General features: G+C 44.0%; 57 protein-coding genes (2 of these 57 running past the window's edge). 25 read left to right on the top strand and 32 right to left on the bottom strand.

Annotation, left to right across the window (positions count from 1 at the left end; all coding sequences use genetic code 11):
* Both CAG57_RS08095 and CAG57_RS08090 read left to right on the top strand, forming a co-directional pair.
* On the top strand, window positions 1-764 hold the 3' portion of the coding sequence (locus CAG57_RS08095; protein ID WP_099611968.1) for an L-ribulose-5-phosphate 3-epimerase. Its footprint begins 118 nt before the window's first position; the window shows 764 of its 882 coding nt (coding positions 119-882); its start codon lies off the left edge, out of view; it ends in the stop codon at window positions 762-764.
* A gap of 178 nt (window positions 765-942) precedes the next feature.
* The gene (locus CAG57_RS08090; protein WP_099611967.1) at window positions 943-1365 is read left to right on the top strand and encodes a hypothetical protein; all 423 of its coding nucleotides are present in this window, start codon (window positions 943-945) and stop codon (window positions 1363-1365) included.
* Window positions 1366-1601: 236 nt separating this feature from the next.
* Here CAG57_RS08090 and CAG57_RS08085 read toward each other — a convergent pair whose 3' ends face one another.
* The 5 genes from CAG57_RS08085 to CAG57_RS08065 all read right to left on the bottom strand — a co-directional run bounded on the left by CAG57_RS08085 (window position 1602) and on the right by CAG57_RS08065 (window position 7326).
* On the bottom strand, window positions 1602-2741 hold the full coding sequence (locus tag CAG57_RS08085; RefSeq protein ID WP_161427033.1) for a glycerate kinase: 1140 nt from the start codon (window positions 2739-2741) through the stop codon (window positions 1602-1604).
* 14 nt (window positions 2742-2755) lie between these two features.
* Entirely contained in the window at window positions 2756-3337 is a 582-nt protein-coding gene (gene dmsD / locus CAG57_RS08080) for a Tat proofreading chaperone DmsD (RefSeq protein ID WP_161427032.1), read from the bottom strand.
* A gap of 70 nt (window positions 3338-3407) precedes the next feature.
* On the bottom strand, window positions 3408-4253 hold the full coding sequence (locus CAG57_RS08075) for a dimethyl sulfoxide reductase anchor subunit family protein (RefSeq protein ID WP_161427031.1): 846 nt from the start codon (window positions 4251-4253) through the stop codon (window positions 3408-3410).
* Window position 4254: 1 nt separating this feature from the next.
* A complete protein-coding gene (locus CAG57_RS08070) occupies window positions 4255-4869 on the bottom strand; it encodes a DMSO/selenate family reductase complex B subunit (RefSeq protein WP_099611963.1) in 615 nt (204 codons plus the stop codon).
* Between the two features lie 15 nt (window positions 4870-4884).
* Window positions 4885-7326 carry a DmsA/YnfE/YnfF family dimethyl sulfoxide reductase gene (locus CAG57_RS08065; protein ID WP_161427035.1) on the bottom strand — a complete coding sequence of 814 codons (2442 nt, stop codon included), beginning with the start codon at window positions 7324-7326 and terminating at the stop codon, window positions 4885-4887.
* A gap of 462 nt (window positions 7327-7788) precedes the next feature.
* On the opposite strand from CAG57_RS08065, the gene CAG57_RS08060 reads away from it, so the two are divergent.
* The gene (locus CAG57_RS08060; RefSeq protein ID WP_161427519.1) at window positions 7789-8130 is read left to right on the top strand and encodes a carboxymuconolactone decarboxylase family protein; all 342 of its coding nucleotides are present in this window, start codon (window positions 7789-7791) and stop codon (window positions 8128-8130) included.
* A 392-nt stretch (window positions 8131-8522) separates the two neighbouring features.
* Complete coding sequence (locus CAG57_RS08055) at window positions 8523-10124, top strand: BCCT family transporter (RefSeq protein ID WP_161427520.1); 1602 nt, start codon at window positions 8523-8525, stop codon at window positions 10122-10124.
* Window positions 10125-10168: 44 nt separating this feature from the next.
* On the opposite strand, the gene CAG57_RS08050 is transcribed toward CAG57_RS08055, so the two are convergent.
* The 6 genes from CAG57_RS08050 to CAG57_RS08025 form a co-directional block, all read right to left on the bottom strand.
* Window positions 10169-12046, bottom strand: a complete 1878-nt coding sequence (locus CAG57_RS08050; protein ID WP_161427521.1) for a methyl-accepting chemotaxis protein — start codon at window positions 12044-12046, stop codon at window positions 10169-10171.
* 252 nt (window positions 12047-12298) lie between these two features.
* Window positions 12299-13783, bottom strand: a complete 1485-nt coding sequence (locus CAG57_RS08045) for an AGE family epimerase/isomerase (RefSeq protein WP_161427522.1) — start codon at window positions 13781-13783, stop codon at window positions 12299-12301.
* Between the two features lie 155 nt (window positions 13784-13938).
* Entirely contained in the window at window positions 13939-14349 is a 411-nt protein-coding gene (locus CAG57_RS08040; protein WP_170887110.1) for a VF530 family DNA-binding protein, read from the bottom strand.
* A 108-nt stretch (window positions 14350-14457) separates the two neighbouring features.
* Window positions 14458-15828, bottom strand: a complete 1371-nt coding sequence (mgtE, locus tag CAG57_RS08035) for a magnesium transporter (RefSeq protein WP_172953245.1) — start codon at window positions 15826-15828, stop codon at window positions 14458-14460.
* 18 nt (window positions 15829-15846) lie between these two features.
* On the bottom strand, window positions 15847-16347 hold the full coding sequence (locus CAG57_RS08030; protein ID WP_099611960.1) for a hypothetical protein: 501 nt from the start codon (window positions 16345-16347) through the stop codon (window positions 15847-15849).
* 535 nt (window positions 16348-16882) lie between these two features.
* Window positions 16883-17206: a DOPA 4,5-dioxygenase family protein gene (locus tag CAG57_RS08025; protein ID WP_161431183.1), complete on the bottom strand. Its 324-nt coding sequence runs from the start codon at window positions 17204-17206 to the stop codon at window positions 16883-16885.
* A 389-nt stretch (window positions 17207-17595) separates the two neighbouring features.
* Between CAG57_RS08025 and CAG57_RS08020 the strand changes: the two genes are divergently transcribed.
* Genes CAG57_RS08020 through CAG57_RS08010 form a run of 3 tightly spaced genes read left to right on the top strand, consistent with a single transcriptional unit; the run spans window position 17596 to window position 19952 of the window.
* The gene (locus CAG57_RS08020) at window positions 17596-18324 is read left to right on the top strand and encodes a nucleoside recognition domain-containing protein (protein ID WP_161428544.1); all 729 of its coding nucleotides are present in this window, start codon (window positions 17596-17598) and stop codon (window positions 18322-18324) included.
* Between the two features lie 2 nt (window positions 18325-18326).
* Window positions 18327-18812, top strand: coding sequence for a YjiG family protein (locus CAG57_RS08015; protein ID WP_161428543.1), 486 nt, complete (start codon window positions 18327-18329; stop codon window positions 18810-18812).
* Between the two features lie 9 nt (window positions 18813-18821).
* On the top strand, window positions 18822-19952 hold the full coding sequence (locus CAG57_RS08010) for a M20 family metallopeptidase (RefSeq protein ID WP_161428542.1): 1131 nt from the start codon (window positions 18822-18824) through the stop codon (window positions 19950-19952).
* Between the two features lie 72 nt (window positions 19953-20024).
* On the opposite strand, the gene CAG57_RS08005 is transcribed toward CAG57_RS08010, so the two are convergent.
* From CAG57_RS08005 to CAG57_RS07955, 11 genes are all read right to left on the bottom strand, one after another.
* On the bottom strand, window positions 20025-20621 hold the full coding sequence (locus CAG57_RS08005) for an acetate uptake transporter (RefSeq protein WP_161428541.1): 597 nt from the start codon (window positions 20619-20621) through the stop codon (window positions 20025-20027).
* A 268-nt stretch (window positions 20622-20889) separates the two neighbouring features.
* On the bottom strand, window positions 20890-22338 hold the full coding sequence (locus tag CAG57_RS08000) for a chitinase (protein WP_161428540.1): 1449 nt from the start codon (window positions 22336-22338) through the stop codon (window positions 20890-20892).
* 127 nt (window positions 22339-22465) lie between these two features.
* The gene (locus CAG57_RS07995) at window positions 22466-25156 is read right to left on the bottom strand and encodes a DUF2339 domain-containing protein (protein ID WP_161427745.1); all 2691 of its coding nucleotides are present in this window, start codon (window positions 25154-25156) and stop codon (window positions 22466-22468) included.
* Between the two features lie 183 nt (window positions 25157-25339).
* The gene (gene fliJ / locus CAG57_RS07990; protein WP_099611956.1) at window positions 25340-25780 is read right to left on the bottom strand and encodes a flagellar export protein FliJ; all 441 of its coding nucleotides are present in this window, start codon (window positions 25778-25780) and stop codon (window positions 25340-25342) included.
* Window positions 25770-27137 (bottom strand): FliI/YscN family ATPase, encoded by a 1368-nt coding sequence (locus CAG57_RS07985; protein ID WP_161427744.1) that lies wholly within the window; start codon window positions 27135-27137, stop codon window positions 25770-25772. Before CAG57_RS07985 ends, fliJ begins: the two co-directional genes overlap by 11 nt.
* A complete protein-coding gene (fliH, locus tag CAG57_RS07980; protein ID WP_202597875.1) occupies window positions 27130-27858 on the bottom strand; it encodes a flagellar assembly protein FliH in 729 nt (242 codons plus the stop codon). Before fliH ends, CAG57_RS07985 begins: the two co-directional genes overlap by 8 nt.
* Window positions 27859-27898: 40 nt before the next feature.
* Window positions 27899-28918 (bottom strand): flagellar motor switch protein FliG, encoded by a 1020-nt coding sequence (locus CAG57_RS07975; RefSeq protein ID WP_099611953.1) that lies wholly within the window; start codon window positions 28916-28918, stop codon window positions 27899-27901.
* Complete coding sequence (gene fliF, locus CAG57_RS07970; RefSeq protein WP_161427743.1) at window positions 28881-30647, bottom strand: flagellar basal-body MS-ring/collar protein FliF; 1767 nt, start codon at window positions 30645-30647, stop codon at window positions 28881-28883. The genes CAG57_RS07975 and fliF overlap by 38 nt, the downstream gene beginning before the upstream one ends.
* A 2-nt stretch (window positions 30648-30649) precedes the next feature.
* Window positions 30650-31009, bottom strand: a complete 360-nt coding sequence (gene fliE, locus CAG57_RS07965; RefSeq protein ID WP_099611951.1) for a flagellar hook-basal body complex protein FliE — start codon at window positions 31007-31009, stop codon at window positions 30650-30652.
* 12 nt (window positions 31010-31021) lie between these two features.
* The gene (locus tag CAG57_RS07960) at window positions 31022-32353 is read right to left on the bottom strand and encodes a sigma-54-dependent transcriptional regulator (protein WP_161427746.1); all 1332 of its coding nucleotides are present in this window, start codon (window positions 32351-32353) and stop codon (window positions 31022-31024) included.
* A 3-nt stretch (window positions 32354-32356) separates the two neighbouring features.
* Window positions 32357-33352, bottom strand: coding sequence for a MotY family protein (locus CAG57_RS07955; protein ID WP_161439518.1), 996 nt, complete (start codon window positions 33350-33352; stop codon window positions 32357-32359).
* A gap of 383 nt (window positions 33353-33735) precedes the next feature.
* Here CAG57_RS07955 and CAG57_RS07950 point away from each other — a divergent pair, with 383 nt between their 5' ends.
* The 18 genes from CAG57_RS07950 (at window position 33736) to CAG57_RS07865 (ending at window position 48734) form a co-directional block, all read left to right on the top strand.
* Window positions 33736-34536: a FliM/FliN family flagellar motor switch protein gene (locus CAG57_RS07950; RefSeq protein WP_161428369.1), complete on the top strand. Its 801-nt coding sequence runs from the start codon at window positions 33736-33738 to the stop codon at window positions 34534-34536.
* Window positions 34533-34901 (top strand): flagellar motor switch protein FliN, encoded by a 369-nt coding sequence (fliN, locus tag CAG57_RS07945; RefSeq protein WP_161428368.1) that lies wholly within the window; start codon window positions 34533-34535, stop codon window positions 34899-34901. Before CAG57_RS07950 ends, fliN begins: the two co-directional genes overlap by 4 nt.
* A gap of 69 nt (window positions 34902-34970) precedes the next feature.
* Entirely contained in the window at window positions 34971-35672 is a 702-nt protein-coding gene (gene fliP, locus CAG57_RS07940) for a flagellar type III secretion system pore protein FliP (RefSeq protein WP_428767380.1), read from the top strand.
* A 16-nt stretch (window positions 35673-35688) separates the two neighbouring features.
* Window positions 35689-35958 carry a flagellar biosynthesis protein FliQ gene (gene fliQ / locus CAG57_RS07935; RefSeq protein ID WP_161428367.1) on the top strand — a complete coding sequence of 90 codons (270 nt, stop codon included), beginning with the start codon at window positions 35689-35691 and terminating at the stop codon, window positions 35956-35958.
* Window positions 35958-36734 carry a flagellar biosynthetic protein FliR gene (gene fliR / locus CAG57_RS07930; RefSeq protein ID WP_161428366.1) on the top strand — a complete coding sequence of 259 codons (777 nt, stop codon included), beginning with the start codon at window positions 35958-35960 and terminating at the stop codon, window positions 36732-36734. The genes fliQ and fliR overlap by 1 nt, the downstream gene beginning before the upstream one ends.
* Complete coding sequence (flhB, locus tag CAG57_RS07925) at window positions 36731-37858, top strand: flagellar biosynthesis protein FlhB (RefSeq protein ID WP_161428365.1); 1128 nt, start codon at window positions 36731-36733, stop codon at window positions 37856-37858. Before fliR ends, flhB begins: the two co-directional genes overlap by 4 nt.
* Window positions 37859-37889: 31 nt before the next feature.
* Window positions 37890-39980 carry a flagellar biosynthesis protein FlhA gene (gene flhA, locus CAG57_RS07920; RefSeq protein ID WP_161428364.1) on the top strand — a complete coding sequence of 697 codons (2091 nt, stop codon included), beginning with the start codon at window positions 37890-37892 and terminating at the stop codon, window positions 39978-39980.
* A complete protein-coding gene (locus CAG57_RS07915; protein WP_161428363.1) occupies window positions 39973-40770 on the top strand; it encodes an EAL domain-containing protein in 798 nt (265 codons plus the stop codon). Before flhA ends, CAG57_RS07915 begins: the two co-directional genes overlap by 8 nt.
* 146 nt (window positions 40771-40916) lie before the next feature.
* Window positions 40917-41771, top strand: coding sequence for a lateral flagellin LafA (gene lafA, locus CAG57_RS07910; protein WP_161428362.1), 855 nt, complete (start codon window positions 40917-40919; stop codon window positions 41769-41771).
* Window positions 41772-42057: 286 nt separating this feature from the next.
* Window positions 42058-43404, top strand: a complete 1347-nt coding sequence (gene fliD / locus CAG57_RS07905) for a flagellar filament capping protein FliD (protein WP_161428361.1) — start codon at window positions 42058-42060, stop codon at window positions 43402-43404.
* Window positions 43405-43415: 11 nt separating this feature from the next.
* Window positions 43416-43802, top strand: a complete 387-nt coding sequence (gene fliS, locus CAG57_RS07900) for a flagellar export chaperone FliS (protein WP_099611938.1) — start codon at window positions 43416-43418, stop codon at window positions 43800-43802.
* The gene (locus CAG57_RS07895) at window positions 43786-44106 is read left to right on the top strand and encodes a LafD (RefSeq protein WP_099611937.1); all 321 of its coding nucleotides are present in this window, start codon (window positions 43786-43788) and stop codon (window positions 44104-44106) included. The genes fliS and CAG57_RS07895 overlap by 17 nt, the downstream gene beginning before the upstream one ends.
* The gene (locus CAG57_RS16055) at window positions 44103-45260 is read left to right on the top strand and encodes a flagellar hook-length control protein FliK (RefSeq protein ID WP_237665772.1); all 1158 of its coding nucleotides are present in this window, start codon (window positions 44103-44105) and stop codon (window positions 45258-45260) included. Before CAG57_RS07895 ends, CAG57_RS16055 begins: the two co-directional genes overlap by 4 nt.
* A gap of 21 nt (window positions 45261-45281) precedes the next feature.
* On the top strand, window positions 45282-45782 hold the full coding sequence (locus CAG57_RS07885) for a flagellar basal body-associated FliL family protein (RefSeq protein WP_099611936.1): 501 nt from the start codon (window positions 45282-45284) through the stop codon (window positions 45780-45782).
* Window positions 45783-45794: 12 nt separating this feature from the next.
* Window positions 45795-46523: a FliA/WhiG family RNA polymerase sigma factor gene (locus tag CAG57_RS07880; RefSeq protein WP_161428360.1), complete on the top strand. Its 729-nt coding sequence runs from the start codon at window positions 45795-45797 to the stop codon at window positions 46521-46523.
* A gap of 9 nt (window positions 46524-46532) precedes the next feature.
* Window positions 46533-47390 carry a flagellar motor stator protein MotA gene (motA, locus tag CAG57_RS07875; RefSeq protein WP_099611934.1) on the top strand — a complete coding sequence of 286 codons (858 nt, stop codon included), beginning with the start codon at window positions 46533-46535 and terminating at the stop codon, window positions 47388-47390.
* The gene (locus CAG57_RS07870; RefSeq protein ID WP_161428359.1) at window positions 47390-48379 is read left to right on the top strand and encodes a flagellar motor protein MotB; all 990 of its coding nucleotides are present in this window, start codon (window positions 47390-47392) and stop codon (window positions 48377-48379) included. The genes motA and CAG57_RS07870 overlap by 1 nt, the downstream gene beginning before the upstream one ends.
* 67 nt (window positions 48380-48446) lie before the next feature.
* On the top strand, window positions 48447-48734 hold the full coding sequence (locus tag CAG57_RS07865) for a hypothetical protein (protein WP_099611932.1): 288 nt from the start codon (window positions 48447-48449) through the stop codon (window positions 48732-48734).
* A 99-nt stretch (window positions 48735-48833) separates the two neighbouring features.
* On the opposite strand, the gene CAG57_RS07860 is transcribed toward CAG57_RS07865, so the two are convergent.
* The 10 genes in view from CAG57_RS07860 to flgD are tightly spaced (at most 29 nt apart) and all read right to left on the bottom strand, a layout consistent with a single transcriptional unit that may run on beyond the window.
* On the bottom strand, window positions 48834-49874 hold the full coding sequence (locus tag CAG57_RS07860) for a flagellin (RefSeq protein WP_161428358.1): 1041 nt from the start codon (window positions 49872-49874) through the stop codon (window positions 48834-48836).
* Between the two features lie 14 nt (window positions 49875-49888).
* On the bottom strand, window positions 49889-50788 hold the full coding sequence (flgL, locus tag CAG57_RS07855) for a flagellar hook-associated protein FlgL (protein WP_099611931.1): 900 nt from the start codon (window positions 50786-50788) through the stop codon (window positions 49889-49891).
* A gap of 13 nt (window positions 50789-50801) precedes the next feature.
* Complete coding sequence (flgK, locus tag CAG57_RS07850) at window positions 50802-52175, bottom strand: flagellar hook-associated protein FlgK (protein WP_161428357.1); 1374 nt, start codon at window positions 52173-52175, stop codon at window positions 50802-50804.
* Complete coding sequence (locus tag CAG57_RS07845) at window positions 52176-52736, bottom strand: rod-binding protein (RefSeq protein ID WP_099611929.1); 561 nt, start codon at window positions 52734-52736, stop codon at window positions 52176-52178. It abuts the gene before it with no gap.
* 12 nt (window positions 52737-52748) lie between these two features.
* Window positions 52749-53870, bottom strand: a complete 1122-nt coding sequence (locus CAG57_RS07840) for a flagellar basal body P-ring protein FlgI (RefSeq protein WP_161428356.1) — start codon at window positions 53868-53870, stop codon at window positions 52749-52751.
* Window positions 53870-54541 carry a flagellar basal body L-ring protein FlgH gene (gene flgH, locus CAG57_RS07835; RefSeq protein ID WP_161428355.1) on the bottom strand — a complete coding sequence of 224 codons (672 nt, stop codon included), beginning with the start codon at window positions 54539-54541 and terminating at the stop codon, window positions 53870-53872. The genes CAG57_RS07840 and flgH overlap by 1 nt, the downstream gene beginning before the upstream one ends.
* A 29-nt stretch (window positions 54542-54570) precedes the next feature.
* The gene (gene flgG / locus CAG57_RS07830; RefSeq protein ID WP_099611926.1) at window positions 54571-55356 is read right to left on the bottom strand and encodes a flagellar basal-body rod protein FlgG; all 786 of its coding nucleotides are present in this window, start codon (window positions 55354-55356) and stop codon (window positions 54571-54573) included.
* A gap of 25 nt (window positions 55357-55381) precedes the next feature.
* Window positions 55382-56113 (bottom strand): flagellar basal body rod protein FlgF, encoded by a 732-nt coding sequence (locus CAG57_RS07825; protein WP_099611925.1) that lies wholly within the window; start codon window positions 56111-56113, stop codon window positions 55382-55384.
* Window positions 56114-56124: 11 nt separating this feature from the next.
* A complete protein-coding gene (gene flgE / locus CAG57_RS07820; RefSeq protein ID WP_161428354.1) occupies window positions 56125-57324 on the bottom strand; it encodes a flagellar hook protein FlgE in 1200 nt (399 codons plus the stop codon).
* 23 nt (window positions 57325-57347) lie between these two features.
* A protein-coding gene (gene flgD, locus CAG57_RS07815; protein ID WP_099611923.1) for a flagellar hook assembly protein FlgD crosses the window boundary here: on the bottom strand, window positions 57348-57671 show its 3' end. 360 nt of this gene lie beyond the right edge of the window; 324 of the gene's 684 nt are visible here — the last part of the coding sequence; the start codon falls outside the window, past its right edge; it ends in the stop codon at window positions 57348-57350.

Below are 57671 nucleotides of genomic sequence, written 5' to 3'. Positions count from 1 at the left end.
TATCCGTCGATGAGTCAGATGAACGTCGTCAACGCTTAGACTGGGATGATGCAACCATCTATCAGCTACGAAGATGGTGTGAGCAATACCAAATCCCGCTGCAATCAATGTGTCTAAGTGCGCACCGTAAGTTTCCTTTTGGCTCGTCAGACCCCGCGATTAGAGAGCAAGCTATTCTGCACATGGAAAAAGCGATTACCTTAGCTTACAAACTGGGCATTCGCACCATTCAACTCGCAGGCTATGATGTCTATTACGAACCCGCTAATGAAGAAACTCATCAACGCTTCATTGAAGGCATGCAGCTTGCCGCCAAACTGGCCGAGCGTGCTGGCGTGATGCTGGCGGTGGAGATCATGGATACCCGCTATCTTAACTCACTGAGCAAATTCGAAATTCTAAAGCGGCAAGTACCCTCACCCTATTTTATGGCGTATCCAGATGTAGGCAACATTTCAGGTTGGAACTACGATGTATGCACAGAATTGGCGCTTGGTATGCCACACATCACGCAGATCCATCTTAAAGATACCTATTGTGTCACCCCAAACTACGCTGGGCAGTTTCGAGATTTAGTGATTGGGCAAGGAGAGGTTAATTTCGACGCCATTTTCCAAACCTTGAAAAAGACACACTGCGTTGTGCCGATGGTGATTGAGATGTGGGCACAAAATGAAGATTGGCAGCGCGACATTCGTACCGCTCAACAACGGTTAAACCAAGCGTGTGACGCCGCAGATTTACCTCGTTTATTTAACCTATAGCTCCTTTATTCAATCAATAAATCGTGCTTTTATGCATTCTTCATCCTGAACTTGGATAAGGCCGCGCTAGCCTCCCCCGTGAGCGCGGTCTCTTTTCTTGGCAAATGTTGACATCGCCAACACAATCGCGCAGAGTTGCCTCTTGATAACGCCCCGATGCATAACACTCTGAGAACCAATGAAATTACTTCACTTACAACTCTTCTGGTATGAAAAGCATCACACCCTGTTAGAAATGGAAGCGCTCCCCACACTGACGTCAACCCAAGAACAAGCGCTGATAGAGTGGGTCAAATGTCGACGCAAAATATTAAGCTTTGAGGCCCACCAGCATACTTGGGTAAAAGTGAATGTGGACGGTTTTTCTTCTGCCTTGCATTTAAAGTCCAATGGCACGTTGGTCGAGCAAGATCTGTTTGGTGAAAAAACACTGCAAGGATTGTGGAAAGTCATCGACGGTTTGTTATTTATTAAAGTGATCAGCGGTGAATTTATTGTCGAATACCAGATTGTTGGCCATAACGAACACAGCATTCACTGCGGTATTGAGTACATCAACGGTCGAGTCAGTACCTACAGCAAATTTATTCAAACGCGATGAGTCACATTCTGTTTTAAAGCGTTATGCATACTCTTGCTACTTGAATCTGCAGCGGTGTTGGCCACATTCGTTCACCCCAATCACATCGCCTATCGATGCTCATGGGGATGATGACAGTCATCCGTGGCTCTCACCAAAGGCTAGCCCACGGCTGTTCAAATTTGTTCCAGACAAATTTGTCACTCACTTATCGCCTACTTGCAACTCCAAGTTGTTTGGGTATATACCCTGTATTTTCAGTAACATCGCGATAGCTGCCATAAACGCCCAACACTTTCAGCGGTGTTGATGAGGTTAACTTCAGCTTCCGCTAATGCTTCTGGTAGGCTCATGGCTCGAGGCGTACAAGGAAAAACCGCATCGATGCCGTGCTGATAAACCGCTTGATAATTCTCTCCCGTACAACCGGCCACCGCAATAACCGGAATATTGAATGCTTTGGCAAGCTTAGCCACTCCTACCGGCGCTTTGCCATAAATGGTTTGCTGATCAATGCATCCTTCACCGGTAAATACGATATCAGTATCAACTAGTTTTTCAGCTAATCCTACCGTATCAAGCACCATATCAATGCCTGATTTCACTATCGCTGGAGTATAGGCCATCCATGCTGCCCCCATCCCTCCGGCAGCACCGGAACCTTTTACAGAAAGTACATGATGACCCGTCACTTGTTCAGTGAATAAGCCAAAGTTGTATAACGCTTGATCAAGCGTTATCACGTCTTCAGCACTAGCACCTTTTTGGGGGCCAAACACTGCCGAGGCTCCCCTGTCACCGCAAAGTGGATTATCGACATCACAAGCGACAAATATTTCACACAGCGCTAGCCGAGCATCTAAATCTGAAATATCAATTCGGGATAACTCAGTTAGCGCTAGCCCTGAAGGAGCAAACTCATCGCCATTTTGATTATAAAATTTCACACCTAAAGCAGCGAGCATACCGCTGCCAGCATCATTGGTGGCACTACCGCCTAAACCAATCATGAAACGTCTTATTCCAGCATCTAATGCATGTTTCACTAATTGACCCGTGCCATAACTACTGGTCAATTTGGGATCCCGCCGTTGATTCGGTACTAGATTAAGCCCACTGGCTTGAGCCATCTCGATAACGGCAGTTTTACCGTCTCCCAGCACACCATAAACAGCCTCGACCTGATTGCCTAAAGGAGCATTCACTTCAGTGAGCACCAACTTACCGCCCGTTGCATCCACCAAGGCTTGAACCGTCCCTTCGCCACCATCAGCAACGGGAATACAGACAAATTCTGCCTCTGGCCATACTCGTTTTAACCCCGTTTTAATGGCTTGGCTCACTTGTTTCGCGGTTAAGCTTTCTTTAAATGAATCGGGGGCAATCACTATCTTCATCTTTTATCCTAGAACTATCGATAGAGTTTCATCGTTACCGCCTGAACTGAAAAAGCTTGTTGTAAATACTCTAACCACTGCTGGGCAATCTCGGCCAAACATTGATACGTTTGTGTTGTTGCTGACTGTCTCAGCAACGTGAGGTAACGGTAACCCCAAGGTAACAGATGATGAGACAGTAATACTTTACCACTCTTTTGGCTTGCATCATCGCGAAGCAGTTGGCTCAGCAGCATTAACATTAGCCCAAAATGATCTTCTGGTTCACGTAATCCAGTATCAATTTCAAGTTGATGTTGGCGCAAGAAAGAGCGAAGCGCTAACGTTGTTTCACCAAAAATAACCTGTTCTTTATCTAAATAAACCGATCCCCAAGGGGGCGCTAACATGGTTTCTCTGCCTTCAAAAAGCTGTTGATAATCTTCTACGATCGCTTCGGGCGTTTCTTTTTTTAGAGCAAAAAGTAGATCAATAAAAGGATGATCATCGTCAGGCCAATGGGTCAACTGTTGTAATATTTCTTGGTTACTAGGATGCGATAGCGGGTAATACAATAAACTGCCTAAAACAGAACTCAACGTAATAATTTCATTCATATAAATAAACACTCTTTATCTACAAAGAAGGAGGCTTCAGCCTCCTTCTTACGTATTGATTGACGTGAGGTTATAAACCAACGGTCATATGTAAGCTGTAGAAAATACCACGACCTAAAAACTCAGCGAATAACACACACACAGTCCCCATTAAAATCGGTACCAATGCGCGTTGAGATCGTTGCCAAGTCGGCCACCACCATAACACTAGCGCCACGACCAATAATAAGTATTGAATCGCTTTGAGCATACCGATATTAGGTAGCAACTCTGAAGCCGAAATAATCGAAGTATGGATATGTGCTAACTCATGCAACTGTGTAAAACTGACTAGTATACTCGCAATGACACCCAGTCCACCCAAAATAGGTAACTGTTTTTCAACCATATTGGTGCGGTATCCAGATCCGGTTAATAATGCGCAAGCAAAAATACTTCCCGCAATCACCGCCGTTAAAATAAAGCTTAATGGTGTATAAACGGTATTCCAAGTTGGAACCGTTTCAATCATATACAAACGGGCCATGGCATACATAAAGAAGATTCCCATCACCATGGCAGCCAACATCAAGCCTTTGCGTAATGCTGCTGAAGCCAAGTTCAAAACACTAAGCAACCAGAACAATCCGCCTAACGCAAAGAAAACACTCCCGGTTAAGATTTCATTCGACAACCAAGCATGGCCAACTCGGTTAAAAGCATTGAAGGCACGCAGTGGACTCCCCAAATGAAAAGTCGATGCAGCGAAGCCAATCCCCATCAAGACCCAAACAAAAAATAAGCTTTTAATCATTGCTGTTTTTTGCTGTTCACTCGGACGACCAAATAAAAGCATTAAACAAACCAATAAAAAGGCCCCTACTGCGGTTTGAGCAAAGACGGTAAAGATCATCAGTGGAAATTCATGCCAAGCCATCTTATACCTCCTTCGGATTTGCTAAGAAACCCGTTTGATCACCCGTGGGTCGGGCATTTTTATTCGGTTTAATCACAATATTTGGCTTCGTAATAAGAGAAGAAGGCAATGGTGCCACATCCGCATTAATGCCATATTTCGCTCTTAATTCATCAATGGGCCCAAACTCTAACGCTCTTAGTGGACAAGAGCCAACACAAATCGGCTCTAAACCTTGTGCAACTCGCTCATAACAACCATCACACTTGGTCATATGACCTTTTTCTTCGTTGTACTGCGGTGCACCGTAAGGACAAGACATCGCACATAACTTACAGCCAATACAAACACTTTCATCCACAATCACAAAACCATCTTCACGTTTATGCATTGCACCGGATGGACAAACCTTGGTACACGCAGGCTCATCACAATGGTTACAAGCGATAGAAAGGTAGTAAGAAAAAACGTCTTGGCGGAAGGTTTCTCCTTCAACGACCCAATTTCCCCCTTCATAGTCGTATACACGGCGGAAATTCACACCAACGCCTAAGTCTTTATTGTCTTTACAAGAGAGCTGACACGTTTTACAGCCCGTACATTTGCTGGAATCAATATAAAAACCATACTGTTTCATAAGTTAATCCTTGGGTTATACGCGCTGAACTTGAACAAGATTAGTATGCTGAGGGTTACCTTTAGCCAACGGACTCGGCCGTTGAGTTGTCAACACATTAATCGAGCCCGCTTGATCGACTTTTCGTCCATCGGGCGTGTACCAAGCGCCTTCGCCTAATGCAACAACACCAGGAATAATCCGTGGGGTGACCTTAGCATGAATATGCGTTTCTCCACGATCATTAAAAATACGCACCCGATCACCGTTTTTAATCCCACGAATTTGGGCATCAATTGGGTTAATCCACATTTCTTGACGAGCCGCTTCTTTTAAAATATCAACATTGCCGTATGTCGAATGGACACGAGCTTTAAAATGAAAACCTGTTAATTGCAATGGATACTGTGAACGTTTTGGATCATCCCATCCTTCAAAGGTTGAGGTATAAACCGGCAGTGGATGAATCACATCCCCTTCAGGAAGTTCCCACGTTGCAGCGATTTCTGCCAACCGTTCTGAATAAATTTCAATTTTTCCAGAAGGCGTTGATAATGGATTGTTCTGCGGATCGTCACGGAAAGCTTTATACGCCACATAATGGCCATTCGGGTCAGTGCGCTTCACAATGCCTTGCTGACGAACCGTTTCAAAATCAGGCAAGCTAGGATCAAGTTTGCGTGTTTCCGCATATAAATGACGCAACCAACCTTCTTGATCTCGTCCCTCGGTAAAGGCCTCTTCCACACCAAGACGTTTAGCCAGCTCGGAACAAATTTCATAAATCCCCCGCGCTTCAAATTGCGGCTTAATCGCTTGGTCGGCATAAATGAAATACGGCATATTGGCCGCTTTACCATCCATACAGAAATCGGCTTGTTCAGAGGTCGTCAAATCTGGCAATACGATATCAGCATATTTGGCAGAAGCCGTCATATGGTTATCAATCACCACTATCATTTCACAAGCCGTGTCATCTTGCAGAATGTCATGAGTACGGTTGATATCCGCATGTTGGTTAATTAAACAGTTGCCAGCATAGTTCCAGATAAACTTAATCGGCACATCCAACTTATCTTTACCACGAACCCCATCTTTTAAGGCCGTCATTTCTGGGCCTCGCACAATCGCATCCGTCCAGAGGAACATAGAGATAGCGGTTTTCACTGGGTTTTCTAAGGTAGGGAAACGCACAAATGGGATGCTGTAATCCGACTCACGAGCACCAGTTCCACCACCATTAATGCCGACATTTCCGGTTAAAATTGCCAACATCGCTACGGCACGAGAAGCAATTTCACCGGCAGCGGTACGTTGTAACCCCCAACCTTGGTGAATGGCACAAGGTTTGGTTGAACCGATCTCGCGTGCGGTTTTAATGATCACATCGACCGGAATTCCGGTAATCGACGCTGCCCATTCTGGTGTTTTTGGGGTTTTATCTGCACCTAATCCTAAAATATACGATTTGTAGTCACTGTTGGCCGGAGCTGAAGCTGGCAACGTTTTTTCATCGTAACCCACGCAGTATTTATCTAAGAAAGGTTGATCGACCAAATCTTCTTTGATCATCACATACGCCATGGCAGAAATAAATGCCGCATCGGTACCTGGGCGGATAGGAATCCATTCATCTTCTCGGCCACCTGCTGTATCGGTATAACGTGGATCAATAATAATCGTCCGCGCCTGAGATTTCGCTTTACTCTCTACATAATGATGAATTAACCCACCACCAGACATACGCGTCTCTGCAGGGTTATTACCAAATTGCACAATCAGTTTGGCGTTTTCCAAATCAGAAAAAGAGTTACCGTATGCCCAGCCACCATAGGTATAATTTAATCCCTCAGCAATTTGCGCTGTTGAGTAGTCACCATAATGATTTAAATAACCACCTTTTAAATTCATCAACCGAGCAATCAAGGTTTTACCTGGTGGCCAAGAGCGAGTTACCGTTCCACCTAATGTCCCGGTACCATAGTTAAGGTATACCGCTTCATTACCGTAATCATCGATAATACGTTGTAAATTATTCGCAATCTCGTTGTAGGCTTCTTCCCAACTGATGCGCTTAAATTTACCTTCACCTCGTTTCCCTACCCGTTTTAATGGGTATTTGAGACGATCTGGATTATAAACTCGACGACGCATAGAACGGCCACGTAAACAAGCACGAACCTGTACATCTTTTGCCGCATAGTTATCTGTACCAGTATTGTCCGTCTCAACCCATTTGATCTCACCATCGACAACATGCATACGAAGCGGGCAACGGCTACCACAGTTAACCGTACACGCACTCCATACCACTTTTTCATCGGCTTTGATGGGCGTTTCTTTGGCTTGAACAAAAGAAGATTTAAAAGGAAGGGCACTGGTGACGGCCGCGAGCCCACCGAGCATCGAACTGGATTTAATAAATCCGCGTCGCGTGACATCCGGCGACAATAAAGCTTTAAATCGGTTTTTAATCATAATTGACATTACCCACGCAATATAACTGTATACATACAGCGATAGAGAGGTTGCCAAACAAGCTATTGATTTCCTCTGATGACGCCAAAAGGAATTGCCCCTCCTTTCGATCTTGTCCTTAAGTTAAACCGAAATACGGCTTATTTCCTATCATAGAGGTGGCTCGGGGAAGCTTCTTTCACATCCTCGTTTATTTATGAGTAATCATAGTTATTTTGTGGTTATTGTGAATAATAAATCTTAAGGTCGAAATTGATCCACATCTATAAAAGGCTAAATAAATTTTGGTAATAAAAATCACTCTCAAGCAAAAATTAAATAAAGAATTAAAGCAATAAATAAACATATAATAAAAATAGATGAACAAATCTTAGATATTGAATTAATTGCACTTGCTTTTTTCAGAGCTGTTTATTATATTAGATAAGTCTTATTTAGATAATACTAAAAAAGGAACACTCAATGAAGTCTTATACTGAACTGCTCAAAGAACAAAATACCCTGGGTCGAAGCTATAAGCAGCAAAGCCCTGATACCCTTGCTGCATTTATGCAGCTTCATAAAGCTGCCATGGCACCAGGAGAACTGGAACTTAAAACCAAAGAGATGATTGCGTTAGCCATTGGCATTGCTGCACGTTGTGAGGGCTGTATTGCTGCTCATGTATTTGCCGCACTAAAAGCAGGAGCCACTAAAGCTGAGTTAGTCGAAGTGATCAATGTCGCGGTGCTGATGGGAGGAGGCCCATCATTTACCTATGGCACACAAGCCCTCGGAGCCATCGAAGAGTTTACAGCCAAATAAGCCCATTCACGCCCCGCAGCCTCTCTCTGCTTGGTGCTATATTTCTAAATAAATCGAAGTGTTAGTTGGGTGAGAGCCGCGGATGGCTCTCATCATCCCCATGCGCATAGACAGGCGATGTGATTAGGGTGAAAGAACGTAACCAACACCGCTACAGATTCAAGTAGCAAGAAGATAACCGATAGCATACTTTCCTATTTATTTTCCACTCAGCTCTTTTTCTTACCCTCAATTACTTTAATCATGGATACTAAATGCATTATTGGATTAGCAATACGGATGCATTATCAACCTAATTTATGTTATTATGCTCAGTTTTATGATTTACCTCACAATATACAGTTGAGCATTTTACACACAACCTGATTTTTCAGAGCTAACAGCGAGTTTTTATGTCTAAAGTTTATTTGAATACCGAAGCACCTTGTATGAGCGCATCGGATTACTCAGCCACTCATCCCCCTCAGACCTCCTCTCATTCATTACAAAAAAAACTCGAGCTTAATAACCCTGTCTTATGGCTCAGTGGTAGTTTTCTTTCCTTGTTCGTATTATTAGCCCTCACGAACCCTTCATTGCTTACCTCCCTGATTGACTCTGGTTTTCACTATGCAACCCAAGGATTTGGCGCTTTTTGGCAATTGCTATTATTGGCAAACTTTGTGATTGGGTTAGCACTGGCGGTAACACAAACTGGCTCGGTTCGATTGGGTGGCCTTAGCATACCAGAGCTGGATAACTTCAAATGGCTATCCATCATTCTCTGTACCTTGCTGGCAGGCGGAGGTGTTTTTTGGGCTGCCGCCGAACCAATAGCCCATTTTGTCAGTGCTCCGCCGATCTTTGGTGCCGCATCGCCTCAAAAAATGGCGATTAATGCCCTCTCACAATCTTTTATGCATTGGGGGTTTTTAGCTTGGGCTATTTTAGGCTGCCTTTCATCGATCGTATTAATGCATCTACACTACGACAAAGGACTACCGCTAAAACCACGCACACTACTCTATCCCATTCTTGGTCAACGAGCCGTTAACGGTTGGATAGCCAATACCATTGATGCGCTCAGTATTATTGCTGTTGCTGCAGGAACCATTGGTCCCATCGGATTTCTCGGATTACAGATTAGCTACGCTCTTAATGCGTTGTTTGGTATTCCTGATAGCTTTACCACACAAATTATCGTTATTTTATTCGCTATGGCACTGTATACCTTTTCAGCCTTAAGTGGCTTAAGTAAAGGCATTCAAATAATTAGCCGTTACAACATCATTCTCGCGGTTGGGTTAGTGTTATTTATTCTGATTGCAGGGCCAACCCATTTTATTATTGATGGTTACATGCAAGGCGTTGCTTCAATGATCGATAATTTTGTTCCGATGGCAATGTTTCGTGCTGATACCGACTGGTTAAGTTGGTGGACTGTATTTTTCTGGGGTTGGTTTATTGGATATGGGCCAATGATGGCCATTTTTATTGCTCGAATATCTCGTGGACGAACGTTACGTCAATTAATTCTGGCGATTAGTATTGCCGCTCCACTCATTACCTGCTTCTGGTTTAGTATTGTTGGCGGTAGCGGCTTGGCCTTTGAGTTAGCAAACCCTGGCGTGATCGCACAAGGTTTTGAAGGATTTAATCTTCCTGGTGCCTTATTAGCAATCACCGCTCAGTTACCATTTCCTTTGTTAGTTTCTTTGTTATTTCTAGTATTAACAACAACCTTCATTGTCACCACTGGTGATTCCATGACCTATACCATTAGTGTCGTAATCAGTGGTGATACGAATCCTAATGCGGCCATTCGTGCTTTTTGGGGGATCGTCATGGGCGCGATGGCGATTGTGCTTATTTCTATGGGAGAGGGCGGTATTTCGGCATTACAGTCTTTTATTGTGATCACAGCGGTTCCCGCTTCACTTATTTTACTTCCTTGCTTATGGCAAGCCCCCAAAATGGCCAACCAAATGGCGAAAGATCAAGGTATTATTCACTAAGCATATAAAAGGGGCTTCTCGCCCCTTTTAATAGACTCTATCCGTTAAATTTTGAATTGTGAGACTTGCTCATGCAGTTGACTCGCCTGCGCACTTAATGACTGCGTAGCATCCATTAAGTTATGCGATGCTTGTTCTGTTTGAGAAGAGAGATCATTTATATTAACAACATTTTGGTTAATCAGCTCAGCAACGGAAGACTGCTCTTCAGCCGCAGTCGCAATTTGTAAATTCATATCAGCAATCAGGGTCACAGCTTGGTTAATTTGCTCTAACCGCGCAGCCATGTCTTCAGCCTTTGTAACCGTTGTTTGCGCAGCAGAGCGACTTTGTGACATCACGCTAACCACATTCTCTGTTTGCTTAAAGAGCCGGTCGACCACCTCTTGGATTTGCTGAGTGCTTTCTTGTGTTCGGCCAGCCAGACCTCGAACTTCATCAGCAACCACCGCAAAACCTCGTCCATGCTCACCCGCTCGAGCTGCTTCAATTGCCGCATTCAAAGCCAACAAATTGGTTTGCTCAGAAACAGAGCTAATGACATCTAGCATCCCAACAATATCTTGTGTACCGCTTTGTAATTCAGCAATGGTTGTACTGCTACCTTGCAAGGTATCATCTAGATTTTTCAGTTGTTGCAGTGTTTCGCGTAATAAGGTTTGGCCTTGTTTGGTTTGTGTATCCGCCTCTGATGCCTGACTTGCCGCTTCACTGGCATGGCTGGCCACTTCTTGTACGGTTGCTGTCATTTCATTCATCGCGGTGGCCACTTGCTCCGTCTCAGAGCTTTGTTGGGCAACCACTCCGGCACTTTGTTGAGTAATATCGGCTAATGTCGTTGATGCCGCAGAAACGGATTGAGCCGTATTATTAACTTCCTTAACTAATCGATGAATTTTTTCAACAAATGCATTAAATGCCTTAGCTATGGTGGCAATTTCGTCATCACCTTGTGCGGCGATTCTCTGAGTTAAATCACCTTCACCTTGACCGATATCCGTCATTGCCAAGCTAACTTCTTGCAATCGTTTAAAGCCTGATGCGCTAAAAAACCACATAATCGCAGCAGCTACCACGCCAATAATGATGACAACAATGATTGTCCATCGAATCATGCTATAGAGCCCCGATAAAGCATCTTGTTTATCTAACGCGATATTTAGCGACCAGTTAGTCCCTGGGATCGATTGACTGGTGAGATAAATCGCTTGTCCTTGCAGATCCAGTTCACGATCTCCTTTGTTTTGAATATCAGTCAACATCGTTTGAGTTAAGCTAGGATTAAGATCGCGCAAACTTTTTAACGTCATGTCTGGATTAGGATGCGCAATAATCTTGCCTGCACTATTGGTTAAAAAGGCAAAACTATGACGTGTTGGGGCAATGTCACGTACAGTATCGATAATAAAAGTCAGTGGCACATCACCAGCAATGACACCTCGATTTGCATTGGGGCCTAGACCATGGCTAAACGTCACCACTAAACGATTTTCACCACTCGCATCAAGATAAGGCACGGTAGCCAACACACCACTTTGCTGAGTTGCTAATCGATACCATTCACGAGAAAGCGGATTATAATCACTCGGCGGCTGCCATTCATCAGAGAAAATCGCCGAGCCATTTGGTCTAGCAAGATAAGTGGCTAAAAAGCCGCCGCCCTCACTCAATTGTTTCAACGCCGAAAGAGAATCCGTTTGCTCAATCACCTTGCCTGTCGCCGTGATCATTGCTTTACGTTCCTTCATCCAATTAGCGATAGCATTGGATTGCGATTGTAATTGCTGTTGTAAATTACGTGTTATTTGAGCTCGAAGAGTATCCGAACTGACACGAATGCTCAAAACAGCAGTGACTACCAGTGAAATCACAATTAAAGCGACACTGATCGCTGTGATTTTTGCGCGAAACGATTTAAACATCCTTGGCTCCCTAGCCTAACTATTTCATCAAACTCTTGAATACTTTTGTATCGGCTATCTTGCGTTAACCTTGAGAGACAAAAAGTAAACAGAATTATTTTCTTGTTCTGATTGTAGAACATAAGCTTGCTTATAGACTAGTATTTGTACACTGAACCGATCAATCATCCGAGTTATTAGAGCAAAATAATGTAACCTTCTATTGGTTAATATTAATACTGGTATTAGTGATTAAACCGTTAAGGGAGCCGATTACGGTTTGATCGCAGTAAACTCAACTTGCCAGCGAGGCAATCCATTCACCGTAGTTAATCGCTGCTGACTTTTTATCTGCCCTTGAAAATAATAGGGCGAAAGTTGATACGACTGAGGATCATCGATAGCAAAATACAGCCTAGCAGGGCGTTGGTTAAGCTGTTGCGCGGTTAAATAGCCTACAAGAGCGTGTTCAAACTGATGGTATCCATTGCCCCAGTGAAACGCCTTGGTTGATTTCGGATTTAATCCAACCCCACCATATTGATCATCAACCCAAACCTGCATAAAGGCTTTAGCTGTTGACTGTAATACCGGCTTAACTTGATCTTCAAGTAATGAAAGGGTCATTGCCGCTTGATCAAGTTCAGCCCATTCCCAAGAAGAGATACCATAACTGAATGGTCGATTACGCCATGCTTTGATCGAACTGGCTTGCCACTGCTCTTGCGTCATTTCTGGAACAAACCCTTTAATATCCGCGTAATTGGGAACATATTGTGCTTGCTCAATAATGTGTTGCATACCTTGCTTGGCGAGTTTTTGCCAATCTTGTCGTTGTAATAGTTCGCCGGTCAGGTAAGTCATCCAATACGCTTTAATCGTGTGTCCAAAATCATTATGTTTCGCTTGCTGATTCATCACCGCTGGATGATGAATCGCCCCATAAAAGCGTTGTTCTTGTGGGGCATAGTATTGCTTTAACATCGTATCGGTTAACCAAGATAAATCGGCCAGCCAACGGCTTTTATGTGGCTCAGGGAGCAGAGGAGCAACCAACAATAAATAGCCATTAATTTGATCGAGTTGCGCAACTAATTCACGCTGTTTAGTACTTTCACCATCACCATCCTTAAGTACCCAAGCTAACCCTTTGCCATCATCAAGCCGATAGTTATCAAAAATAAAACGCTGTTGGTTAATAAGTACTTTTTCAACCTCTAGATCACGCGTTAAATAATAATACATGGCAAGCCCTACCAGAGCATATGCTTGATCTTGCGAGGTTCGTTGTTGCCATTCTAAGCCCGCCTGACCATGCTCAGTAAAGCTGATAAAGCCGCCATGCTCTTTATCTTGCAATTGATTCATTAAATATTCAGTACCTGCCTTAGCTAATTGTAAAGCATGGGGATCACCAGTTAAGTGATAAAGCACACCATAAGCATACGTCTGCCGAGATTTCATCCGTGTATACTCACGACCAAAATAGGGCGTAATCCAATTTTTATTTAGCTCTTGGCATACTTTAGTGACATCTAAAATTTGCCCATTATCACATCGAAAGGTGGGAAAGTTTCCCATTGGGATGCCTTGAGCGCTTTGCATCATCCAATAGGGAGCGAGCCCTTGTTGAGCATGTACCAGCCAGGTTTTTCCGTCAGGAAAATCATGCGGCGAAAGTGATTGAGCATTGAGCCCCGCACACAATAACGCACCACTTAGAGCCACACCCCCAATTGGACAATATTTCTTCATCATAACCGTCCTTTACATAAATGAGTGAAAGACTATACAAAAGAGGCGTTGCACATTTCGTTGAGGAAATCACAGTTGTTTGACGAGCAAAATAAAAAGCCCAATATGAATTAACACATTGGGCTTTTTATTTACCTAATGACTCAATTTATTAGTCATCAACGGCGTAAATGACGTTCTCGTGCCGCTCGTTCTTTATGCGATGATGCTGCTTTGGCTTGTGATTTTAAAATTGAATCAACCGTCAACGCCATGGGTTGTTTCGGTTGAAGGCCATGAGGAAATGTTCGAGCCCGAGGAGATAGATCATACTCTTCAGCAGAAGCCCTTGGCATACGTTTAAATCGATATAGATAAAAGTTCTCTAGCTTCTCTCTTGCCCAATCGGTTTTCTTTAGATATTTAACGCTACTCGCTATCGATGGATTGGTATGAAAACAATTAAACCGCATAGCGGCGTCTAAGATATCCCAACCATAATAATCGACCAACTCTTGCAATAATATGTCTAACTTAAGACCGTGGAGCGGATTATTTTGTTGTAACTCAATTCGTTCTTGATCTGTCATTATTATGATGGCCTTATATGAAGGTAACAAGGCGCGGAATTCTAGCAGAGTTGAGCGACTTTCCCTATTGCTATTCTCTCTCAAATGATTCCGCGGCCTTACTCATGTTTAAGCATTAACTGGAAAATCGAGAATACTGGTCGCGACCGTGAAATAGATGATAACCCCGACCGCATCGGCAATGGTGGTGACCAGTGGCGCACTGGCAGACGCTGGATCAAACTTAAGTTTACTGAGAATAAACGGCAGTGACATCCCCACCAATGAACCAACCACCACCACGATTTGCATGGTTAACGCCACCACAAGAGCAATTTGAGGGCCGCCGCGCCATAAGCCAAGTAGCGAGACCGCAATCGCCATCGTGATACCCAGTAAACCGGCGATAAATAGCTCTTTCGCCAGCATTTTAGCCCAGTCTTTACCAATCACTTCACCGGTGGCAATCGCTCGAACCATCAAGGTTGCCGATTGTGCCCCCGCATTACCACTACTACCAATCAACAGGGGTAAGAAGAAAACCAGCGCGACATAAGCTTGAATGGTATCTTCAAAGTAGGCGATACCTGCACCAGAGAACAAGTTACCAAAGACCAGTAACACCAACCAAAAAACCCGCTTACGGTACATTAATCCAACCGAGGCTTCTTTTAAATTACCAGCAAAATCAACAGCTGCTGACTTATGGATATGTCGATCCGCTTCTTCTTCCGCCACGTCCATCGCATCATCATAGGTCACAATACCGACCATACGATTTTGATGATCTAACACAGGTAACGCGAGTAAGTCATACTTACTGATCGCCTGGGCAGCCACATTCTGCGCTTCATCGACTCGGACAAAGATCAGCACTTGCGTCATGATTTCTGCGACGGTTAAACTCGGCTCTGAGATAACCAAATCTCGCAATGATACCGTACCTTGCAAACGCATTTGTTCATCAACCACATACGCTTGATAAATGGTTTCCCGTTCACTGGCAATTTTCCGCAGTTGATTAATGGCTTCTTCTACGGTTTGCTGAGCAGTGAGCGTGGCAAAGTCAGAGGTCATGACTGCCCCGACACAATCTTCAGGGTACGAAACTAACCGTTCAATATCTCGCCGATCTTCATCATCCATTTGTTGCAGCACTTGGTGCTGAAATTCTGGCTCTAATTGGGTCAGTAAATCCGCTCGCTCATCGTGAGGCATTAATTCAGTGAGTTGCGCTAGCTCTTGCGCCTCGAATTGTTCCGCTAACTTTTCTTGCCATCCCAAAGAAAAATAGCCGAATAAGGCTGCTTGTTTTTCTAAAGGTAGCAATAGTAATAATTGACCAACCTGTTTGCTGGTGAGTTTTTGCTCAGTTAATAATTGAGTAAAAGCCTCTGCGCAATCCGCTAAAGGATGCTGCTGAATAAACTGCTGTATATCTTGTTGATTTTGACTGAAATGAAGTGCCATCAAGGCTTGAGTCATGATTGTGGTTTGCATCGAAAAATCCTCATACGATTAGTTCCAGAAACGAACCAATCGCTTCCAGCCTGATGGTTGTAACACCGTCGGTGTATTAAATTCTGCTTGACGGTGAATAATCGTACGTGCAGCCGATATATCTAACATGCCCACCACACGGTGTCGGCTATCCAACACAGGCAACACTGGCCAACGACTTTGACGTAGCTTTAATGCAGCAGGATAATCTTCATCTAAGGCAAAAGTGTAATGATGTACGCCTTGGCATAAAGATGAAACAGGTTCCGTTGGTTCGGCAAACAATAGGCTTTTCATTGAAACAAGGCCTTGATATTCGCTATTACTGTTTATTAGCACCACCACATGTAACGTTGATAAAAACGATGTACAGCCTTTCAACATGGCGATAACTTCGCCAACCGTTAAATCAATACTCACCCCAAAAAACTCCCTTTTTATATGGCTTTGTACTGCATGTTGCACCGGTGTACGTGCTTTTTTAACCTGAGAAATACGGTTAAGACGAAATGTTGTCATTTTTGTTTCTCCTGAGTTGAGCTCAGGACAAAGAAACCCAATAACCAAATAAGCGAAGTTTGAATCGCTTATATTCTTGTTTTGGTAACGACGTGTCGGCTCAAAATATGAGCATCAGTCATAGGTTACGTTAGGCATATATGCTTTAACGCAAAGTATTAACGTATGGAATTAACGATGGAAGAAAAAGAAGAGTTCGCTTTGCCAAGATTTTTATTACCTGACATAAGCTAAAAATTTAGCGGCAGGTTAATAAGAAACCGTTGGTGTTTTCGAACCATCGAAAAGACCATACTGTGATATTCGACTACTCGACGAGTCCATAGGTTTCTGTTGTACCTCGAAAAATTAACTGGAATAGGTAGATTAACGGAAAAGTGTGATACTAAATAATGTCATCTACCGTGTTTAAGCGTGCAAAATGGTATTGCTCAACTGGTTGAAAGTCAACCTAAAATTAATCGATCCTACCAATTTTTTATCCCCTCACGGTTCAATCAATAGCATCCTTATGCTGATAACACCTTTAAACGAATTAACCAAGTTTATCTAAGTTAACACCGAGTATAGTTCCTAACCATCGAACTTGTGTTGCACTATGATCGTAAGCATCATCCCCTGAAACTGGATGGATCAACACACTTAGATCGCCGCGAGCCTTATCCAGCCAATCAATCAAGGATTTTTGCTGTTCCGTGAAGTGAATTTCAAACATCGGTTTACGGTGCGGCCCCACTAAACGAGGAACCAATGGAAACATTGCGCGAATCTTATCACTACATTCGGTCATAATTCTGCGCTGCAAAGCATCCGCTAGTGGCTGCTGAGGTAAATCAAAATAAACATGGGCGTGATACATCATCATTTTTCATCCTCTCCTTTATATCTTGCCACAATTGTACCGGACATTTTTCATTACCCATCCTCTGTTTCATGTTCAACTCAATCAATTTTTTTGAATGACTCACAGCGTAATATCTCAAACTGATTCGTCACCCTCCCCTTAGGTTAAATTGATACTCATGCATTTTCATTTATCTCATTGAGGTTGTTACCAACCTTGCTTTATAAAAGCAAGGTAAATCACGCAGAATATAAGTGGAATATTTTATATTTGATAGTAATCACAAAACTTAAAACCAATAATAAGCCAAACCGCCATTCATTCATTCCATTGACACGGATCATCCTTATAAGCACCAAGACAAGAGAAGATGAATACTGTCTTTACTGATATAGGGCTTTACTATGACAAATCCTATTGCACCTGAAAGAAAAGTAACTTGGGCCAGTTATCTCGCCTTAGCATTTGCGGTGATATTTTTTTCCGGATTGCTGCAATCCAATCAATGGTATGGTGTATTTGACTTCACCACACTGAACGGTTCATTCGGCAAAGTCGCCTATAGCGTGAGTGAAACTGCCGATGGAGTGCAAACCGCTACCACCTCTTTTCGTGGTCATGGTGGGAGTGGTGCTCGAGATGGATTCATCTTTGCTCTTTCACTCATTCCTACCGTTATGTTTGCTTTGGGGATGATCAATGTTCTTGAACAATACGGCGCTCTTGATGCCGCTCGAAAATTATTAACGCCTCTTCTACGCCCACTCATGAATATTCCAGGCAATACTGGTTTAGCGCTCATTGCTTCTTTGCAAAGTACCGATGCGGGGGCAGCAATGACACGTAAACTAAAAGATGAAGGACATATTAGTAAAAGAGAAACCGATATATTTACTATGTTTCAGTTTACGGCAGGAGCCACTATCGTTAATTTCTTTTCATCTGGAGCCGTTCTTTTTACCCTAACGCTCGCTGATGGTTCCTTAGCCGTGACCTCGTCTATTGGTTTAGCCATTGCCGTCATGTTTATTTTTAAAATTATTGGTGCCAATATTTTCCGTATTTATTTAAATCTAACAGAAGGAAAAGATACACCTCCCACTGCCACTCATCCCCCCAAAGGGAGGGTTTAACCATGAGCAACCCAGCAAAAACTTCATCCCCTTCGACAAAAAAACCTATGGTAACCGATGTATTTGTTGAGGGAGCCAAAAAAGGTTGGGTCATTGCAACAACCTCAACCGTCCCCAATGTGCTGATGGCTTTTGTCATTATCAAAGCATTACAGATAACGGGGGCTCTTGACCTTATTGGCGTTTTATTCTCACCCATCATGGCACTATTTGGTTTACCCGGTGAAGCAGCGGCTGTCTTGATTGGTGCTTGGATGTCCATGGGGGGTGCTGTCGGCGTGGTGATAACGCTTTTTGACCAAGGTATTTTAACCGGTGAACATATCGCGATACTCGCGCCTGCTATTTATTTAATGGGCTCACAAGTTCAATACATTGGCCGAATTATGGGGGCTATTGGTACAGAAGGTCGCTACATTCCAATTATGATCATTATCTCTATTTTGAATGCCTTCGGTGCAATGTTAGTTATGAATTTATTGGTTTAGGAGTCAATTATGTCATTCTCATTAGTAGAATATTTAGATGAATTACGTCCACTCATCAATGTAGACTGTGGTACTTATACGCTTGATGGTATCAAATATATCGCCGAACAATTTGAAGCTAAGTTTCTAGCACTGCCCGGCTGGCAAGTCACCCAGGTTGACTGTGATAAAGCTGGTATCGGTTTAGAGATTCGTAATCAACCGCAGAACGATAATATTGATGTGATGTTGATTGGTCACATGGATACTGTTTTTGCACCGGGAACCGCTAGTCAACGCCCGATGACCATCGATGAGCATAAAGCTTACGGTCCAGGCGTATCTGATATGAAATCGGGCCTACTTAATATTGTTTTTGCAATGCGTCATCTTAATCCTGCCATTTTAGACAAATTATCGATTTGTATCTGTATGAATCCAGATGAGGAGATCGGATCGTTATATTCCAGTCAATGGTTACAACAAGTGGCTAAAAAATCACGCCATGTTTTAGTTGCTGAAGCCGCTCGTGCCGATGGTAGCTTAGTTAAAGCACGTAAAGGGATGGCTCGTTATAAACTTGAATTTACCGGCCTCGCAGCACACGCAGGTAATGAACCAGAAAAAGGGCGCAGTGCCATTACAGAAATGGCACACTGGATTTTAGCTGCCAATCGTTTAACCAACTTTGAATCAGGTACTACCCTGAATGTCGGTATGGTTTCCGGAGGGGCTGGAGCCAATATCGTTCCAGAAAAAGCTCAGGCAATCATCGATGTCCGTTTTTGGGACAATGACGAATATAGCGCATTGGATCAACAACTCCATCAATGGTTAACGACGCCTTTTATTGATGGCGTGACCATTAACTTGCAACGTGAAGCCTATAAGCCATCGATGGTTCCAAGCCCTCAAACCGAGTCACTAATGCAAATAGTCGAGCAGGCAGGCCAAGAAATCGGCATCGAGGTAAACTGGCAAGCAGTTGGAGGCGGCTCCGATGCCAATGCAACCGCTATTTTAGGTATTCCAACATTAGACGGTTTTGGCCCCGTCGGTGCAGGGTTCCACAGTGAGAAAGAATATTTGCAATTAGACTCTATTGAGCCACGTATTCAATTGCTTATCCGAGTACTAGAAAAATTAGCTGATGTAAAATAAAAATCACCTCAACCATCTACTCATCCATCGTCAAAAGGGAAACCTCGTCGTTTCCCTTTTCGTTGACCATTATTAAGCGGCGACCTTTTGCGTCACCGGCGCTACCTCTTTTTTCTTAGCACCAATCGGTAAAATAGTGCGTCCATACTCATGGTTAATCACTTGTGCCATAGCAAAATAAATCGCACTTGCACCACAGAAAATCCCTTCAAAACCGGCAATCACACCAATGAATTCACTGCCCGTGAAATCACGAATCGCGAGTAAGGCAAACAAAATCGTTAAAGAACCAAACACCACTTGTTTCGCAACAGGGTAACAGAGTGAACCAATAAACATAAAGCCAGTGAAGATCCCCCATAAAAGTAAATACCAGCCCATAGAGTAGGCCGAGCTGGCAGGTAATCCCATATAGGGCATAACAATCAGACCCACCAGCGTGAGCCAGAACAGACCATAAGAAGTAAAGGCCGTCGTGCCGAAGGTATCACCTCGTTTAAAACACATGATGCCAACAATGACTTGGCTAAGACCGCCGTAAAAAATACCCATGGCTAAAATCATCGAATCAATCGGAAAGAACCCTGCATTATGGATATTAAGCAGAATGGTTGTCATACCGAACCCCATCAAACCTAGCGGTGCTGGGTTAGCTAATTGAGTAGACATGCAAATTACCTTACAAAAATGTTAATAAAAAAGCGCGCGGATTCTATTGAACAAGTCATGAAAAAGAAAAACTCATTATTGAAAAATTAGATTCCCAAAAGCAGGCCGAATTATATAGAAGAATAACGTAGAAGATAGAAGAAATTTCAGCCCTATTTCTTAGCTTTCGAGCTGATGTTTGCAGCAGTTTGTGGTGTCTTTATACAAGGTAGAAAGGGGCCACGGCCACAAACACAGCCCGAAGGGGTTGGCTAAAAGTATTAATCGCTTAAGATTGAACTAAAAACCATGGGTCTCCTTGAGAGGGAAGATTTCCTTGTGACCACCATTTCACCTGATAAATCGCGCCTTCATAGGTAACTTGATCCCCCGCATAGTAAATCTTATTCGCTTGCCATACCTCAACACCATCAATCGGTGGTTCACTCGGCTGTTCTGACTCTGTTGGCGTTAATTCATCAACCACACGTACCTTAGGCCAGCTGGCGTGTGACTGATACAAATTAGTTACGCACTTTTCATAATCCCCTTCAACTAATGCTGAGTATGCCGTCTGAAATCCAACTAAGTTACATTCAAATGAATAACCACCAGGACGGTCTGGATAATAGCGCCAGTTACCATCCCAATTGGTATATAATACATCCGTTGCGCCATTTAAGTTTAAGCTGCCATAAGGCGTTTGTTGCCAGCAAGTATTCTGCTCATCCGCTTCAATTGGGATCTGATAGTGTTCAGCCAAACCTTCCCAATAACGGATCCGATTAACGGGCTGGCCTTTGTTTTTATTTTGTTCACCACACTCGATACCGCCATTAATCACATTGATGGTGGTGCCAAATCCATAACCAATACCTGCGTCTAATTCACGCTGAGAAGGAACCCACGTCCTATCAATAACATGTAACATTGCCGGTTTAGGCGCTTGCGGCGTTAAGAAAAACCAAATTGCTGAAGCAAGATTAAGCCAAGAGTCGGCGACTAATCCGGGATTATTTAGTAGTACAGAAGCATCCCCATCAAACATCACTTCAGAAAATGCGCCGTAGTTAAAATGGTAAGAAAGTTGCTTGGCTCCACGACCAAAATAACCTTGTCCATCACCACAAGGCCATTTGCGATTTTGCCAATCATTTTGCCCACACCCGGTGGTATAACCGAGTTGTCCTTCCGACCAGCCCATTTCCCGAACATGGACAAGCGCTTGCTGCCACTCTTCCAATCCAAGTGGATTATCGGAAATATTGTCTTTCGCAATATGGCCCCCCGTTTCTTGGGCAAAATGCGCAAAAGCCGTGATCAGCGACTTTTTACAAATCGCATCGGCATCACGTCCATCACTGTAATCACCGCAAAAAGCGGGAAACTTGCCAATGGCTCTTAAAAATCGGGTATAGGTGTATTCAGGAGCGGCCATATGAGTAAGAAAATTCCACTCATGTTCAGGAAAAACCCGTTCCACACGTTGCACGTTGTCGGGGTTTGTCGCTTGGCCCGGTTCAATCGCCTCGACGACTGAGTTGGGCCGAGTTGCTAAAGCATTTGCCCATATGGCATACATCGGATTCGCTGTTTTTTCTTTTTCGACCGCTTGCAAATCAGAACGAGCGATAAGATAACCATCTGGCGTTTCAGGATCAGGTTGGATATTCATTGCAGCAAAAACGGGGAACGCGCCGACCCCGCACAACCATGCAACCGTTTTTCTTTTAAACATCTTCACATCCTTCATCACATTACAACAAAATCATCCTCACTGAGCATAGTATTGAACTAATGACGATTGATGAATCAATGTAAATTATTTATCCAAATGCGAGACACCTCTTAATCACTGACACGGCTTAAGGTTTCAAACTCTGCGCCTCAGTAGTCGAGATTAATGATCGGTTAAGCTTTTGAAACAACCAACCGAGCGCAATTAATGATGCACCCAAACCTAAAAAGCTCACCGCACGCCAAAAGCCATTAAGCGAGCTGACATCCCATAAAAAGACTTTTAGCGCGACGCCAGCCAATATCGCGACACCAACCCGTTGCAAAATGGGGACATGACGAGTCGCCGCATACCAAGTCAATACACCACCGACCAATAAACCGGCCATTGAATAGCTGAATAATTCGGCCATCCCGGTCGGTTGCCATAATGTCATCGATGTAGACTGCCAGAATTGGCGTATCGACATCCCCAACCAAAGTGCAGCCAATATTGCGCTCGTAATAGCAAGCCACTGACGTTGAATCGCTAAAGTTGGCCAGCGTTTAGCTACCACGACGGCGAGAATCGAGGCTGGTAATAGCCAACCTAAAGTCAACATGTTGACAATTGGCAGCGCTTGAGCCGATACATGGTTGACCCAAAGTGGAGATTCAAAGGTATTGAGTAACAGCATCAAGCCAGCGAAAACGCCCCATAGTAAGTAACTATATCCTTGATAAATTGGCGTCAGTTTTTGCGCAAACTGGCTCCGATAACTGTATATCAAGCCCATCACTAACGCCTGATTGGCGAAAATAATTGCTGAGGTAAAATCAATCGCCCCCCAATAACCATATTGTCCAGTAAGCGCATAATGGGTTTGGGTAAACAGTGCCATTAGTAGCAGATGCAAACAGGCACCTTCAAACCAGTTAGACAGTTCTGTGTTAATTATTTTTAATCGAGTGCGGGCATATATCAGGATAAATAATGCCGGGAAATAACTAACGACACCCCAAAGCCAATTAGCGTTTGCCGCTGGTTGCCACGCGGGAACAAAAGGTAACAACGTCAAGCGGAGCACTAATACACTCATTGCAACCTTCACTATCCAGCTAGCAGGTGAGAAAATTCGATGCTGGATCTGCATCGTCATCACTAGGATCTGAACCGCAATGGCCATGGTCAACTCAATGTCATTCAGCCACACCCATAAACAACCAACAACCATTCCATGCACGATACCAGAGCAATGCTCGCTTAATGAATGAAAACGTCGAGCTAGCAGATAATATCCTCCAGAAATGCACAGCGAAAAAACAGTCCAAGACCAAGCATAATCAGGAATAAATACATCTAAATAAACCAGACTAATCAGGCTGATAAGTGGTACTAATACTAGTAATGTTCGAGTTGTAAACGCTGAACTATCATGCCGAGCCTGACTAAACAAACGTAGACCAATCACCACTATACAAAGGGCGAAAACCGACCAAATCACCGATTGCCACTGTAATGAATAAAGCGCATCACATACCAGCGTAAGAGCCAAAACAGCCACAGCACCAGCAATTATTGTTGGGAGAAACACTCGTAATGACCACGATTTACGTAGGGCTGGTAGACAAATGACTGCCATCAAGAGTCCGTAAAAATAAAGAATGTGTAATAGCGTCAATTGATCGATTTTGGTGACCGATTGCAGCACCATAAAGGTCATCGCAACGGAAATAAAAACAGGCGAGTGAGACCAACGCCTTTGGCAATGACGATAGCGAGGGTGAAGCAACCACCCCATTCTCGGGACAAGAAAAAGAAGATAGAGCGTCAAAGAAAGGTAAAGGATAAGCCAAGAGAAAAGCAGTTGTTGTGGTATCCACGCAATCATCATTACCATCCATACCATATGGGGTAACGCAATACTTGGTGCTAACCACGCTTTACGCATAAATTGCATTAATAATGTGGCAGCGATAGAAATGAATGCAATGTAACCGGCTAAAAGAAAATAATTAGGCTCACTACTGTTGATCCACAATGGTGCTGAATACCCGCCGATCAACCCCAGCACTGCCATTAAAGGCCCTTGGCGCATAGACAATGCCAAGCTAGTTAGCGCAGCAACGGCAAGAATCAGCAGAGAAAGGCCGGGGCTCAGCATTTGGTAAAGAATAAAAGCAAAAATAACGGTACAGTACACGCCCATTAATCCCGTCGCAGTAACGGCGGCGGGAACGTAGGTAAACTCTTTCCAGCGCATCGCACGCGTTTGCACTGTTTGCTCTCGACGATGAAACCATTCGCCAGCAAAAATAACCGTCAGAGAAAGAGCCGCAGCCAACAGAACTCTCATCAATGGAGAAAACTCAATCTGACTGCCAATAACCTGCACCAGATAACCACTGCCAACCAACATAGCAAGTGCACCAATCCAAACGAGCCAATGCTCTCTAAAATTCGTGACGAAACGACCGGCTTGTTTTTCAAGCCAGCTTTTCTCATGGGTAACTAAACTCGAGACAGATACATGTTCTGTTGATCTTGTCTCAGATAACGCAGGCTGTTTTTCAATGACCGTCTCTTGTTCATAGTTTGAACACTCGCTTGGCGAAGGAACGTTATCAACATGAGCGGATGGCATGCTAGGTTGAGCATCAGCAACAGACTCTGCAGGATCGGGCGAGGCTTGAGTAGGCTCAGTTGGATTAAACAATTGGCTATGCAGCAACCGTAATTGACGTTCAAGCAAAGAAAGCCGAAGTTCTAATTTGGATAGTCGCCTCGTGGCATGAAATCCATACAGCAATGCAGCAAGTGCAATTAATGTAATAACCAAGCGTTTTCTCCCTATGTGATTGTCGATCCCTTAGCTTGCATTTAGGAACAGGCATTGTTGAGGTATGGATATTATATCAACAGAAAAACAATGCAACCGTATGTATAAATTCCCGCTAGGGCCATTTCCATTGATGATAAACAACACCACGAAGAGATGATGACATCATTCACTGTCACTTGACTATGGTGTTTTTCTCTTCAAACGCGAATTGATGATATCTTCTATCAGTTTTTGCTCTTTCTTCGCTTTTTCATAACGCTGCTTCGCTCGCCAGCGATCAAGGACTTTTTCTAGCCCTTGAACTCGAGCATGCTTATGGGCTAGCTGTTTTTGCATTGACGAGCACTGTGCTTCAATCACGGCTTGTTCATGTTCATGGTGCAAGAGCAATTTTTGGAGCATTTGATCAACTCGATTTAAATTCATCAATGTCGTGCTATTTAATCTTGGCGTCATCAATGCTGATTGACTGGAATCATGCTTCAGCGCAGACAATTTTTCGAGTTGGGTCTGTAAATGAGCGTGCCGTTGCCGAGTCTCATCAAGTTCTACCCCGATCCGATCACGCTGTTTTTCTTCCATCAATTGCAATTTACCGACAGCTTTTAGCTTAGCTTCCATCATTTCTCACCGACTGTGATTGAAATAACTGAGCAAGCTGAGTCAAGCTGGTCGAATAGTCGACCGATTCATTCGCGGCTTGTTGTAAGTAGTTTCTTAACTGAGGATAAATTGCTACCGAGCGATCCAGTTCAGGATCTTGCCCTGGTTGATACCCCCCTAATGGCAGTAACTCTTTTACTTGCAGGTAATTTGAATAAAGCAACCTGAATTGATTAGCAATGGTATTGTGGGTATCTTGCGTGCACGCAGTCATACAGCGACTGATTGAAGCATTGATGTCAATTGCAGGATAGTGCCCTTGTTCGGCAAGCTGACGTGACAAGACAATGTGCCCATCAAGGATAGCGCGAGCAGAATCCACCACCGGATCTTGCTGATCATCCCCTTCGGCTAACACCGTGTAAATTGCCGTCATGCTGCCATGTAGATTATCGCTATTGCCCGCTCTCTCAAGTAATTGTGGAAGCATGCCAAAAACTGACGGTGGATATCCTCTTGATGCCGGTGGTTCACCTAGCGATAAGGCAATTTCACGCTGAGCCATGGCGTAACGAGTTAATGAATCCATCAACAGTAGTACATCCTTGCCTTGATCACGGAAATATTCCGCCACACGATGGCATAATAAAGTGGCACGTAATCGCATTAACGGTGATTCATCAGCAGGGGCGGCAATAACAATCGCTTTTCGACGCGTTTCTGGGGTAAAGTTACGTTCAACAAACTCCCTGACTTCTCTGCCCCGCTCACCAATTAAGCCGACAACGATAACATCCGCCTCGGTATTTTGCGTGATCATTCCCATTAAAACGCTTTTTCCCACGCCACTACCAGCCATCAGGCCAATTCGTTGACCTTTTCCTACTGTCAGCAACCCATTGATCGCCCTGACCCCAACATTAAGAGGGGTATCGACTGAGCGGCGTTTTAATGGGTTAATTGGCTTGGGTTCAAGAGAGACTCGCTCACCGCCTTTTAATGCAGGCCCGTCATCCAATGCTTCACCAAGACCATTGACGACACGGCCGAGCCATTGACTACTTAATTGCACGGTACTATCGCCATCAAGCGGAATCACTTTCGCTCCCGCAAATAAGCCGCCTAAACGGCGAATCGGCATCAAATAAGCAACGGTATGGTCAAACCCTACTACCTGAGCTTCGATCATATCGCCTTCATCAGTCTCAACCAAACAACGCTGTTCCAACTTAAAACGGCAACCAACAGCTTGCAGCATTAAACCGCTCACTTTGACTAGTCGACCGGTAACTCGAGCAATAGGCACTGAATCCAGCGAGGCAATGGCCTCACTCATTCGCTCATTTAACAAATCTCGAAATGCAGGATTACTCATTAACAACGTCTGCCTGCGGAAGCACCACTTCGTCTAAAAGATGTTGCTTGATATTATCCATACAATCTTCTAGGCGAGAATGGCAACTGGCATCGGCTTCTGCATCCTCAGTCACTAGATGACACCCTCCCACTGGCAACTCCGGTTTAGCAACCAGCTTCCAGCTTGCTGCTAGCTCCGTATTAATCTGAGTAATACGTTCTAAATCTTGCGGGTTAAGATAAACCGTCACGGTCTCATGTTTACCCGGCATCGCTTCTAACGTCTCATCGACTAAGGCTAGAATTTGCTGCGGCATCAAAGTTAACTCAGCACGAATCACTTGCTGGGCTACCTTTTGTACCAACTGACAAATAACATGGCGTTGTTGTTGTTCTTTTTCGACTTGCCAACGCGATAATGCTTTATATAACTCATGAACCGGTTGAACCGCCTCTGTGAACATTTTTTTTCCTGCTTGTTCACCAGAAACAAATCCTTTTTGGAAACCTTCTTTCTGTCCTTCAAGCACTCCTTGCTGAACGCCTTGGTCTAATCCCTGACGAAATCCCTCTTCATGGCCTTGCTCCATTCCTTGCTGAAAGCCCGCTTCTAAACGTTGCTGTAAGTCAATTGGCGACGTTGGCTGTTCACTCTCTAGACTCAATCGCTCATCAATCGTATTCGCTTGCGCTAAAGGTGGAAACCGATGACGACGATAAGCCGCTGGGGATAAGCGCATTTTTTTTGCCATGAACATATTGGTAGAATCAGCCATGTTACTACTCCACCGTTGGCTCTTGGTATAACAGTAATTCTATTTCGCCCGCTTCACTGAGTTCACGGATCAATTCCATGATCTCTTGACGAGCCCGCTCGACACGGCTTAAGCCAACCGCACCTCGCATTTGCATGTCATCTTCTAGAGCTTTAACCATGCGCTGGGGCATCGAACGCTTAATGGCTTGCTGTAAGGTAATGTCTGCTCCTTTCAAGGCGACAGCCCACAGCTCCATCGGAACCTGTTGTACTAACACGTCCATGGTTTCTTCTTTTTGACGAGCCAATATCATGAAATCAAACATATTCTGTTCAATTTCACGCACCACGTCTTCATCATGTAGTTTGAGCATCTCCATCAATGAAGCGCGATCACCTTCAAAGCGATTGATGATATCGGCAACCTGCTTAACCCCCGTTAACGGGGCGCTCTGACTGGTTGAAACCTGCTCAATACAACGCTCAATCAAATCATTCAAATCGGCAGTAACCTGATGATCAATATCTTGCAACCGTGCGATACGGAACAGCAATTCATCGTGGTAATCGGCTGGCAAAAACTTCAATACTGCCGATGAACTGTCTGCGGGTAAATAAGCCAGAAAAATCGCCTGCATTTGCGGATGTTCATTGGCAATAAAACGGGCTAATACTTCCGCATCTACCCATTGCAGTCGCTGCATATTATTGCGAATCTCATCCCCGTAAAGATTATTCAATAACCCTTTGGCTAAATCGTTACCAAGCGCTTTACGCAAAGTATTTGATAAATACTCTTTAGAAGCGCCACGGATGCCACTGTGTTCACGAAAATCTTCAAAAAAATGTTGGATGATTACTCTTGCCATATCGCTCTTGATACTGCTCAATCGAGCCATGGCTCGGGTCACTCGCTGAGTTTCATCCCGATTAAAATGCTGCAGGACTTTCGCTGCAGCGTCTTCGCCCATTCCTAATAAGACAAGAGCGGTCTGCTCTACATGACTAAGCGTCTGCTTTTGCGTCGACTGCACTGTGTTCATTCACATTTACCCATTGTTTTAATACTTCAGCTACCCGCTCAGGCTCTTCATTTGCGATGAGCTGCAAATGCTTCAATTGAATTTCAAGCGGTGAACCAGAGGGCGGTAACATGTCACTGTTGACATCTAGACCGGATGAAACTGCGATACCTTTTTCAGCCAAACGTCGATTCAATGTGGCTTCGTGTTCACGCTCTTCTCGGGTTTGAACATTGTCATAAGTGACTTCTTCTTGTGGTTCAGACAACTCAAGTTCTTGCTTACGCTGATCGGCACCGGTGAGATGCATAATCAATGGTCGTAACACAAAGAGAATCATCGCCATACACAACACACCACCAATGACATAACGAATCGGTTGCTGCACGGTTGGATCTTGCCACCAAGGCAAGGCTGGGGTGGCTTCGATATCCATTGGTGTAAAGTTGAAGCTCATCAGACTCAAGCGATCACCTCGCTCTTCAGTGATGCCAACCGCATCCATCAACATATTCAAGATCTGTGTTTTTTCACTCTCAGTCCAAGCGTTCCCATCAGGGGAGGCTTGTGAGTTAATCAGTACAGAAACATTCAATTTTTCAACTTGTCCCTGTTGATATTGAGTACGACGAATACTGCTACCAAGCGCGAATTGTCGATTAATCTCTGAGCGAGCATTGGTATTTTGGCTTTCCTTGGCCTGCGTTTTCGCTTTAGCACCGGTTACGGGGGGTTTATTACTGAGTGAGCCGGGGATACCCAACGCAATCTGGTCAATAACATTGCTTTGGATACTGTGTTCACTGCGTACTACCGGCGAGTCATCGACAATCTCTTGTGTTTCTTCGATCTGGCTAAAATTCATATGCGCCGTCACTTGTACTCGAAAATTACTTGGCCCCACAATCGGTGTCAGCATGTCAGATGCACGTTGAATGACTTGTTTTTCAACATTTTTTTGGTATTCCAAGAATTTAACGTTCACTTTGCCTGTTTCTAGCGAGGCAACATCGGCACTCAACAGTCGTCCATATTGGTCGATAACCGAAACAAACTCCGGTTTCATTCCTGTTACGCTACCAACGATCAAGTTAATAATCGCTTCGACTTGATCCGGTTTTAAGTCTTCACCGGGTTTCAACTCCAACATCACAGAAGCCGATGGATTCTCTGTATTCTGGCGAACAAAAAGCGTTTGACGAGGAATCGCCAAGTGAACTCGAGCATTAGATACCGCATTGAGTGAAATGATCGTACGGACCAACTCCCCCTCTAAACCATGCTTATAGCGGGCAGTTTCCATAAATTGACTGGTTCCCAAAGAGCTATCTTCTTTCAGCGAATCTAACCCTGTTGGCAATTTTGCTTTGACCCCTTTAGTTGCAAGCAGCATTCGAATCCGAGCAACATCACCTTCGGGCACAAGTACTTGCCCATTTTGCTCTTGCATGCGGTAACTGATACCTTCATTTTCAAGTACGGAGATGATCTCTCCAATATCAAAGCGCTCTTGCTGGCTGTATAAAGGCCTAAAACTTTGCGAAGAACTCCAAAGCGCAACAACAATGATCGCCGCCACAATCGCCGCTAGCACAGCAGAAAGCACTAAGTTTCGCTGGCTACTAGACCATAATTTTTTGATTTTAAAAGAAAGGTCACCCATGCCTTTTAGCGAGCTTGCTTGCGCTGTTGGAGTCACAGCGGGTTGAATGGTGGCCGCTCCTGCCACCTGAGTCGATAATTCAGCCATTATTACACCGGCATCTTCATAATATCTTCAAAGGAAGTGACCACCTTATTGCGAACTTGCATTAAGGCACTAAAGGACAAACTGGCTTTTTGACTTGCGATCATTGCCCCGGTTAAATCATCACTTAGCCCGCTATCAACCTCAGCCATCTTTTGACTCGCGACAGACTGATGTTGGTTGACCGTATCTAATACATTGGTTATCGCTTGTGAAAAAGAGAGCGGAGGGTTTAGGTCTTTGACATCCAATGGATTGGCCTTAACAATAAATTCAGGTTGTTGGACATGCGTACGCATGATGTCCATTTTAGAAAGCATGAGCTGCTCTGCGGATACTGCATTATTTAATGGTTGACTAGCCATCATATTTCTCCTTTAGGCTGCCGAGCCAAGTACTGATTGTAAATCGATCCCATACTCACGCATCGCCGCAAGCTTGTATCTTAAAGCACGAGTCGTGACTCCGAGCGCATCAGCGGTTTTTGTACGATTACCACCAAACTGGCGTAACTTATCCAAAATAAACTGAAACTCGGCTTGTTTTTTCGCTTCGATATGTCCAAAACTGGCGACACGATCTACTGAGGATGCTTGAACCGCCAATTCCACCGGCAACATCAAATCTGGAGCAGTAATATAATCACCATGACGCATGATCAGTGCTCGCTGAATAACGTTTTCTAATTCTCGAATATTTCCAGGCCAGTGGTATTGACTCAACGCGACGACCGCATCTTGAGACAGATAACATTGACTGCGCCCTTGATATTTTTCGATAAAGAAATGGCTAATTGGTAAAATATCTTCCTTACGCTCTCTTAATGGTGGCCAATGCAGCGGAAGTACGTCTAAACGGTAATAGAGATCTTCACGAAAAGTTCCTTTTTGCACTTCCTCACATAGATTTTTATTGGTCGCTGCAATGATTCGGATATCAAGATCAATCACTTTGTGGCTGCCAACTCTTTCCACCTGACGCTCTTGAAGTACACGTAATAACTTAGCTTGAACCGCCGGCGACATATCACCGATTTCATCAAGTAAAATGGTTCCACCATGGGCTTCTTCAAATTTACCACTTTGTGAAGTGGTAGCTCCGGTAAAAGCCCCTTTAACATGACCAAATAAGACCGCTTCTAACATCGATTCTGGAATGGCCGCACAGTTAACAGCAATAAAAGGCCCTGTTGCACAGGCACTGTGTTCATGTATATAACGAGCTAACACTTCTTTACCGGTACCAGACTCACCAGTAATCAGCACACTGGCAGAAGTACAAGCAGCACGATGGGCTAGTTGCAAAACCTGCTTACTTCGCCAAGATTCAGCAACAATATTGGCGAGAGGCTTTTCCAGTGCTTCAACTCGAGTCAGTAAACTCACAAGCTGATTCGTTTCAAATGGGCGTAACAAATAGTCGGTTGCTCCCGCTTTCATTGTCTCTGCCGCCAAAATGCCTTGCTCTTGCTCAACAATAGCAATCACCACACCTGAGTGAGAGTGCTTTTGATGACACGCGACAAACTCCCGAATACACATATCGGGTAGGTTAGAGCTTACCAAGGTAATTTTGGCTCGCGTTTCTAATAAAGCACTGCGTCCGGTACGAGCGTGGCGAGGAGCATAGCCAGCCTTGTGTAAGACATTTAAAACAGGCTGAGCAAAAGCATCATTTGGCTCAACCAATAAAACTTCCATCTTCGCCATCATTCAACCATTACCTTTTATCATTTGTGTGTCATGTTGATCGTAAGGAACGACGTCTTCATTACCTTTCACCAGCCTCAGTGTAACGCGCCGATTTTTCGCTCTTCCACCAACCGTCTGATTGTTTGCAATAGGATAACGCGAGCCATGCGCTCTTATCTCAATCAGGGTTTTATCCACGCCCAATTGAATAAGCGCTTGTGCTACTGTCTCTGCTCGTTTCCTAGCGACAACAAGATTCGACGCTGATGAACCGAGATTATCGGTATATCCATCAATCAAAATTCGGTTGATGCGAGAATCCTTGTTGATATAACTGCTTAAGGCGTCCAGTTGCTGGACTTGATCAGGCGACAATGCGATTTGCCCAGAAGCAAACCACAAGACAACGTCTCGCGCTTGAGCAAAGGTCATTTTCGGCAGTTCTGAACGGCAGTGATTAAACAACTCAAGTGATGATTGGCTATGAATTGTCGGCACAATTAATGTCATGGAACCTTGATTTCCAGTGAAGGATAATTGGATCCAACGGCCATGTTGTATATCACCTAAAAGCTCAACAATACGCTGATTAAATCTAAATGTTGTTTGGTGTTTTTTGGGCTCAAGCGTTTCGATCACTAAAACTTTAGAATCTCTTTGCCATGGTGCTTGAATACTCTGGAGTTCAGCTTGACTCCATTTATCATTACCACTTACTTTTGCCACAAAAGAAATATCACTATTAGAAACCGAGCGGAAATAAAACTTCCCCTGCGGAACTTCCGAGTGAATTAAATTACATTCCAATTGACTTCCTTGAAATGACCAGTCAGACAAATCCATTGGTATATTAATTTTATTTTCAGAAGCATATAAGATCATCGAAAAAAATAATAAATAAGCAGCAAAAAACAATGTAAAAAAATTTTTCATCTTTTGATACTTCTGATTATTCGATGATTTTGAGAAGATGTTTAGATATGCCTTATTACTGTTTTTTAGGCCATAAAATGTCATATAAAAACCTTAACCTGAGCCAACATCCTTGCTTTCTACTGTCTATTTTTAAAGCAAGATCCGTTGCTCAATAAGATTCAAACCATCATGACGATTTTATACAAAACGGCTTTTAACAGACAAATACTACCAGGTATAAAAAAACGTCAAAACGCTCAAAAAACAAATTATTTTTGTTATCTAATTAATGGTGAGTAAATTACCTTTTTTTGGAATTTAATTGAACAACACTTTGTCAAGCCAATGTCAAAACGTGAAGCAATGTCACATTATCAAAATATCGAGCTAATAAAAAATAAATAACCCTGTGTAAACTGTCGTCCAAACCGGAAATAAATACCATTTGTTAAAATAAAGCAAAATATAGGTAAAGCAGAGTTTAAATGGCTAATTCAGACGAGCAGATTTTAAATGTAGAATTATTAGGCAAACCAATTCACATTATACGTGAAAAATTGTTTGACTTAATTTCAGAGTCTTGTAATGGCTTAACTCATGAGCTACAGAAATGGCTAAAAACCAACCAAATTGAATCGCAGTTGCAGGCTGTCGAGTTACACTCTTTTTCACCAGCAGAAATGGAAGCGGCTCACACCTCGACATTGCGGCATCAAGCCGGTGGTTTGATCTATATTCATACTGATACAGCACTATTAATAACACTGGCTGATCGCTTTTATGGTGCACCGGTAGCGCGCACAACGTTGTCTTTAACAAGCAGTGACATCCGGATCCAAGAAAAAATCAGTAAGTTAATGGGCGATTGGTTAGCGCCAAGTCATATGTGGCAACATGATCATTTCCAGCCCACAAGTGGCATTGGTCTTGATGTGCAAATCACTGTGACGCTGAATGAATGTGTCGGTTTGCTCCACCTGAAATTGGATGGACAATTAATACAAACACTTATCGACCAATTTGAACTTCAATCGCAGTCAGATCTCACCTTGCCGTTCAAAACAGCGTTAATGTCTACTCCTGTACGTCTTAACGCGATACTAGCCAAAAAAACCATGCCGTTGAGTGAGATTATACAACTTCAGGCGGAAGATATTTTGCCCATCGAGCTTCTAAATAACGTTCCTTTAAGCATTGGTAACCAAACGCTTTTTTCCGGTCGCGTTGCTGAAAACGACGGCCAACTCGTATTGATTTTTAACCAAAATAGGGAATCGCACTCATGAGCGAATCTTTTGATAACACCACGTTCGACACCGACGATATTAACTTTGATAACTTTCAACTTGAAGATCTTGATGCCGAGGTTTCTACCACTGCAGCGACGGTGACTGAACGGGATCTCAGCTTCTTTAAACATATTCCGGTCACCGTTACTTTAGAGGTTGCAAGTAAAGAAATTGCTCTAGGCGACTTGATGAAAGCAGGTGAAGGTACTGTGCTTGAGTTAGACAAACTCAATGGTGAACCACTGGATGTTAAAGTTAACGGTGCTCTCATGGGACATGCCGAAGTGGTGGTGATTAATGACAAGTATGGCTTAAGACTTATCGATGTTCTTGATTCAGCCTTAGCTGGTGTCGGTCAATAAACCGTGATAAACCAAAGCGTATCAATCGGCTCAAACCGCACACTATGGATGGCAATTTTGTTATTGAGCATGATGTCATTTCCAACATTTGCCACCGAAGGTGGGGTGACTTTTCTATCGGTGAGTGATGGCCAAACACAGCAAGAATACAGTGTCAAATTACAGATCCTGTTATTAATGACGGCATTAAGCTTCTTGCCTGCTTTTGTTTTAATGGCTACAAGCTTTACCCGGATTATCGTTGTATTAGCCATTCTCAGGCAGGCTTTAGGTTTGCAGCAAAGCCCGCCGAACCGAGTGCTTGTCGGTATCGCACTCTCACTGAGTATTTTGATCATGAGACCGGTTTGGTCTGACATCTACGAGAATGCTTTTCAACCTTATGATGATGGCGAAATAACGCTCGTTCAAGCATTTGCGATAGCTGAGCAGCCGGTTAGAAATTTTATGCTTGCTCAAACGCATCAAAGCGCTCTAGAACAAATGCTGCGCATTGCTAATGAACCCATAAACCAAAAGGTGGAAGATATTTCCTTTGCTGTTGTACTTCCTGCCTTTGTGATTAGCGAATTAAAAACCGCTTTTCAGATCGGTTTTATGCTGTTTATTCCTTTCCTTGTGATTGATTTGGTCGTTGCCAGTGTACTCATGGCGATGGGGATGATGATGCTATCGCCGCTGATCGTCTCGTTGCCTTTCAAATTGATGGTGTTCGTTTTAGTTGATGGGTGGGCGATGACGGTTGGCACCTTATCTGCCAGTTTTGGCTAACAAGGAGAAATCGCTCATGACACCAGAAATGACCGTGACCTTATTTACAGATGCAGTCTGGATGATCATATTGATCGTGGCGGTTTTAGTGGTTCCCGGCCTTATTTTGGGGTTAGGCATCGCGGTATTTCAAGCCGCCACGCAAATTAACGAACAAACATTAAGCTTTCTTCCTAAGCTCTTAGTCACGCTGCTTATGGTTATTTTTGCTGGGCACTGGATGCTGCGCAACATCATGGAACTGTTTGATTACTTATTTCATAACATTCCGGGGATGATCGGTTAATGGCCTTCACCTTTACTGAACTTTCTGCGCTGCTTGGTCAATTATGGTGGCCTTTTTTTCGTATTGGTGCTGTCTTTATCTCAATGCCTTTTTTAGGCGATGCGCTGATCCCCGTTTGGGTACGGAGCTTATTGGCATTATCGATTGTCGTGATTTCAGCCCCTCTCATGCCAGCGATGCCTGAAGTGGAGTTATTCTCTCTCACCTCTTTATTTTTAGCTTTTGAACAAGCCATCTGGGGCATGATGTTTGGTTTAATTCTCCACCTGCTTTTCACTATTTTCACCATGCTAGGCCAAATTGTTTCATTGCAAATGGGGCTAGGCATGGCAATGATGAATGACCCTGTCAATGGGCTCTCTGTCGCTATTTTAGGCCGCGTTTTCTTACTATTTTCTACCTTGCTATTTTTAGCCTTAGAGGGGCATTTGCTCGTTATTGATATTTTAATTCAAAGCTTTGTGGTCTGGCCGGTCGGCTCTGGTCTCTCTCTCCTGTCTATACAAGGAGTGATCAATATTTTTGGGTGGATGTTTACGTCAGCGCTCGCCCTTGCATTACCGGCGATCGTATCGATGTTACTTGCCAATCTCAGCTTTGGTGTGATGAACCGTGCCGCGCCAGCATTAAATATATACGCACTGGGGTTTCCAATGACGATGCTGCTGGGCTTATTTAGTGTACTGATTTCCATCTCAGGTGTACCAAGCCGTTATACCATCTTAGTTCACGATGCGTTGCAGTATTTGCATCGCTTTATGATGGGGGGAGTATGAGCGATCAATCGTCACAGGATAAAACCGAAAAAGCCTCCCCGCAAAAAATAAAAAAGGCAAGACAGGAGGGGCAAATTCCACGCGCAAAAGAATTGACAACCGCGGTCATTTTCTTAGCCGTTACCCTCTACTTTTATGCGCAATTTCCGCAAATTAGCCAACGTATCATCGGCATATTTCGTTACAACATGACATTGACCAAAGACGATCTGGCCTCGCCAAATCAAATGATCGAACAATTGGGCCAAACTCTCGCCATACTGATTGAACTGCTACTCCCCATGTTTGTGGTCATTATTGTGGTCAGCATCGCTAGTACATTGTTACTGGGAGGCTGGCTATTTCGTCCTGCCAATGTGCTCCCCAAGTTAAGCAAACTCAACCCACTTTCCGGGCTAAAACGCATGTTTTCAACTCGCTCTTTGGTTGAGCTAATAAAATCCACCCTCAAGGTCAGTGTGATTTTTGCCATGTTGTATGGTTATTTAGATAATCACCTCCAACCCTTGTTAGGTATGCAAAATTTACCACTCAACCAAGGCGTGACAATAATCATGTCTATTTTATTTGATGGCCTGCTCTTGATGGGATTTGCTTTGTTGATCTTTGGTGTGATTGATGTCCCTTACCAACGATGGGAACACTTAAAACAGCTAAAAATGACAAAGCAAGAGCTAAAAGAAGAGTTTAAGAATAACGAAGGTCGCCCCGAGATCAAACAGCGCATTCGTCAGATACAACAGCAATTTGCACGCCGTAAAATCGAAAAAATGGTTCCCACTGCCGATGTCATCATCACTAACCCAACTCACTACGCGGTGGCATTAAAGTACGACACTAACCTAGCTGAAGCGCCATTTGTGGTGGCAAAGGGAGTAGATGAAACCGCCCTTCACATTCAAAGAATTGCCCGAGAAAATCATGTGGAAATTATTCATGCTCCACCGTTGACTCGATCCATTTATCATACAACCGCCATCGAACAAGCGATTCCAAGTCAACTTTATATTGCTGTCGCTCATATTCTGACCTACGTATTGCAATTAAAGGCTTTTCGCAAAGGCGCGGGTAAAAAACCCCATCCATTACCCATTTTCTCGATACCTAAACACCTGCAACACTGATTAACCCGTGTTTACCCAAGGATACCTGAGCATGCTTAACCGGTTACAACAGATCCAAACTTCCACAAAAGGCTACATCGGCATACCCATTGTATTGTTGATGGTATTAGCGATGGTCATCTTGCCACTGCCACCATTATTGCTGGATGCTCTCTTTACCTTCAATATTGTTCTCGCCATTTTGGTTTTGCTCGTCAGTACAACCGCAAAGAGACCTCTTGATTTCTCTATCTTTCCAACCCTGTTGCTGGTTGCAACACTCTTACGACTGACATTGAACGTTGCATCAACTCGGATTGTATTACTTGAAGGGCACAACGGTGGCGACGCAGCCGGTAAAGTCATTCAAGCTTTCGGTGAGGTGGTTATTGGTGGTAACTATGTCGTGGGTATGGTGGTTTTTGTTATTTTGATGATCATTAACTTCGTTGTGATCACAAAAGGCGGCGAACGTATCTCCGAGGTATCTGCCCGCTTTACTCTCGATGCTCTGCCCGGAAAACAGATGGCGATTGATGCCGATTTAAACGCTGGATTAATTGATCAAGAAACCGCGAAATCAAGGCGCAAAGAAGTAGCAAACGAGGCTGACTTTCATGGTTCAATGGACGGTGCTTCTAAGTTTGTTCGGGGAGATGCCGTTGCTGGCCTACTGATCTTATTTATCAATATTATCGGAGGTATCAGCATTGGTGTGTTTGAACATGGCCTTTCTGCCTCTGAAGCATTTAAAACCTATGCCCTACTCACCATTGGTGATGGTCTGGTTGCACAAATTCCGTCACTACTGCTAGCAACCGCTGCTGCCATCATCGTTACCCGAATTAATGACACTGACAACGGTATGTCAGAAACCATGCACAAACAATTATTGGCAACCCCAGCCACGTTGTTTACTGTTGCTGGCATTATGGTCATCATCGGTAGTGTGCCCGGTATGCCGCATGTCGCATTTTTTACCTTTTCAGCCGTGCTTGGATTTGCTGGCTGGCGGCAAATGAAAAAACCAGTCCAAGACCATCAAATGGGGCAAATAGAAGCCATATCCCAAGCGATGCACGAGGAAGAAAGCCAACTGACTTGGGACGACATTCCTCATATACACACCCTCGCGCTATCACTTGGTTATCGTCTCGTACACCTAGTCAATAAAGAACAAGGGGCTCCACTGACTCAACGCATTCGGGGTGTAAGACGCAATCTATCGGAACAAGTTGGTTTTTTACTTCCTGAAGTACGAATCCGAGACAACTTGGCATTAAAACCCAATCAATACACCATTGCCTTAAATGGCGAAGTCATTGAGGAGGGCTTTATCGAACCAGATAGGCTCATGGCGATTGCCGTCGGTGAAACCTATGGTGAAATTGACGGTATATTGGGCAGTGATCCCGCCTATCAGTTACCTGCTATTTGGATTGTGCATAATGATAAAGCAAAAGCGCTAAATATGGGTTACCAAGTTGTTGACGACTCGACCGTTATTGCAACCCACATTAGTAAAGTGATGAAAACTAACCTTGCCGATCTTTTCACTCACGATGATGTTGAAGCAATGAACCACCGTTTAATGGCTCAAGCCCCTAAACTAGCGGAAGCGCTTAGCGCAGCCTTAACCCCTGCTCAGCAATTAAAAGTATACCGCCAGCTGTTGCTCGACCAAGTACCACTGAAAGACATCCGTAGTATTGCCAATACCATGTTAGAGTCCTCAGAAAATACCAAAGATCCTATCTTGCTCGCTTCCGACGTTCGCTGCACGTTACGTCGAACGTTAGTCAACTTAATCGCCGGAAAAAAAGACCAAATCAGTGTTTATGCACTTTCCGATGAGTTAGAACAAATCCTGCTCACTTCACTACAGCAAGCACAACAAAATGGGCCGACAATGCTCGATAGTTTCCCGATTGAACCGAATATCTTAAGGCAATTTCAACAGAACTTACCTTTGATCAAGCAACAGTTAAAACAACAAGGACTGACGCCAATTTTATTAGTTATGCCGCAATTACGTCCCTTACTGGCTCGATACGCACGTACTTTCACGCAAGGTCTAGCCGTTTTATCCTATAATGAAATTCCTGAAAATAAACAAATCAATGTGGTAGGAAATCTTGGCTAATCTCACTTCAGCACAAGCAATCTATTTGCATTTATGCAAATTAATGAAGCAAAACATCACCACTGATGACGATAAAATTGTGTATGACGCTTTTATTAATCAGGATATTCGACACGCTTGCCAAGCAATCCGGCAAGCGCATTCGGGGGAAGTTGAATTTCAACACCTCACACTACGTTTTGGCTACTCTGGTGAACAAAGTGTTTACCACTTTGATTTATCAGAAACCATGGTGTTATGTTTAGATCTCTACAGCCTTTATTTAGCCATTCGTCAGGCACAGTTTCAAATGGAAACCTTTCACCCCGATCTGATCAGTAACGTAGTGGTTCCTATTCGGATAAGTGCACTATTATGGGAAAGTGGCACACGCTATCTCAATCAGGCTATCGAACATCACGCCAAAGCCTTCAAGCATATTATCCCGTCAATACAATTAGATAGCACTGCGTATCATAGCGATCATTGCGCTGAACTTATCGAAAAACTACGCGAAAATGCTTTTTTACTCTGGATAGAAGTCTCCACCAATCAACCTGACTTAGACCGCATTCATGCCTTTAAACCAGACATGATCAAATTAGTCGTCAATTTAGAAGACAAAACACACAGAGAAGCGTTTTTACCGATTGCGCGATTCTTAAGAAAATATCGTTACACATGGGTAGCAAGCCGAGTCGCCAATCAAAATGAACTCAACCACTATCGACTCTTAGGAGCCAGTTATTACTTTGGCTATTTCAGTGATATACCATCATCCGTCTCATTTAAAGCTCCAACATTGGAATAAACGTCACTAAAACCAAGCAAAATTGGATAAATAAAAAAATTTCTTCATTTTTAATTAATCTTCTTGGCCAATCATCCGCCTCTAATCAATAGCTAGGGAATTTCCCGAAGCCTGAAAAAATAATTAAGAACCCAAGGAGACTTAAGATGGCTTTATCGATGCACACTAACTACGCTTCACTTGTTACTCAGAACACACTAAACAACACAAGTGGTCTTTTAAATACCGCCATGGAGCGTTTGAGCACCGGTTTTCGTGTCAATTCAGCTGCTGATGACGCCGCTGGTCTACAAATCGCCAACCGCCTTGAAGCTCAGTCTCGTGGCATGAATGTTGCGATGCGTAATGCACAAGATGGCATCTCTATGATGCAAACGGCAGAAGGTGCGATGGATGAAATGACCAACATCGTTTACCGCATGAACGATTTGGCGACCCAATCACTCAACGGCTCAAACAGTACTGCTGACCGTACTGCGATGGACACTGAATTTAAACAGCTAACCGCTGAGCTTAATAACATCATGAGCAACACCTCTTTTGGTGGCCAAAAACTCCTAGCGACAGACGGAGCCTTCGAAGCTGGTGCGGTGAGCTTTCAAATTGGAGCCTCTTCTGCTGAAAAACTGGATGTCGATGCCTCAGCAAGCGTTAAAAAAGTTGCAGCCACACTTGCAGATGCCGCTATTACCGATGGTATTGATGATGCAACGAAAGCCAAAGCCGCACTGGATAAAATCAGTGGCGCAGCAGGTCTAATTGAAGATATCGGTGCAAGTCGTGCTCAATTTGGTGCCAACATTAACCGCCTAGAGCACACGATGACTAACCTTGGCAACATGGTTGAGAACACCACAGCAGCTAAAGGTCGTATCATGGATGCAGACTTCGCGGTTGAATCATCGAACATGACGAAGAACCAAATGTTGATGCAAGCGGGCACCACCGTATTGTCTCAAACCAACCAACTACCAGGTATGGCGATGTCTCTACTTCGTTAATGCGAAGCTGTCATTCTGTATCCCAAAACCTCCCATCGGGAGGTTTTTTAATCACATCAACCCAAAAGAAAAAATAACCCGACTATAGCGCAAGTTATCGGAAGTGCGGAACATCACAAGAGGAATTCATACTTCCGCAAACAGACACAAATAACATTAACGCTTTGATTTTATATGAATAAATATTAGGCACACATTTTGCGTTAACAATTAATCTCAGTAATAAGTCTCGACATTATTGTTCGATTTGCATGACCAAAATATAGATGAGATAAGGAATGACCTCATGAGTTCAATCGATCCAATTTCAATGGCCACGCAATTGGCCACTTACGATGTACAAGCATTTCAGCAACGTTATAAAACCCAGTCAGACCGCTATCAAACGCAACTGACAGCACTGGGAAAAGTAGAAAGTGCATTGCGAGAATTTCGCACCGCGGTTAATGAAATGAATAACAGTACCAGTGGCATCGTAAAAAATTCAGCGACCCTGTCTCAAGAAGGCTTCTTTAGTAGTAACGCCAATGCCAATGCTCTTCCTGGCCACTACCAAGTTTTTATTGAACAAGTAGCCAGCGCTCATCAACTCGCAACAGACATGCCTGATGATTTACAGGCGACAAGCTTAATTCCAGCCACAGGAACATTGGATTTTACAATTGATGGCAAAACTATGAATGTCGAACTGGCTAGCGTCGATCGTGATGGTGATGGCCAAGCAACGATGGCTGAACTGGTCACTACCATCAATAACCATGATGATAACCCAGGAGTGAACGCTACCTTAGTCCGCTCTAACGGGCAAACTCATTTCATGTTATCGAGTACTAAAACCGGGGTAACCAATAGCATTAATGTCAGTGCCAGTGGCACAGGACAAACTTGGTTTGAAGACGCTTTCCTCAATACAACGGAAATCAGCGCACCTCAGGATGCGGTGATTTGGTTAGGCGCACAAAATACAGGGCTAAAGCTCACGAACGCAAGTAATCAATTCGAAGGCGTCATTGATGGCGTCGATATGACCGTCACTAAGGCGCAAAGCGCTGGTGAGTCGCCTATTAGCTTAGAGGTTGGCCCAGATAATGACGGGACAAAAGAACAGGTCGATAAATTTATTGAAACCTACAATAACTTAGTCTCTACACTCGATGAGTATGGCCGAATCGGTGGAGAGAATAAACAACGTGGTGCCTTAGCAAATGATCCAACGCTACGTTCAATTCAAAGCCAATTAACTGCCATTACTCGAAATGAATTCAATGGCATGCGTCTCAGTGATGTGGGCATCACCTCAAGTCGAGATGGCAAACTTTCCGTCAACAATGAGCGTTTCAAAGAAGCACAAAAAAACAACAGTGCCGGAATTGAAGCCATGTTTAATGGCAAGGATGCGCTGTTAGATCGTCTCGATAACATGGCCGAACCATTTTTAAAATTTTCATCGGGACTATTTAGCTCCCGTAAAGAAGCGCTACGTTCAAGTATGGATCGAATTGCCGACAAACAAACCACCCTAGAACGGAAATACGATACTTCTTATAAACGCTATCTAAAACAATTTACCCAAATGAACACTTTAATGACTCAAATGAACCAGACCATGTCGATGTTTGGTCAAACCCATTAGGAGACCTATTTATGCTACTGGATTCAGGCTACGATTCATACCAACAAGTCGACCTTGATGCACAAGCCGCTGCTGCGACCCCGCATCAATTAGTCGTTATGCTGATTGATGGCTTATTGGATGAATTAGAACGTGTACGTGGCCACCTCACCGCTGGTCGTTTGGCCGAAAAAGGGATTGGTATCAACAAATGCATGAATATTCTTATTGGATTAACCAGCGCATTAGATGAAGAAAATGGCGGAGAAATCGCACAAAACCTTCACCAACTTTATGATTTTTGTCAGGTTGAGCTTTATACCGCCAGTGTACAAAATGAGGCTGCGCGACTCAGCAATGTAGAACATGTCATGCGTAATATTCGAGAAGGCTGGGTCAACTTTGGCAAACAAGCATAACCTTCTATCAAGCTACCTGCTTCAGTTAGCCCAACGAATCGACGCCGCACAAAAAGCCTCAGATTGGGAGGCTTTACATCATTATGATGCCAAAGTCAGGACGTTGCTCTCAACCCAACGATCAGCGCTTAGTGATCCTGAACTCGGTGCAGAATGGCAACGATTAAAAGCCGCACATATGGCTGCATTTACTGCGCTAAACGTCGCCACTAAACAGTTAAAACAAGACATGCTTATGCTTGATGCGCAACAAGAACGAGCCATGGCTTATCAACTCTCAATGCCAATGGAGATAATCGAATGATCGCTATTTCATCGCCCAGTTCTGCCGTTTCTTCGCAAGATTTGGACACTCCTAAAATTGGCAAAAATACCAGTGAACCGTCGCTATCGGGCTCTATGCCCGCCTTTGGACAATATCTACGCCAATCCAATACAGGGTCAAGCACGGATGAGCTAAAGTTTGAGGATAGCCAATATCAAATCGCTATCGATGATCTCCACCTCACCGATGCTACACAGCTCCCAGAGGCTCCATTTGCACAATCGATCCCTCTTCCAACATTAAGTACTGGTGGTGCCTTACCAGCCAAAGAAGCCCCAGAACAAGGATCTATAGCTCCATTTGGACAACTGATCCCTCTTCCAACATTGAGTACTGGTGGTGCCTTACCAACGCAAGAAATTCCTGAGCAAGGTTATTCCTCATTTTGGCAAAGGATCGCCCATGATCCGCTCAATACGCATGAAAACGAATCAACACGCTTACCCCCCATGATGGCTTCGCTAAGCACGGAAACTAAATTTACGCCCTTGGTACCGATGGAAGCGACACAACCGCTATCACCAGAATTATGGTCAGCCCAAACCAGCCACATCATAAAATCAGTTCAAACGGAAAATCAGAGCTCTTTGAGTGCGATGGGAAATTTACCTTCCCCACTCATCGCGCCCATGGTCAATCATGCAGGCCCAGCCATAAACACACCAGTGACAACATTGCCAGCCTCTGGCTCACAATGGGCATCCATACAGATCGATACCCAAGCTGGAAAGTGGGGAGAGCAAATGCTGCAAGTACTCCATGACCGAGTCACATTGCAAGCTCAACAACATATGCAAGAAGCAAAAATCCGCCTTGATCCACCCGAGCTAGGAAAACTGGAACTATTGGTGCGTGTTGACGGCGATAAACTCAATGTTCAGATCAACGCCAATAGCACAGCAACACGCGAGGCATTAACTCAAATATCTGAGCGTTTACGTGCTGAGCTGCAACAACAAAACTTCGTCCATGTCGAGGTCAATATAGGGACAGGACAAGGCGGTGGTCAACCAAACCACTATCCATCGCAAAAAGAGGAAAATACCCCTATTTTTGCCGCGAGAGTGTCCGCTAACGAAGCACATTCCGCAATGGATACAAATTCAGAACACTGGCTCAATACTCAAGCCTAATTCGTTATCGAGGATAAGATGATGACCAAACCACAAATGTTCGCCATGATTTTCGCTATGCTCATCACCAGTGCTCTCGTTTCTGTCGGCACCGTTGTTGGTGGTGTTTGGTACTTAAAACACACTGGAGAAGAAAACATTATCCAGAGCCTAATTGGAAACGCCCCACTACCGTTTGCAGGCGGAAAGGAACAAGAGGCTAAAGAGCGAACCTTCCACTCTCTCGACCGAGTCGTGCTCACCGTTAAAGGTAAAAAACAACAAACACATTTTGTGATGTTAGAGCTGGCTATTGAAACGCGTAGACCTGAGCAGATTAAAGAAATTGATAACTATATGCCTATCATTCAGAACTCATTGCTCAAGCTGTTTAGTCATAAAACATTTGACGAACTGCAACAAGCCGGAACGATCGAAACCCTACAAAAAGAAGTTAAAGAAACGTTACTGAAAGCATTTTCAGGAACCCCCATCATCTCAGCAATTGATGATGTTTTATTAACCAAATATGTCGTGCAATAACGGAGTTCATTTATGCTAGATCTGAACTTTCAAGACGAATATGTAACGACAGAACAGATCCCAACATCGAATCACAAAATCGATGAATACGAGTTACTTCAAAAGCATCAGATCATTGTTAAGCGAATCGTAAACCAACTTCGTGTCCATGCGACGACGCATTGTGGTATCGAAGACATGCAGCAAATCGGTCTAATGGCTTTAATTGAGGCGGGACGACGTTATGGCGATATTCAAGACCCTAATTTCCCAGCCTTTGCCGTATGCCGAATTCGAGGGGCGATTTTAGATGAGCTACGACGACTAGATTGGCGCTCACGAAAAACACGTCAGGAAGCACACGAACTCAATGATGTTACTCGAGATCTGACCCGAACATTGGGCCGACCGCCAACTGATGCAGAAATAATTAAAGCGCTCGGCACTGACGAGCAAGATTATTATGCTCGTCAAAATGCAGCCTTAGCGGGTGAAATGCAAAGCCTTGATCAATTACTCGAAATGAACAGTCATGCCCAATTTGGTGGTGATTATGATGGCATGGAGCATGAACACACTCGTCGTAGTCTTGAGTCCGCCATTCAACAATTGACCAAACGCGACCAACTGATACTGACATTATTCTATCAGCATGAACTTAACTTACATGAAATTGCTTTGGTGCTAAATCTCACCCCACCAAGGATATGTCAACTGCACAAACAAGCACTCAAACAACTTAATCATTACCTGACTTCTTAGGAGTTACTCATGCAAAAAATTTTTGGTGCACTCATCATCCTCATGAGTGTTTTCGGCGGTTATATGTGGGCAGGCGGTAGTATGCTAGCTATTTGGCAACCCGCTGAAATTTTAATTATCGGTGGCGCAGCTATCGGAGCAACCATTGTCGGTAACCCCCCGCAAGTATTAAAAGAAATGCGGCGACAACTGCGCATGATCTTGTCAGCCCCCAAAGATGAACGTGAATATTACATGGAGTTGATGGCACTGTTACAAGTTCTACTTGAAACCATTCGCAGCTCTGGCTTTAAGTCTCTCGACACTCATATTGAAACCCCAGAACAAAGCCCAATTTTTGCGCAATATTCGCGTGTTTCACGTGACTTCAGACTCGTTTCTTTCATTACCGACAATTTACGTTTAATGGCAATGGGACAAATGTCGCCTCATGAATTAGAAGGATTACTAGAACAAGAAATCGAAGCAATTCAAACGGATCTTCTGCTTCCTTCCCGTTCATTGCAAAGAACAGCAGAAGCACTACCGGGCTTTGGTATATTGGCCGCTGTTGGTGGCATTATCATTACAATGCAAGCGATTGATGGCTCAATTGCTCTGATTGGCTATCACGTTGCTGCCGCCCTTGTCGGCACATTTATTGGTATTTTTGGCTGTTACTGTTTTTTAGACCCAACCAGTAATGCGATGGCGCAACGAGTAAAACGCGATATGTCTGCATTTGAGTGTGTGCGAGCAACCTTGGTCGCTTACATTGCCAAAAAGCCGACACTACTTGCCATCGACGCAGGGCGTAAACATATTCAGCTAGACATAAAACCGACCTTCAATCAGATGGAAAAATGGTTAGCTGAACAGGAGGGTTAATGCAAAAACAAGAACATGTGGTCTTTAAACGCGCTAAAAAGCACGGCCATGATGAACATCATGGCGGCGCATGGAAAGTCGCCTTTGCTGATTTTATGATCGCATTAATGGCCTTATTTCTCGTTTTATGGGTATTACAAGTTGTTGATCAAGATGAGCGCAAAGCCATTGTCGCTCACCTTAACAGTTCAAGTTTTTTTGATCAGAGCTATGGTAATCCGTTCGATACCGCACAAAGCATTTCACCGATTGATTTGGCTCAAGATTCGTCGGTATTAAGTCGACACAATTCAAACCATGTCGTAAGTTCATTTTTTCAGGGCAATGGTGACGGGCCTGAGAGCGACTCACTTATACCGGGCTCGTTTGATACCCAAGAGCAATTAGCCTTACTTGCGAAGGTGATTAATGAAATGATGGCTCAAATAAGCGCTCAGGGTAATGTTAATGTCACCATTACACCACAAGGCTTGAGAGTGGTTCTGCAAGATGATTATAAACAGCATATGTTTAGTCGAGGAGGGGCAAAACTAACGCCTTTTTTTGAAGATTTACTCTTGGAATTGGCTCCGGTGTTTCAACGCATCAACAACCCATTAATCATCAGTGGTCATACCGATGCTACCCCCTTTAGGCATCAGGTGGGTAAGCAGTCTAATTGGGCTCTGTCAGCCAATCGAGCCGACATGGCAAGAAAAACCTTAGTCGCTGGCGGAATGCCTGAGGAACGGGTGATGCAAGTCACCGGTATGTCTGATCGTGCCTTACTCAACCAAGCGGAACCCGACTCAAGTGAAAACCGAAGAGTTGAGCTGTTTGTGCTGACCACGCCCGCCGCCGCGGTGTTAGATACATTTTTTGGCCATCAAGATGACTCTGCGCTACAAAAAGCCAAAGAGAAAGCTGAATTTAACCAACCGGTTCTACGCAAAGAAGTCTCTTCTGATGCGAGCGATAACACTAAAGCTAACCCGTTGAAAGAAATATAAAACATAGGTCACTGTCAACAGTGGCCTATTCTTTTAATATATCTACTCTCTCTTTTTGAGTGCCGCTATGTATTCAGAACCCAATCAACTTGCTAAAAAAGATGGCTTAAAAAAAGTCTTTCTGTGGTTAATCATTTTAGACTATCTTTTGCTTGGGTTCTTTTTAACTCAATTATGGAATTTATCACTCAATAGTGGCACATTGATTAGCCTACTGCTGCTCATTTACAATGTATTGCTCACATTTATCTGTTTTCAAAGAACCAAAAGACAAGATTCCTACATCATTTATCCTATCTTATCGGCGACCTTATTGGCATTTGTCTGTTTTCTGTATTTTTTCTTTTTAGTATAAAAGCACGGTTTAATTTTAAGCAGTGGATCGGGCTCCTGATCACCGTCAGTCGCCGATCGATTGACCATATCATCCACCCAAGTATAAACCCATGATGCGCTATTTAAGTAATGCGACTACGCTATGACGCCGTACATTTGCTTGAGCATTCATGGCTTGGAATGTGCCAGTAAAATGTTCTGATGCGTGAATAACCCCCGCTAACATGTCGTTTACCTGAGCCGTTGAGGCAAGGTTTGTTTGCGTTTGCAAGGACTGCATTTGGGTGTGAAGCTGACTATGAAATAACTTAGCTTGATGCAAACTGGCATGAACACGATTCAAATGCTGATTAATTTTAGATATCGATTGCTTGATTCCCTCACGCGACCCTAAATCAAACATTAATTCTGAGACACCTTCTGGCTCCGCTTTCAAATGAATCGCGTTAGCTTGCCCCGCGGGAAAACGATGCCCTTGGCCCGTTACCAGTACCCGCTGCTGCATTTGATGATAAAGCCCTTCTTGTGCCTCAAATACGATGCTGCCATCGTCACTCAACGATGCTCTCATTCCCATCGGAATCACACTACGGTCAAGCATGTTAACCATCCGCTTACCGTCCGATTGGCCATCAAATTGGATCATCACCGATTGACCTTGTGGAAAGTCTAACCGAACATGCTCTGCCTTTTCATTTAGTCGATGAATATTTAATCCTGGGATTGAAAAGCGACGGATATCAGCGTTATCCAAGTTTAAGTTCAGCTGATTATCGACCACCCTTTTGCCATCAAATTGAGCCTGTTGTAAAGCCTGATGCAGCGTATTCTTGGACTTGATTAACTCATCTTGCTTAGCTGGCCCACTTTGTGGGCCGCCATTTAAAGCTTGGGTTAACAGTCGCTTCATCCCTGTCAGCTCTTTCCCCATCGTTTGCAAGGACTTTGAGGCAATTTGCACAGAAGTTGCTTGCTGTTGACCTTGTGTCAACAAAAAACCAGAAACAGAATAGGCTGAGATAGGAGCAGCCTGAACAGTGGATAAAGGCGGGGTAATCTTACTGTTTAAATTCGCTGAACGAATCGGTGTTATTGGCGGCTGCTCTTGCCCCGCCAATCGAATACCATGCGGCTTAACCTTCACCGTGCTCATTACCATAAAACTTGTTAACCTTATAACCGATCAAACAAACTAAGTTCATTGATTTTGACATAACTGGCCTGAGTGGCTTGCAACGCAGCAAGATATTTACTCAAACGAACGGAAGCCTCACCATAATCAAGCGCGGATAAATCACTGCTGACTTTATCAACAAACAACTTGTTCTCACCATGAGCACTATTGAGCAAGTCTAGATTGTTATAACGCCCACCAATATTAGTCATTGCTCCTAAAACATTTGCCGAGGTTTGATCAATCACGCTCAGCGTCGCGTCTACCGTTGCCTGAAAATTTGCACTCGGAGCCGCAAATTCGCTAATCAGCGTATCAATTTGGTTAAGAACATTATTCCCGCCACCCAGCTCAAGGATCTCCTTCGCAGTGACATTTGATTCCATTGTTACGCCTTTAGCCACAGTAACCACGCGCTTATCGCTGTTTCCATCGACAATATATGCCCCGCCACTATGTTGTATCGCTGGTTTATTGGTTTTGGTTCCCGAAAATAGATAATGCCCTTCTTCATCTTGAGCATTAAAGGACGATTCAACCGCATCCCTTAAACTTTTAAGTTCCGTCACCATTCCATCACGATCAACATCGGTAAGTGAACCATTTGCTCCCCACAACACAAGGTCGCGAATACTTTTTAAACTTTCATTGACCGAATCTAAATGTGTTTCTTGACGAGAAAGTGTCGTTTTAACATTCGCAATATTAGATTGATATTGATCGATTGCACTTCCTTCCCGTTCAAGATTTAGCAGCTTAATCGATGCCATCGGATCATCCGAAATCTTCGTTAAACGGTCACTGGTTGACATTTGTTGTAAGACTTGCCCCAAACCCGCATTATTACCTTGCAAACTTTGCAACATAATTTGGCTAAATTGGCTATCACTGATTCGCATCAAAACTTCCTTTTTAGACTAGTTGAAGAACGGAATCGAAAAGCTCGTTGGCTTTGCTGATCACTTTCATATTCGCGTTATGAGCATTAATAAATACCATTAAATTTGCCGCTTCTTCATCGCTATTGACGGCACTGACATTGTCTCTAGCCGCAATCGCTTGTTTATTCATTGTTGTTTTGGCATCAAAGTCTGCAGTTGTTTGTCTGGCCTTGATCGCGGTTTGCCCGACCATGGCAGTGAATGCATCATTCAAGCTTAAAGAACCGTAACCTGTTACGCTCACCGCTTTATTACTTAATTCGATTAAGTGGCTCAACACATCGGAGTTACCAGGTGTTCCATCTTCAGAAAAAGCCAACTCTTCAGGTTGAATATCGGTAATGCTTAAGCTTGCGGCAGGGTTGGTGGGGTCGTACTGAAATAACGGCTTACCTGTGTTTGCGTTCAGATCTTTCCCCGTCGCAAGAATATGATTAAATTCATCAGCCAACGATTGAGCCATATCATCGAGCGCCCGTTGATTTGGCTTTAACACGTCATGTTGATAATCAACTAACGCCCCTAACTTGCCACCAACCGCATGAGAGATAGCAAAATTTTGCTTACCAAATTCCACCTGCAAATCCGCCATATAGGGATCAGCAGGATCGGGAATCGCTTTGAGTTTCGCCGCTTCTGCACCTATCACTAACGGTTGTCCTGATGCTAACGTCACTTGTAACGTGCCGTCTGGTTGATCGGTTGTTCTGACTTCGAGCACTTGAGCAAGCTCGCCAATTAACGCATCTCGGGCATCCAATAATTGGGCAGGATTACCTCCGGTGCCTTGCATTTCAGCGATCTGTTTGTTGGTATCCGCAATATTGCTCATCAAACTATTGGCGTGCAATATAGCAGCATTTTGCTGGTCGCTGATATCCTTATGCTGATGATGCAATGATTGGCTGAGGGTATGGAAACGATGCGATAACGCTTCTGACTCATTGATAATTTGTTGACGGTAAGGAATCGATTCAGGTTTAACCGTTGCATCATTGAGCGAGGTAAATAAGGTATCTAACCCAGCTGAAATACTAAAACCATCAGCAGACAAGGTATTCTCAAGTTGACTCATGTTATTGGTATAACTTGAAGCATAACCTGCAAGGCTGTTCGTTAACCACGTTTGTTTCACTAAAAATTGTTCAGTTACCCGACGAATACTGGTGACTTCGACGCCTGAGCCAGGGCTGAGTCGATCATAAGTACCAGAGCCAATCGCGGCATGTACCGCCTGTTGACGACTATAGCCAACAGTATTGACGTTAGCGACATTCTGCGCGGTTATCTCTAGCGCGACACGGTTGGCATTCAGACCCGACAAGGCAATATTAACGAGACTCATCTACAGCTCCATTTTTCGAACAAGTGGTTGAGAAAACGCCGTCGTCATGCCAACCTCATTTAGTACTTGCTTAACAGAGGCGACCGCTTCTGCGTTAACGTTAATCGCCGAGTTGACGCTTTGCTCAGCGTGATTATCGTGTGGCGACCTTCCTACCGGCGCTAACCCGATAGGGGAGAACTTAATTTCATTGGCAGGCTCTATCGCCATGCTGCCGGTTAGCTCAACTTCACGCATTGATGGACTCAGTTGTTGTACTAACAGGTTAGCAATCCCTGAACTTTGTTTTTTGGCTAACTCTATCGCTAACTGTCCATCATACATATCTAAGAACATGCCTTGTTGCTTACTAACAAAAGGGTTGTCTTTATCGGCTAACACATCACTGCTGCTACGCATCTGGCGTAATACCATTTGTAAGAACATGGCTTCAAATTGCCCGGCAACCGCTTCAATAGCGGCTTTATCATCACGACTACTTTTGATTTGATTCAAGGCATTATTGTCGTGGTACAAGATGTTACCCAATTGAGACGATTCTGGGTTGGTGTCTAATTTCATCTTGGCTCCCTTTTAAATTACGACTAATTCAGCATTCAGTGCGCCCGCTTCGTTCAAGGCTTGTAAAATTGACATTAAATCACTGGGAGTCGCTCCTAAGCTATTGACTGCATTAACAATAGTATTAATGTCTGTACCTGGGGGCCAGATCACCATCTGGGCTTCCTCTTCATTGATATCAATATCGCTCTGATTTACGACCTTGGTTTCACCATCAGCAAAGGCATTCGGTTGACTCACCTGTTGTGATTCCGAAATACGCACCGTGAGATTACCATGACTAACGGCGGCTTCTGCCACCTTCACATTTTGCCCAATCACGACCGTGCCAGTGCGAGAATTGAAGACAATGCGCGCAGGTTTTCTTCCCTCTGTCACACTCATTTCTTCTAGCATCGACATCATAACCACGCGTTGCTGTGTATCCATCGGCGCTCGCATCTCTACCCGTGCCTTATTAATGGCTTTAGCGACATTAGGGCCAAAAGTGTTGTTAATTTCACGAGCGATATTCTTGGCTGTGGTAAAACTAGGTTTGCGTAGATTGAGGGTGATTTCTTCACGTTCATTGAAGTCGGTGGCAATCTCTCGCTCTAGAGTTGCCCCACTAGGAATGCGCCCTACGGTAGCGATATTCTGCTGAACTTTAGAACCGCTCCTTCCTTCAACCGATACCCCCCCAACGACAACATTGCCTTGCGCAACGGCATACACTTCGCCATCAATTCCTCGTAACGGCGTTAAGAGTAATGTTCCTCCTCGCAAGCTTTTTGCATCGCCAATAGAAGAGATGACGACATCAAGCGTTTGTCCTAGCCCAGCCATGGGATCAACGGAAGCGGTCACGCTCACTGAGGCAACGTTTTTTAGTTTAGGATCCATGCTTTCGTCGATTTGCACACCAAACTGACGAAGCATGTTGGTGATGGATTGTGAGGTGAATTTAACTTGATTGCGGTCACCCTGCCCATCAAGACCAACCACCAACCCATAGCCGACTAATTGGTTTTGCCGAATACCTTGCACATCAACCAAATCCATTAACGCTATTTTGTTTTCCGCTTGAGTTACCGGTGCCATACCCAACACCAACCCGATGAGAAATACTGAAAGAAAGATTTTGATTTGTTTCATTAGAAAGGCACCCAAGGGCTATTAAAGAATCGCGTTAACCAACCTGAAGCATTACTATCCGCCAAGGAACCGCGACCAGAATAGGTAATTCTTGCATCACCAATTCTTTTCGATGAAACCTGATTACTCCGACTGATATCATCCACTCGAATGATGCCCATTAAGCGAATAAATTCATCGCCTTGATTGAGTCTTAGCCACTTCTCACCACTGATACGCAAAACACCATTGGGTAAGACTTCATGTACGGTCACGGTGATGGCACCTTGTAATTTATTTCCTTGCGAACTGGAAGCGCTACCATCAAAGCTACGATTGCCATCAATGCTAACGCCCAACTCATCAATGACTTTGCCGCCAATGGTCGGCATGCCCAAGTTCACCCCGGATTTCTTGCCAAATTGGGTTCCGGCTTTTTTACTCGATTCCGTTTCTTCAGAAAGTAAAACCGTCAGAATATCACCAACTCGATAAGCCCGACGATCTTGAAACAGAGTCATCGTATACTGGTGACGATAAAGACTGCCTGACTTCGCTTCAGGTAAAGTGTAATCGAGTTTTGGCGGCGCATATTCTTCACTGTTTGGCGAAGGAGGAACCAGCTCTGGTAGGCCAGAGCAGCCAACCAAAAGTAATGCACCAACAACCCAAGCGCGGGAAAATATTTTCATCACGTTCTCTTTCACCATCACCCTATTGTTTACATCGATTGCGCGACAAACTTGAGCATATCATCCGCAGCAGAAACCACTTTCGCATTCATTTCGTAGGCTCGTTGAGTAGTAATCATATCGACCATTTCTTCAACTACCTGAACATTCGAACCTTCTAATGAGCCCTGTTTAATCTGACCCACTCCATCTTCTCCAGCAATCAATTCATTGGCTGGCCCACTGGCCTCAGTTTCTTTAAACAGGTTTCCACCTACCGCTTCCAAGCCCGCCGGATTAATAAACTTAGCTAGAGTAATTTGTCCAAGCTGCTGTGGTGTCGGATCATCATTGCTGACCGAGGTTACCGTACCATCAACGCCAACAGAGACTGCAACAGCGTTATCTGGAACTTGAATTTGCGGCTCCAACGGTAGACCTTGGCTATTCACCATCAAACCTTCTGAATTGATATGAAATTGCCCATTACGGGTATACATTATTTGGCCATCGGTGTTTTCGATCTGAAAAAAACCTTGCCCCATAACCGCGAGGTCAAACTGTTGGCTAGTATTTTGGGTATTCCCTTGAGTAAAGACTTTTTGTGTGCCCACCACACGAACACCGCTACCGAGCTGAACGCCGGTTGGTAACTCATTAATCTGATCAACTTGCGCGCCCGGTTGGCGTTGAATACTGTAAAATAAGTCTTCAAATACAACGCGATCGCGTTTAAAGCCAACCGTGTTTACGTTGGCTAAGTTATTCGAAATGGCTGTCATTTTAGTATCTTGGGCTGCCATACCCGTTTTACTTACCCATAATGCTGAATGCATTGTGTCTCTCCTACAGAGGTTAGCGTTATCTTGCTGCCATTAATTTGTTACCGGCTTGAGCCAATGTCTCAGCGGTTTTCATCATCCGCACCTGCATCTCAAAATTGCGAGTCAAAGACATCACACTCAATAGTTCATTGATGGCAGAGACGTTACTTCCTTCCAAATGCTCGGGGGCCAATTGAACGGTTTCATCGACCGGGAAAGGAACACCATCAATGCTGTGTAACAGACTGTCACTCTCTTTTTGCAAGCGTCCTTCCGGTGGGTTGACCCGTTTTAATGTACCCACCTCTATTTTTGCACCACCTCCCGGTGGTGTAACAGACACAAGGCCCCGTTCACTAATTTCTACATTCTGGTAATCAGGCAGTACAAGTGCACCATTTTCACCCAAGACAGGAAAACCATTGATGCTCATCACACCAAAACTATCGACATTAATGTTCCCCGCACGGGTATAAGCTTCATTTCCCGCTGGCGTTTCAACCGCAAAGAACCCTTTTCCGCGCATGGCCACATCAAGCGGTCGACCTGTTTTTATCAAATCCCCCGCATCAAAGCGGGTAGAGGCGGAGTTGGTTACGACCATAGTGCGGCCATCAAACCCAACCCCTTCAACGGGCAAACTTTGCACCCTTTCCATATCGGCACGAAAACCTGCCGTATCCGCATTTGACAAGTTATTGGAGTGAACATGCTGAGCTTTCAAGGCTCGAGTTGCACCGGAAGTGGCGGTAAATAACAAACTATCCATATCAAATTCCGTTAAACTGCATTAAATAAGGCTTGTGTTAACTTATCGCTGGTTGAAATGGTTTTCGCATTAGCTTGATAGTTACGCTGAGCGGTCATTAAACTTACTAGCTCATTGGTTAAATCCACATTAGACCCTTCTAACGCCCCAGGGGTTAAGTTGCCAAGTACGCCAGTTCTTGGGGTGCCAACGGCTGGCGAACCAGAACTAAAACTTTGTGTCCACGCCGTCCCACTCACTTTGGTTAAACCTTGAGGATTGGCAAAATCAGCTAAGACCACTTGCCCTTGTAATAGTGATTGACCATTAGTATAAGTTGCATAAACTTCACCATTATCCTCAACGCGAATGCCCTTCAATTCACCAGCGCCATAACCATTTGGATTATTTTTGCTCACACTAAATGCTGCGCCAAATTGCGTTGTGCCTGTTAGATCGACGGCTAGACTTACAGGATTTGCGCCTGAGGCATTAAATGCGATGTTAAATGGTGAGGAAGGGCTAGCCATTTTACCTTCAGCATCAAAGGTTACTGTTTGAGCTTTAGTGGGAGCGGTCAACGCCGTACTTCCGCCATCGACTTCCATATTGATTTGCCACGTATTATCAGCGGTCTTAGTAAAATACTGAGTCACCGTGTGGCCGTTACCCAAAGAGTCGTACACCTTGGTGGTATAAGAGGAGTTAAATGTCTTCGGATCGCTGGCATTGAATGGTGCGGTAATGACAGGAGAGGTCACATCAAAATTAGCCACAAAGTCGATTTTGTCGGTCGCTTTTGCACCTAGTGAGGCATTAGAAATTTTAATATCACCCACCATACCTGACAAAAGCTGGTTATTGCTATCAACACTGTAACCTTGCAGCTTTGCGCCGTTGTTAGCGACAACATAATTGTTCTTATCGGGAGCAAAAATCCCCGCGCGAGTATACAGAGTTTGCCCTGAATGATCTTTGGTGACAAAAAAACCATTACCATTAATTGCAATATCCATTGCCCGCCCCGTGTTGATCACCGAGCCGTTTTTATCGAAATTTTGCGAAATTGAAGCGACTTCAACGCCACTCGCTTGCATACCGCTATAAACTGATGAAAATTCAGTTCGAGCACCTTTAAAACCAAATGTCGACGCATTCGCAATATTGTTACTGATTGTATTCAATTCAGAGTTCGTGGCATTTAAACCACTAAGTGCAATGTTAAAGCTCATAATTGACTTTTTTCCTTATCGGGTTAGGCACCAAACTGGGAGATTTGATAAAAAGGGATTGAACCAACACCTTGGACGTTAACAAGCGCTGCACCACCGTTACTTGGGATACGAACTTGTTCAACTTTGCCTGCTAGCAGCATATTAGGACGAGTTTGTCCCTCTTGTACCTCAACAGAGATGGTGTATTTGCCCGGTTTTAAACCCAGTTTCTTTGGATCAATAGAGAAATCGAGATCACCGGCGGCATGAGCGCCAAGCGAAACTTTCGTTTGTTGCCCGAACTCATCTTTGATCATCAGGTTGACTTGATTCGACGCATGCTCAAGCTCAATTCGCCCATGCTG

Source organism: Vibrio sp. V30_P3S12P165 (assembly GCF_009904905.1).
Classification (GTDB): domain Bacteria; phylum Pseudomonadota; class Gammaproteobacteria; order Enterobacterales; family Vibrionaceae; genus Vibrio; species Vibrio fujianensis.
Note: the sequence above shows the minus strand (reverse complement) of the source record. Positions and strands in the feature narration are given on the sequence as shown.

Coding starts and splice junctions, on each gene's coding strand:
- CAG57_RS08090 (WP_099611967.1), top strand. CDS start 943: ATGAAATTACTTCACTTACAACTCTTCTGGTATGAAAAGCATCACACC.
- CAG57_RS08085 (WP_161427033.1), bottom strand. CDS start 2,741: ATGAAGATAGTGATTGCCCCCGATTCATTTAAAGAAAGCTTAACCGCG.
- dmsD (WP_161427032.1), bottom strand. CDS start 3,337: ATGAATGAAATTATTACGTTGAGTTCTGTTTTAGGCAGTTTATTGTAT.
- CAG57_RS08075 (WP_161427031.1), bottom strand. CDS start 4,253: ATGGCTTGGCATGAATTTCCACTGATGATCTTTACCGTCTTTGCTCAA.
- CAG57_RS08070 (WP_099611963.1), bottom strand. CDS start 4,869: ATGAAACAGTATGGTTTTTATATTGATTCCAGCAAATGTACGGGCTGT.
- CAG57_RS08065 (WP_161427035.1), bottom strand. CDS start 7,326: ATGATTAAAAACCGATTTAAAGCTTTATTGTCGCCGGATGTCACGCGA.
- CAG57_RS08060 (WP_161427519.1), top strand. CDS start 7,789: ATGAAGTCTTATACTGAACTGCTCAAAGAACAAAATACCCTGGGTCGA.
- CAG57_RS08055 (WP_161427520.1), top strand. CDS start 8,523: ATGTCTAAAGTTTATTTGAATACCGAAGCACCTTGTATGAGCGCATCG.
- CAG57_RS08050 (WP_161427521.1), bottom strand. CDS start 12,046: ATGTTTAAATCGTTTCGCGCAAAAATCACAGCGATCAGTGTCGCTTTA.
- CAG57_RS08045 (WP_161427522.1), bottom strand. CDS start 13,783: ATGATGAAGAAATATTGTCCAATTGGGGGTGTGGCTCTAAGTGGTGCG.
- CAG57_RS08040 (WP_170887110.1), bottom strand. CDS start 14,349: ATGACAGATCAAGAACGAATTGAGTTACAACAAAATAATCCGCTCCAC.
- mgtE (WP_172953245.1), bottom strand. CDS start 15,828: ATGCAAACCACAATCATGACTCAAGCCTTGATGGCACTTCATTTCAGT.
- CAG57_RS08030 (WP_099611960.1), bottom strand. CDS start 16,347: ATGACAACATTTCGTCTTAACCGTATTTCTCAGGTTAAAAAAGCACGT.
- CAG57_RS08025 (WP_161431183.1), bottom strand. CDS start 17,206: ATGTATCACGCCCATGTTTATTTTGATTTACCTCAGCAGCCACTAGCG.
- CAG57_RS08020 (WP_161428544.1), top strand. CDS start 17,596: ATGACAAATCCTATTGCACCTGAAAGAAAAGTAACTTGGGCCAGTTAT.
- CAG57_RS08015 (WP_161428543.1), top strand. CDS start 18,327: ATGAGCAACCCAGCAAAAACTTCATCCCCTTCGACAAAAAAACCTATG.
- CAG57_RS08010 (WP_161428542.1), top strand. CDS start 18,822: ATGTCATTCTCATTAGTAGAATATTTAGATGAATTACGTCCACTCATC.
- CAG57_RS08005 (WP_161428541.1), bottom strand. CDS start 20,621: ATGTCTACTCAATTAGCTAACCCAGCACCGCTAGGTTTGATGGGGTTC.
- CAG57_RS08000 (WP_161428540.1), bottom strand. CDS start 22,338: ATGTTTAAAAGAAAAACGGTTGCATGGTTGTGCGGGGTCGGCGCGTTC.
- fliJ (WP_099611956.1), bottom strand. CDS start 25,780: ATGGAAGCTAAGCTAAAAGCTGTCGGTAAATTGCAATTGATGGAAGAA.
- CAG57_RS07985 (WP_161427744.1), bottom strand. CDS start 27,137: ATGAGTAATCCTGCATTTCGAGATTTGTTAAATGAGCGAATGAGTGAG.
- fliH (WP_202597875.1), bottom strand. CDS start 27,858: ATGCGCTTATCCCCAGCGGCTTATCGTCGTCATCGGTTTCCACCTTTA.
- CAG57_RS07975 (WP_099611953.1), bottom strand. CDS start 28,918: ATGAACACAGTGCAGTCGACGCAAAAGCAGACGCTTAGTCATGTAGAG.
- fliF (WP_161427743.1), bottom strand. CDS start 30,647: ATGGCTGAATTATCGACTCAGGTGGCAGGAGCGGCCACCATTCAACCC.
- fliE (WP_099611951.1), bottom strand. CDS start 31,009: ATGGCTAGTCAACCATTAAATAATGCAGTATCCGCAGAGCAGCTCATG.
- CAG57_RS07960 (WP_161427746.1), bottom strand. CDS start 32,353: ATGGCGAAGATGGAAGTTTTATTGGTTGAGCCAAATGATGCTTTTGCT.
- CAG57_RS07955 (WP_161439518.1), bottom strand. CDS start 33,352: ATGACATTTTATGGCCTAAAAAACAGTAATAAGGCATATCTAAACATC.
- CAG57_RS07950 (WP_161428369.1), top strand. CDS start 33,736: ATGGCTAATTCAGACGAGCAGATTTTAAATGTAGAATTATTAGGCAAA.
- fliN (WP_161428368.1), top strand. CDS start 34,533: ATGAGCGAATCTTTTGATAACACCACGTTCGACACCGACGATATTAAC.
- fliP (WP_428767380.1), top strand. CDS start 34,971: ATGATGTCATTTCCAACATTTGCCACCGAAGGTGGGGTGACTTTTCTA.
- fliQ (WP_161428367.1), top strand. CDS start 35,689: ATGACACCAGAAATGACCGTGACCTTATTTACAGATGCAGTCTGGATG.
- fliR (WP_161428366.1), top strand. CDS start 35,958: ATGGCCTTCACCTTTACTGAACTTTCTGCGCTGCTTGGTCAATTATGG.
- flhB (WP_161428365.1), top strand. CDS start 36,731: ATGAGCGATCAATCGTCACAGGATAAAACCGAAAAAGCCTCCCCGCAA.
- flhA (WP_161428364.1), top strand. CDS start 37,890: ATGCTTAACCGGTTACAACAGATCCAAACTTCCACAAAAGGCTACATC.
- lafA (WP_161428362.1), top strand. CDS start 40,917: ATGGCTTTATCGATGCACACTAACTACGCTTCACTTGTTACTCAGAAC.
- fliD (WP_161428361.1), top strand. CDS start 42,058: ATGAGTTCAATCGATCCAATTTCAATGGCCACGCAATTGGCCACTTAC.
- fliS (WP_099611938.1), top strand. CDS start 43,416: ATGCTACTGGATTCAGGCTACGATTCATACCAACAAGTCGACCTTGAT.
- CAG57_RS16055 (WP_237665772.1), top strand. CDS start 44,103: ATGATCGCTATTTCATCGCCCAGTTCTGCCGTTTCTTCGCAAGATTTG.
- CAG57_RS07885 (WP_099611936.1), top strand. CDS start 45,282: ATGACCAAACCACAAATGTTCGCCATGATTTTCGCTATGCTCATCACC.
- CAG57_RS07880 (WP_161428360.1), top strand. CDS start 45,795: ATGCTAGATCTGAACTTTCAAGACGAATATGTAACGACAGAACAGATC.
- motA (WP_099611934.1), top strand. CDS start 46,533: ATGCAAAAAATTTTTGGTGCACTCATCATCCTCATGAGTGTTTTCGGC.
- CAG57_RS07870 (WP_161428359.1), top strand. CDS start 47,390: ATGCAAAAACAAGAACATGTGGTCTTTAAACGCGCTAAAAAGCACGGC.
- CAG57_RS07865 (WP_099611932.1), top strand. CDS start 48,447: ATGTATTCAGAACCCAATCAACTTGCTAAAAAAGATGGCTTAAAAAAA.
- CAG57_RS07860 (WP_161428358.1), bottom strand. CDS start 49,874: ATGGTAATGAGCACGGTGAAGGTTAAGCCGCATGGTATTCGATTGGCG.
- flgL (WP_099611931.1), bottom strand. CDS start 50,788: ATGCGAATCAGTGATAGCCAATTTAGCCAAATTATGTTGCAAAGTTTG.
- flgK (WP_161428357.1), bottom strand. CDS start 52,175: ATGAGTCTCGTTAATATTGCCTTGTCGGGTCTGAATGCCAACCGTGTC.
- CAG57_RS07845 (WP_099611929.1), bottom strand. CDS start 52,736: ATGAAATTAGACACCAACCCAGAATCGTCTCAATTGGGTAACATCTTG.
- CAG57_RS07840 (WP_161428356.1), bottom strand. CDS start 53,870: ATGAAACAAATCAAAATCTTTCTTTCAGTATTTCTCATCGGGTTGGTG.
- flgH (WP_161428355.1), bottom strand. CDS start 54,541: ATGAAAATATTTTCCCGCGCTTGGGTTGTTGGTGCATTACTTTTGGTT.
- flgG (WP_099611926.1), bottom strand. CDS start 55,356: ATGCATTCAGCATTATGGGTAAGTAAAACGGGTATGGCAGCCCAAGAT.
- CAG57_RS07825 (WP_099611925.1), bottom strand. CDS start 56,113: ATGGATAGTTTGTTATTTACCGCCACTTCCGGTGCAACTCGAGCCTTG.
- flgE (WP_161428354.1), bottom strand. CDS start 57,324: ATGAGCTTTAACATTGCACTTAGTGGTTTAAATGCCACGAACTCTGAA.